Raw genomic sequence first — 43,027 nt, forward strand, 5'->3', positions numbered from 1 at the left:
GGGGGGGGGGGTGACCCGCTTCCCGCCTGATGGACCATCGGATGTAGTCAGCGATTTTTGTTGCGAACGGGTCTAGAAGTTTTTCGGCCGCAGCCCCGCTCTCCTCGGATTCGCAGATTAGGTCAGCAGACAGTCCGCCAGCGCCTTACCGCCCGACGCGTCCCGGCCTTGGTCTATCATCGAATCCGCTTGGCAGACGCGCCCCGTCCATTCGATGCAGCCTACATCGCCCCTGGTCGTGTAGTGGCGGAACCGCCCTGCAGCCGGCAATCCGGCCAGCCTCACCGCCCCGCCGCCGAGCAGGTCGCCGTGCCTCCGCCAGCGCTCCCAATGGGCGGTGCACCACGTCCATGCATACTGAGGCTTCCGACATCCAGGGAGGCTGCACAGGAACGCCGGCGAGCCGTGCTGTAGGACGGGCAGGACCTCGAGCAGTGAGGCAGGGACACGGCCCAGCGCGACGATTTCGCCCTCGACCGGGACCGGAGTCAGCACCGAACCGGCGTTCATGACCGAGGTCGGCTTGAGCCCGTCAGCCGTAACGATGCAGGCCTTGTTGTCTCGCGCCGACTGACGCAGGTACTTTTACTCGTCTACCGGCTCCGACAGGTGAGCGAACACCTCGAGCTCGCTCGGCACGCCCTCAAACCTGCTTGCCGACACTGCCAGCCTCGAGCGCTTCATTGCCGAGGAGATACTGGCCGGTCTCGGTCATGAACGGTGACAGCACGACGGGCTGCGTGATCAACTGAAGCAGCAAGTAAAAAGCCTAGTCGGCGACCTGCTTTGGATAAGAACTGGGACGATTCTAACCGCTGCAGCGGGCGTCCTTTCGATGATGTAAGTACTTGGCGACAATCAAACCTTCACTAGCGGGAGCTGGCCATGACGCCTAACCGCTGAAGGCCTCCATGAGGGCCAATACCTGCGTTGCAAGGACATTTGCGGATACTCCGCTGGCTATCGAGTAGACGCCGCTTTTCAACTTGTCCAAGAACCGATTTGCTGACTCTCCAACAAGCCCGCCATCATCCGCAATCGCAGCTTCTAGGTCATTCACTGCGTCTTGACCAAGGCCAAGTTCCTTGACGGCACCAAGCAAGCCGCGCAAGTCCCCCTTCTCTACCTTGGATTTTTGGCGTATCTCGGAGCCGGCGGCAATGTTGTTGCCGTCGCCGTGGATAGTGAAGTTGAAGTTTTGCGTCACTTGACGGACCTCCGGATTGTCCGTGGTCGGGCCGTCGGGTTCGCCGGCATCGGAAGAAACGCGTTCCAGGTCAAGAGCCAGTTGTAGAGCTGTGGTTCTGACGGCGTCGATGATTCCGCGGATGTGATTCCTTGGCAGTGTCTGGCTTGCAGATATTAGCTCCATGAGCTCGAAGCCAGCGCCACCTTTCTTGCTGTGCACGAGGCGGTTGTACTCAAACACTGCGTAGGGGTCCCAAGGGCGCGAGGCGTCTTTGTCGCTTTCTAACAGGTCTTCAAGGGTGGCAGCTGGCTGGGTGGCCGTGTACCTGAAACACGTGTCGAGAAAATCAGACGGGACTCCCACGGGAGAGACTGCGGTGGTGATGTGCCGTGCTGGATTTACCCACGTGCCTTGGACCGGAGTGTGAAAGGGGCCGCGGTAGCTGGGAACCAAGTCCCCGGAGGGGTAGCCGAAGAGCTCGAACTTTACCCAGTCCGAGATGTTGTCGGCGCGCAAACGGTAGGCGACGGTTTGCACCTTCCGAAGGAGATTCGCGGTACTGAAAGCGTCGTCGCTGGCTGCGTCAATGATCTCGGATAGTTTGCTCATCAAACTATTTTGCCTCACATTTGCAGTCCGTACAGCGCCAGCCGTCAGGGAGAACTCGGCGGCGTCGTCATATTCTGACCGGTTTCTTTATCTGTCTGCTGGTTCAGTCGTGCTGCGAGTTCCTCGGATCGACGGCGTAGTTCGTCCATTTCTTTACTGATCACCCGGACGGCATGCCGGGATAGCTGGCCCTTTTTCGTGACGTGGCCGAATTAACAACGGCTTTGACACGCGATGGGTCGGCCTGACGCTCATTCATGGCAATGTCGACCTGTCCAACGCCGAACAGGAGACGGAACGATGCGCCTGGCTTAATTCGTTTCGGCAGAGTCACGGCGACCGGTCCGGGCTTTCGAGCTGGTGCATGCTTTCGCCGGTTGGCAATTCGAGGGTTACGGAGTTCACGACCGTTGAATGGCTGCGCCCAACGTTCCGCACTGCCAAGGACACAAACCACATGTTTAGAGGGCCCAAAAAGAAGTTGTGGGAATGGCGCGTAGTTGTAGGCTGGCGTCGTCACGGCGTTTGTCCCAAATAGTCCAAACCAGAGTGCCTACTGATAGCAGGATGGCCATGATAGGCAGCGGGTTAGCCCAGCATTTGCTGACTTTCTGGACCTGGACAACCTCGGTTCGCATGGCCATAGCATCGACCTCGTGGTCCAGTGTGTCCGCCGGCCGGACGGCAGGAGACAGGTCACGGAGATCGTTTCGCTGGGCCGGCGGGTGGAGAACGGGATTATCGAAACGTCCGCGGTGTTCGGCTGCCAGGACGGCCAGCTTGCGGTGAGTGCTTCTGCCAGCCCCGCGGAGGAGAAGTTCGCGCGCGCAGGATATGAAGTCATGCAGCCGTTGGAACCGGTGCCATGACGACGGCGGCGGGGCTCCTTGGCGCCATGGGGCTCTTCTCAATTTGGTGGTCCTGCTGGGAAAAGCCGCCCGCAGGTGCGGCTGAAGCGGCCGGCCGGCTCCAGTGGGCCATCAGCCAGGCGGGCATCGAGAGGGTATCGCCGACTGCACTTTTAGCCAGCTGCGTGGCCATTGGCAGCTGCAACTTTCCTGATCGTGTTTGCACTCGCAGCATCCGGCCGTCGCAGCCGAACGATTGCTGTGGGTGGCCGCGGGTTTCGTCATCGGCGTTGCGTGATTCAACGCCGTGAGGAGAAGATGCTGGCGGAATTTCCCAGCTTGGCCGAGTTGATGGCACTCGCCGTCAGCGCTGGAGAGAGCGCTAAGGGAGCACTGGAGAGAATCTGCCGCAGCGCGCAGGGCGAACTGGCGGGCGAATTTGCGGTAGTGCGTGCGCAAACGCGATCCGGTATGCCGATGCTGGCGGCGTTGCAGGACTTTTCACACCGCACCCGCTTGCCAGCGCTGGTGCGGTTCGTCGACGGAATCACCGTGGCCGTCGAGCGCGCACCATGGGCACGCTCGACAGCAGAGCGTCAGTCAGAGGTTGGTGAATCGGCCGAGGCAGGAGAAGGGTCTATGCGTTTATCGTCTACTAGGACCTCTTCCGAGGAATAAATCTGGTCATACAACTCATCCCAGTTCCTCGCATAGGCATTGAATGATATTTTCGTGGCATCTCCGGGAATATCGTGATCAGTGAAAATCTGATTATGCTTCGAATGCATTCGCAGCAGCCGTGTGCCGGAGGCAGGATCCTGCGCGTGTAGGCCAGCGGGTTTCTCGACCCATTTAAGATCGCCTTGCGCGTGACGAGCCCAAAGATTATCTATATAACCTAAGAAGTCTTCTTCCCAATACCGCATGTGGAACTCTGTCTTGTCCTTGTTCCAATACTTAAGCAATATCGCCGACCTGGCAGTTGTGAGTTCACGCTCGGCCATTTGTTCGCGAATACGGTCACGCATATACTTCAACAAAACCCCGCCTTGGGCTGTAGCTGACGCGGCGTGAGATTTGTAGACCTGGGCTCGAATTTTATCCATTTCTGCTTTATCGCAGAACCTTTGCTCCTGCAGGTCTACAACGGGTGCTTTGGGGTTCTTAAACAAAGTTTTTACCGAATACCCTACCTTTTTCTCTGAGTCGACTATGTCGAAAAGCTCCTTGCGCTTTGAGAGTGGTCCATCCAACCCTTTAATGGTCCTAATGATCTTTTCTACGTCTTTACCATCGAGGTCGGTCGAATAAGGGAGTGCGAAGAACACTTTCATCATGCGAACCATCTGTGTCGACTCGGAGATGCTGAGGTATGTCATTCGTCACACTCCGAGCTGATGCCTTTGAGTAGCTCACCGGGATCGAGTCCCAGCCCTTCGGCCAATCGGATAATGTTTAGTAGAGCGATGTTTCGCTCTCCGCGTTCGACCTGCCCGACGTAGCTACGATCCAAACCGGACGCGTGCGCTAGGCCTTCTTGGGTCAGGAGTGCGCGGCGGCGCAGATCTCGAAGGCGTCGTCCGAAGGCCTGAAGGTTCGGTTCCGCAGGGGGATCGAGCTCGTTGTCAGTCAGAGGTTGTATCTTCGTCACCCAGAGACGCTTGCATCCACCTTGGCGAATATCGACGGACTATGAGTACCATTGGCGAAAAGGTGAAGAAGATTACACGAAGCCTAAGGGGGCGAATCTAGTGAAGTACAGCGCAGTGGATCTATTTGCGGGGTGCGGTGGTCTGAGCCGGGGGCTTCATCGCACCGGAAAGTTCGCGACTGATTTTGCCGTAGAAATCGAGCCCCACGCTGCGCGCGCCTTTGCAGCAAATTTGACTGACAGGACGGGCCGTCCTACCGATGTATTTGTGGGCGACATTCATGAGCTTGTTGATGATCCCCGGAAGCTAAATGAACATCTTTCGCGGGCGGAATTGGATGAGCCAGGGTCATTGGACCTGTTGGCTGGTGGGCCGCCCTGTCAGGGGTTCAGCCGAAACGGGGTCCGCGAGTACGAAGAGAGTGGGCAGCGGTTTTACGATCGGCCGATCAACCATCTCTATAAGGCGTTTTTGCGGGTTCTGGAGATGACCATGCCCCGAGTTGTCTTGATTGAGAATGTACGAGAATTCTTGAATGCCGCCGGAGGGAGGTTTCGCGATGACCTCTTTCAGCGACTCGGCGAATTGGGCTACACCGCCGAGGCTAGAATCGTTTGTGCGGCAGACTATGGAGTCCCACAGTTGCGTTATCGGATGATAATTATTGCGTCCCGCGATGGCATAAAGGTCGAATGGCCAAAGCCCGTTTGTTCGTCCGCTGGCGACATCTTTACTGAACCGTATCGAACTGTTTCCGATGCGATTATTGATTTGCCGAAACCAGTATATTCGCACAAACTGCCGAGCATCCCATATCAATCAGGTCGTGTAACAGAGTATGCCCAACTATTACGATCGGAAACCGGTGCCGTTCCTAACCACGTCGCCCGGCATTTGAGCGCGAGCAGTCTCGAGAAAGTTCGCGCTGTCGGAACCGGCCGGATGCGCGATATCGAGCCACACCTGCAAACTAAGTCCTTCTACGGGAGTGCTTATGGAAGGTTGATGTGGGATCAGCCGGCGTTGACGATCACAACTTGGGTCTATCACGTTGGCTCTGGCAGGTTTGCCCATCCTTCGGAGGATCGGGCGATAACGATGCGAGAAGCTGCACGGCTGCAGTCCTTTGATGATGACTTCGTATTTCCACCGTTAATAAATCCTGTTTCGCGAATGATTGGAAATGCGGTGCCTCCACTGATGGCAAAAGCGTTAGGGGAAGCTATCGGATCCGCCCTTGATGCAGCGCAAGGCGATGCAGACGAGGGTTCCCAAGCTGAGAGCGCCATTCTAGCTAGTTGAACGGGCTGCTGGTTAAATTCGTCTGAACGCGACAAAGCACTTGCGGCCGTCCGCGTTGCTCCCGTCACTGCCCCTTGCGCGGCGGCGACAGGGGCGGCAGAAATGGCGGCGACCATACTTGCGCTTCTAATCCGCGCGAAACTTGTCAGCGCCCAGAACCTCGCGGCAGTCCCGGGACGCGGTACGAACGAAGGCGCCGTCGGCGTCGACGTGCAGGACGACCTACAGCCAGCGGGCCTAGACCCAATGACTTCATGGTGGGCAATAACTACGACGCCGCGCTGCCGAGGGTGCCCATATCCCGAAGCAGTTGGGCAGGCAACTCATACTCGTGACGGATAAGGTGTCGGACGAACTTACCCAGCCCCGCGGCTTCGGCGGCGGACACGTCGTCGTAGTCCTCCGGATGGGCTCCTTCATTGCCGAGTTGATTAAGATGGTCGGCCCAGTCCCATAGCGATTTATGCAGGTCTCCGTCATTCTTCATGTGCTTCAAAGCCGACTTTAAGTGCCGCTCGCCCTTCGCCCGGTCGCTTCCTTTGTCCTTTACGAATAGGGCAAGCGCAGAACGAAACATAACTGCCGCAGCCCGGTTCGCCTGAATACTTAAGCAACGCACACCTTCGTCATAGGCGGAAGCTACGCCTGGATGTACGGCCGGATCGAGAGTTCCGGCGCCAGGGGCGGGCCACCAGTGTAGTCCGTTGCCATTTTGGTCGGTGACCACTGCCGTTCCTCTCCCGCACCCTGAGCATGTCAAGCTGTGAAGTCGGCGAGTGTGGATCGGGAATTCAGCTGAATGCGTTGAGTCCGTTTCGAGCGGTCTGTCATGTCGGGCAACCTTGAAATGCGCAATTCGGCTGCACCACGGACACGGACCACTGGGGTCATCGGGCGTGGGCATCGTATCGGGGTTGCGGTCCCGCATGTTCATCCCTTAGGTACTAGGTAGTGGGTTGAGGTACACGCTAGCGCACTCGTCGTCGCAGCTTGTCGCAGCGACCTCCCCGGACCATCCCATACGAAGGGCGACCACCTTGGTGGACAAAAACCCGTTCGTTGGAAGTGCGTTGAGACCGGCGGGCAGACTAGGCCTCGGATACGAAGAAAATCCCCCGCCGGGCACAAACAAACCCTGGCGGGGAATTTTCCACGAGATACATCCACGGACGTGCCGTGTTCCGGCGGGGAGTCCCCCGCCGGCGGTTGTAGTGCCCTTGGTTTAGTAGTTGCTCCAGCCTCGCCGCGTAGTACGGCGGAAAGCGGATGCTTGGCGTCTTCGCGCTCCTTGCGCTTGGCGGCGTCGAGCTCCTCCTCCTCTGCGCAGGTAGGCATCCATGGATCGGTGCGGCGTGGATGGCGTTGAGGAGCGCAGCCACGGACGCCGAGCTGAGGTAGTCGTGGCTGGGCGGTCCTTGAACTTGAGGTCTGCGCCGCTATGGCCAGGCGCATTGGCGAGGAGTGCGTGATTCTTGTGGAGCTTGTCCAAAGCGACGGGCACCGTCGCCAGCTTGGAGGCCAACTCGTGGTGTCCGGCGCGGATCAGGCTGTCGACCGTGGCGCCGGACGGGACGGCTTTGGCGATCTCGGTAAGCTCAGCGAACCCCGGGGCGTAGAGCGCCTTACGGACGCCGACGACGAGGTCGCATGCGAGATGGGCTGCTGTACCGACGAGGTCGTGGACGACGCGGACGGCGGTTTTCCGCAGGACGCCGGGCTTTGGTTTCGGCAACCGCGAGGGTGGTAACGGCCTTGTCGACGTTCTTACCGGCGGCGGCGGCCTCCAGCCCTACCGAGTCGAGGGAGAATAGACGGTCACCGGACGGGTTTCGATGGTGGAGAATTGGCTGGATATTGTGATGGAAATTAAGGGGCAGCATTGACGACGAAGAAGCGTACGGCGAACCAGATCATGGGGGACCGAGGAGAGTCGATCGCCATCTCCAAGTTTCCCGACGAATGGGTCGTCAGAAAAGTGGACCGTGACTACGGCCTCGACCTTCACATAGAGATCTTCCGACCAGTTGGTAAGGCGGGAACTTGGGAGACGAGGGGAGAACACTTTTTCGCTCAGGTAAAAACCAAGAAGCAGTTCTCCCACCACACCTATACCGCAGTATCGCGGAAGAACGTGGCGAAGTTCCCCCTCACAGACCCAAGTGATAGCCCCGAGACGTTCGATATTGACGTTGTGAAATGTTCCATCGAAACTTCAGAGTTGGAGACCATCGAAGCGATGGGCGTTGGTGTTCCCGTTCTGCTTCTGTGCGTCGATAACGATACTGAGGACGTTTACTATGTCTGCCTCAACGACTACATAGACAAGATCCTGCTGCCTGAGAACCGCAATTACCAAAAACAAAAATCCCACACGATTTACGTCCCTAAGCGAAACGTGCTCGATGCCGACATCGCTGACTTTGCCGATGTAGAGTTCCTCGGACGCCGTTCCAAGCTGTATGCAGCTTTCGGGCTGTTCGCCTACCAGTTGGGTGAGTTCAGGTACTTGAACGGTGCGCGAGCATTCGTGGACGGAAAGTCGTTTGTTGAGTCGCCAGACTTCTATGTGCTAGAGACTTTTTGCCGTAGGGCTCTTGCTCTGGACATATACGACCCGTTGTCTTCTCATGACGGCCGCGCGGTCCCACCGTTCCTTATGGACTTGCAAGATGGCTACCGCGCTCTGCAAGAGCGTCTTATTAATATGAAAGTGCACGGCACTGATTGCGGTCCTGAACAAGTAGCCGACGTGTATCGGGCCGCGATGGCTACTCTGGAACAAGCCAATTCGTACAGCCGCAAATTCGAAGAAATGGATCGAGAATGGCGCCTGCCGACAGTATTCACTGAAATAATGGCTAGCCTGTCATAGACCATGAACGACCCTAAACCAAGAGTTAGACGCTGTTGCTAGGTGTCGCCGCTTTGTGACAATGTCAAAGCCTCTGTAGTTTGCGCACAAAGATGCGTCTAAGCCGGTGAAGGCCGCATATGCCCACCCCGGGGGTCTCTACCCTCCCTAGGCATGGGTCCCGTCCGCTAATCACTTGCTCTTGACACCGAGATCTTCACGCATAGCGGCGGACATTTTCGAGAGGATGTCTGCGACCTCGTCGCGCAAAGGTCGGAAGGCTTCAGCGTTGTATCCGTGATCTGAGCCTCCAGAGTCGTACTCTTCGTAGCACTTGGCTAGCTCCTCTATCTGGTCGTGCGCTAGAGAAGCTAAGTCATAGACCTTAAGCGAGCCATGAAGGTGAATTTTGGATAGACCAATAATGTAAGCCTCTTCGGTTTTCAGTTGCCGCCTTTGACCGTAACGTGGGATGCTGCGCTGGCAAAGCTCTAGGTACTCCCAGTACGCCTCTTGCTTCTGGTTTCTCAGCCATTGTTGATGCTCGGTCGATTTGCCCAGGACCGCGCCGAGCCAGCTACCCCCGAGCGCGAACAGCGCGGTCAGGATGGGAACAGTCAGCGGGAACGAGACCAGCGCTTCGATCATGGTCCTTACGGTATAGGAGTGCGGGGGCGCATAACCGGAAGGAACTATCCGGAGGGCTTGACGTCGCCCACCCACAGTCCTGACAGACATAGAGCGTATCCATTGGCCCCCTAGATAGGGTACCGCTTACAGTCTCCAGCGACGCGCGCTCGGAACTCAGACGCTGACCGGGACGCTGGCAGAAGCGACCAAGAGAGGGGGCGCAAGGGGCTACCAGCGAGGACGCGACCCGGCTCCCCGCGGCGGAACTGACGCACCTGGCTGCTTGTCTTTTCAGAAGGGCGTCACGGTGGCCAGGTAACCGTAGTACCGGCCCGGGACCGGTCGCAGGGGGTCGCCGATGAACCCATACTGGGGATTCTCTTGGTCGTACTCCGCGACCACTGCGCGGAATTGCTCTATCACGGCCGTCCCGTCGCCCTGGCAGACCTTGCTCTCCAGACAGCGGGCCACCGAGCCGGCGACGATCGGACTGGAGAAGCTGGTGCCGTGTGCGTTTGCGTACCGGCCGCCCGGGACCGTAGAGGTCATGCACACCCCGGGAGCTGCGACGGTGTGCTCCTGGTCTGCAGGCTGGGTGGCGAAGTTGGAGAAGAGGGCAAACTCGTCGTCGGGGGTGGGAAAAGGGTATCCGCTGCAGCTCGCTGTTGCCGTACCGCCGGGGCGGCCGTCGAAGTCAGCCATGGCGGTGGCGGTGAGCACCTCGTCATAAGCGGCCGGAACAGTGTTCGAGAAGTCCGCGGTCTCGTTGCCGGCCGCGACCGTCCAGACCACCCCCTGCTCGGCGCCTTGGCAAATCATCTGGTGCAGGGGATCGACCCCGTTGCCGCAGGTTCCCTGCTCTTGGCCCGGGCTGCCGATGCTGATGTTCGCCACCCTGATGTCGTTGCCCGGGTCCTCGTCCGTGTGAGTGGAGACCACCCAGTCGGCGCCGCAGAGTAGGGCACTTTCTGTGATCGTGCCGTCGTCTGCGATAACGCGGACGGACCACAGCGGGGCGCCGCTCGCGGTGCCGATGATCCCGGCGTTGTTGTTCTTCGCGCCAAGGATCCCGGCGACCATGGTTCCGTGCCCGAACAGGTCGACGGGAGCTACCTCGACCGGAGTGCCGGACGAGCAGTCCACCCCGCCGCGCACGTTCAAGTCCGGATGGGTGCTGTCGATACCGGTGTCGATCACGGCGGCGTTGACCGTAATCTGCCGGCCGTCCTCGGCCGCCTCCTCTGTTGTGCCGCCGACCCGCAACCACCCGGGCGGGAGGAATTCGGCGCCGCTGGTTCCGTTATTCGCGCCGCCCACGTTTTCCGGCAACGCGAATTGACGCTCGGGCGCAACATATTTAACGGCCGGGTCGGCGGCGAGCTGCTGCGCCTCCGAGGCCGTCATGGTGCCGGAGTATCCCTTCAGCGCGTGTTCGTAGGTGTTGGACCGCGTAAACCCGTACTTCTCCCCGTGGGCCGTGGCGGTGGAACCGACATTCCCGATGCTGTCCTTGAGGACGACCGTGTAGCCGTGTTCTTCTCCCGCGGCGGCGCTCGCGGCGGCGGCCCCCGCGGCGGCGCTCGCGGCGGCGGCCCCCGCTGCGCCAGATCCAGCGGCAGCAGGTCCGCCGGCGGCGGCCGGTCCGGAAGCGGCGACGGCGGTTGCTGCGGCCAGCACGAGCGCGCCGAGAGCCCCCAGGATTTTTCGCGACGTGGTTGACCGCGGGCCTTCGCGCCGGCTTTCGGGCTTCTGCCTCTTCCGCAGGCCCTGAACAGATCCGTGACTTTGACTGGGCATTGCAGCCTCCCCCAATAAGTGGATTTAGATCAGGCCCCAGCCCCATACGCGGCACCTGCACCCCGCACTCTCCAAAGGTTATTGCACGGGCCCGCGCTTGAGCTAGGGGCAGTCCGGCGCCCTCTTGGCGGGACGGCGGATTCCCCGCCATGGCGTAGGCTGGAAGAACCATGGCTGAGATCGACTTTCCCGCTGAAATCCGCGCTCTGCGCGCCACGTATGACTCCATTGAAGCCGTCTCCGACGCGGAGGCGATCCGCAAAGATATTGCCGAGCTGAGCGAGCAGGCAGGCGTGCCGGACCTGTGGGACGACCCGGCCGCGGCGCAAAAAATCACCTCCAAGCTCTCGCACCGCCAGAGTGAACTGGAACGGCTGGAAAAACTGGCGGCACGGATCGACGATCTGGAAGTCCTGGTCGAACTGGGCCAGGAGGACGCCGGCGACGCGGACTCCATGGCCGAGGCGGCCAGCGAACTGACCTCGCTCAAGAAGGCGCTCTCTGAACTCGAAGTCGTCACGCTGCTCTCCGGTGAGTACGACGAGCGCGAGGCCGTGGTGACTATCCGCTCCGGCGCCGGCGGCGTCGATGCCGCCGACTTCGCCGAGATGCTGATGCGCATGTACCTGCGCTGGGCCGAACGCCATGGCTACCCGACCCAGGTGCTGGACACCTCCTACGCCGAAGAGGCCGGGCTGAAGTCGGCCACATTCGAGGTCAAGGCACCCTATGCCTTCGGCACCCTCTCCGTGGAGGCCGGCACGCACCGCCTGGTGCGGATCAGCCCCTTTGACAATCAGGGGCGGCGGCAGACCTCGTTCGCCGCCGTCGAGGTCATCCCGCTGATCGAGCAGACCGACTCGATCGACATCCCGGACAACGAGATCAAGGTGGACGTGTTCCGCTCGTCCGGTCCGGGCGGGCAGTCGGTGAACACCACAGACTCCGCCGTGCGGTTGACCCACATCCCCACCGGGATCGTCGTCTCGATGCAGAACGAAAAGTCCCAGATCCAGAACCGTGCGGCCGCGCTGCGCGTGCTGCAGTCCCGGCTGTTGCTGCTGCAGAAGGAGCAGCAGGACGCCGAGAAGAAGGCACTCGCCGGCGACGTCAAGGCGTCCTGGGGCGACCAGATGCGCTCCTACGTGTTGAACCCGTATCAGATGGTCAAGGACTTGCGCACCGAACACGAGGTCGGAAACACGGGCGCGGTGCTCGACGGCGAAATCGACGACTTCATCGACGCCGGCATCCGCTGGCGCGCCAACAACCGCAACGCGGAAAACTAGCCACCAGCCGGCACGCGGAAAACTAGCAACCGGCCGTTTTGCCCGAAGCCCGGCCGCTCCACCAGGAGCGGCCGGGCTTTTGTCGTCTGGGCGTGCGCCTGCACCCGGGCCTCAGCCGCCTGCAACCGAATCGTGACCTTCGCGACCCGGCGCGACTGTTGACACCTCTGTGAGCCACACCATAGATTTGCCGTAATCTGAATCACCTTTCAGGTTGGGGGGCCTGACCATCAGGTTCAGACAGTTCCAGAGTTACTCCTCAAGAGATTTTTCAACGAAAGGCATCGGAGTGAAGGCAACGAAGAAGTTCCTGATGGCCGCGGCGCTGGTCACCGGACTGACCGTGAGCGCGTGCGCGCCGACAGCCGGCGGCGACACCGCCGGAGCGGCCGGCGAGGAAGGCAACGCCCCCGAGAGCATCAACGTGGGCATCGTCTATTCCGAATCCGGCCCGCTGGCCGCCTACGGCGCGGCCTACTACCAAGGTCTCCAGGCGGGCATCGACTACGCCACCGAGGGCACCGGCGAGGTCAACGGCACTAAGCTCAACCTGACCTACCACGACGACGGCGGTGACCCCGACAAGGCGGTCAACGTCGCCAAGGACCTGATCGGCAAGGACTACAAGATCCTGGCCGGCACCGTGGTGTCCGGCATCGCGCTGAAGCTCGCGGAGCAGGCCGCGCAGAACAAGGTGCTCTACATTTCCGGCCCCGCCGCCACCGACGCGCTGCAGGGCATCAACGACTACACCTTCCGCTCCGGCCGCCAGAGCCTGCAGGACGTCGCAACCGCGGGCACTTTCGTGGACGACCTCAAGGGCAAGAAGGTCGTGGTGTTCGGCCAGGACAACGCGTTCGGCCAGGGCAACCTCGCCGCCGTCGAAGCCGTCCTCGGCGAGCAGGGCGCCGAAGTCGATGACGTGCTCGTACCCGAAGACGCCACCGAGTTCACGCCGTTCGCCCGCCAACTGATCGACGCCAAGCCGGATCTGGTCTTCGTGGCCTGGGCCGGCGCCACGTCGGGATCCATGTGGCAGGCACTGAGCCAGCAGGGCGCGTTCGACGCCGCCCCGATCGTGACCGGCCTGGGCGACGCCGCCACCTTCGGCGCCTACGGCAAGGCCTCGGACAAGATCAGCTTCCTGAACCACTACTTCCCGGGAGCAGCCGGCAACGACGTGGAGAAGGCCATGATCGAAAGCGTTGAGGCCGAAGGCAAGAAGGCCGACCTCTTCACCCCGGACGGCTTCGTCGCCGGCCAGATGATCGTGCAGGCGGTCAAGGAGGGCGGCAACGACGTCGACGCCATGGTCGAGGCGCTGGAGGGCTACAGCTTCGAAGGGCCCAAGGGCGAGACGACCATCCGTGCCTCCGACCACGCGCTGCTGCAGGAGATGTACCAGGCCAAGCTGGTGGAGAAGGACGGCGAGTGGGTGCCTGAGCTCATCAAGGCCATTCCGGCCGACGCGGTGGCTCCGCCGGAAGCGAAGTAACCGCAGCACAACCACAGGCAGGCCCGCACTGTTGCAGTACCGGGGCGCCGCCGACCTAACCGGCGGCGGCGCCCCGGCCCGCGGACAGGGTCCTCGACCGGACAGAAAGTGACATGATGACCTCCCCAGATCAGCCCGCGCTCACGGTGCAAGGCCTCGGCCTGCAGATCGGCGGCGCCCGCATCCTCGAGGATGTCGGATTCTCCGTCGCGACCGGAGAAATGGTCGGCGTGATCGGACCGAACGGTGCCGGCAAGACCACCTTGTTCAACCTCATCTCCGGCGTCCTGAAGCCGACGGCCGGTTCCATCACGCTCGACGGCAAGGACGTCACGTCGGCCTCGATCCACAGCCGCGCGCGCGCTGGCCTGGGCCGGACATTCCAGACCTCCAGCCTGTTCCCGCGGCTCAGCGTGCTGGAAAACGTCCGGCTCGCGGCCCAGGCAGGCCTCGGCGGAAGCGTCACGGTCTTCCGTTTCCCCTCGCGGACGGATTCCGCGACCGCCGCCGCGAAGCAGAACGTGGCCGAGGTCGGGCTGGAGGACAAGCTGCACACCGCGGCCGGAGACCTCGCCCACGGCGACAAGCGCAAGGTGGAGATCGCCATGCTCCTGGCCGGCAACCCCTCGGTCATCCTGCTCGACGAACCGATGGCCGGCGTGGCCTCCGGCGACGTGCCGGGGCTGAGCGCCATCATCCGCCGGATGCACCGCGACCGCGGCTGCACCGTGATGATGGTCGAGCACCACATGGACGTGGTCCTCGGGCTGGTCGACCGCGTGGCGGTCATGCACCACGGCAAGCTGCTGGCCATCGACACCCCGGACGCGGTGATGGCCAATCCCACCGTCCAGAGCGCCTACCTGGGAGAACCCGTATGAGCCAGCACCCGGAACCCCGCGCGGCCGCGCCGCAGGACGCTGCCCAACCCCTTGCGACGACGACCACCGCGACCGCCACGGCCACGTCGCCGGCCGCGACCCGGCCGGACCGCCACGCCCGCCCGGTGCTGGAGGTAGCGGGGCTCAGCGCGCACATCGCCGGCCAGCAGGTGGTGGAGAACGTCAGCTTCTCCGTGCCGGCCACCGGCATCACCGCCCTGCTGGGCCGCAACGGCGTGGGCAAGACCAGCACCATCAAGGCCATCATCGGGCTGATCTCCCGCAGCGGCAGCGTGACGCTGGACGGCACTCGGATCGATAAGGAAGCGACCTACAAGATCATCCGCCGCGGCGTGGGCTACGTCCCGGAGGACCGCGAGGTCTTCTCCAAGCTGACCGTGGCGGAGAACCTGCGGCTGGCCGAACGGGACGCCTCACCGCGCCGGCAGCTGGTGGAGGAACTCTTTCCCGACCTGCTCAAGCGCGCCTCGCAGATGGCCGGGACGCTCTCCGGCGGGCAGCAGCAGATGGTCTCGCTGGCGCGTGCGCTGCTGAATGAGAACAAGCTGCTGCTGATCGACGAGCCGACCAAGGGCCTGGCGCCCAAGATCGTGCAGGAAGTCTCCGAGACGCTGGAGCGGGCCGCCGCAACGGTGCCGATCCTGCTGGTGGAGCAGAACCTGCAGGTGGTCCGCCAGCTGGCCGCCGGCGCGGTGGTGCTGTCCGGCGGGCGGGTGGTCCACACCACCGACAGCGCGCTGGATTTCCTGGACAACGAAGACCTGACCCAGCGGCTGCTGGGCGTCCACGCCGAAGGCGGGCACGACGACGAGGCCGGCCCCGCCGCCGGCGCAGGCGGCCGGGACACGGCCCCCACCGCCGTATCCCTTTCCGAGACCGGCACCGACCCGAACGGGGTGCACAAGTGAGTACCATCGTCCTGCTGACCGTCACCGGCCTGGGCCTGGGCGCGCTCTACTTCCTGGTGGCCTCCGGGCTGAGCCTGATCTACGGGCTGATGGGCGTGCTGAACTTCGCGCACGGCTCCTTCCTGACCCTGGGCGCATTCGCCGGCTGGGAAGTGGCCCGCCGCGCCGGCGCCGACAACTGGTGGACCTTCCTCGGCTCCCTCCTGGTGGGCGCCGTCGTGGGGGCCCTGTTCGCCGCCTTCACCGAGTTCGTGCTCATCCGCAAGCTGTACGAGCGGCACATCGAACAGGTCCTGGTCACCGTCGGCCTCTCGCTGGCATCGGTCGCGCTGTTCGACGGGATCTGGGGCACCGACCCGGTCTATATCTCCGGACCCGAATGGTTCAGCCAGACCACCAGAATCCTCGGCGCCGACATCGCGAACGATCGCTTCGTGGCCATCATCGCGGCGGTGTTCGTGCTGCTGGGCCTGGTGTTCTTCCTCAAGCGCACCCGCTACGGCATGATCATCCGCGCCGGCGTGGAAAGCCGCTCCATGGTCACCGCGCTGGGCATCGACGTCCGCAAGGCGTTCACGCTGGTCTTCGCCATCGGCGGCGCCGCGGCCGGCCTGGGCGGGGTGCTGGCCAGCCACTACTTCGGCTACGTCTCGCCGCTGCTGGGCGGATCGCTGCTGATCTTCGCCTTCATCGTCACCGTGATCGGCGGCCTGGGCTCGCTCACCGGCGCGGCCATCGCCTCGGTGGTGGTGGCGCTGCTGCAGCAGTTCGCGAACTTCTACCTCAACGGCACCGGGGATTTCGTCGTCGTCGTGGCCCTGGCCCTTGTCCTGCTCTTCCGGCCCTCCGGCCTGCTCGGGAGGAAATCATGACCACCAGCAAGACCGACCCCCAGTCGGACGCGCAGCCGAATCCTGCCGCCGCAACCGCTGGGCACGCCGAGGCCCCGGGCGCCGCCGGAGGCGAGACGCCGCGGCGCGGACGGAAGGGCAGGAACGACGGCGGGGCTGCCGCCGGCGGGGTCCGCGGGCTGCTCAAGTGGGCCGCCGGGGGTGCGGCCGTGGTGCTGCTGGCCCTGCTGCCGCTGCTGAACCTGTCCCTGCCGGGCGTGCTGCCCGGTCCCACCTACACCCCGGGTTCGCTGCAGCTGATCGCCATGTGCATGCTGATGGCCGCCGCGGCGCTCAGCTACCACCTGCTGCTCGGCGTCACCGGCCTGCTGTCCTTCGGCCATGCGCTGTACTTCGGCGCCGGGGTCTACGGGCTCGGCGTCATCCTGGACACGTTCGACATCCCGCTGCTGCCGGCCATGGGCCTGACGCTGCTGCTGGTCATCGTGCTGGCCCACGTGGTCGGCGCGGTCGGCCTGCGCGTGACGGGCATCCCGTTCGCCATGGTCACCCTGGCCTTCGCGGAGGCCGGCCACGTGCTGGTGGGCCGCAACCCCGGCCAGGCCACCGGCGGCGAAGAGGGCCTGACCCTGGCCACGGAGAACCTGCCCGAGGCCCTGCTGGGGGTGGCCAACACCCGCAACCTGTACTGGCTGGCGCTGATCGTGCTCCTGGTGGTCTTCGCCGTCGTCAGCTGGGTGCAGTTCAGCCGCGCCGGCCACGTGGCCGCGGCGGTGCGCGAGAATGAGCTGCGCGTGCGGGTCATCGGGCTGCAGCCCTACCTGGTCAAGCTGCTGGTGTTCGTGGTCGGCGGGGTGCTGGCCTCGGCGGTCGGCATGGTCTACCTGCTGCTGCAGTCCGGTGCCGTCCCGCGCAGCCTCTCGGCCGACTTCACCATCACCCTGCTGGTCATGGTGGTGCTCGGCGGCGTGGGCTCGCGCTGGGGAGCGGTCATCGGCGGCGTCTTCTACACGCTGCTGGACCAGCGGCTGACGGCGCTGGCGCAGTCCGAGGCCATCGCCAATTTGCCGGACATCCTGCGGATCCCGCTCTCGGAGCCGCTGTTCATCCTCGGTACACTGTTCATCCTGGTGGTCCTGTTCCTGCCCGGCGGCATCACCGGCGCGGTGCAGCGGGCCACCCTCAGCCGCGGCCAGCGCCGCCAGGCAGCCGCCCGGCAGCGCGACATCCTGGAGAAAGCCGAGTGAACCTGCAGCCCCATCCGCCCGCCGGCGGCCTCCATACCCTCGGCCGCTGGACCGCCGACCGCGCGGTGTCCACCCCCGACCGGGTGGCGATCGACGACCGCGGGGTCAGCCTGCGCTATCGCGACCTCGATGCCCGGGCCGTCGCCCTGGCCGCGGGCCTTCGCGCCGCCGGCTACGGGGTGGGGGACCGGATCGCCACGCTGACCGGCAACTCCGCCGACCACGTGGTGCTGTTCTTCGCCTGCGCCAAGGCCGGCCTGGTGCTGGTCCCGCTGTCCTGGCGGCTGTCGCCCGGGGAGATCGCCGAGCAGCTGCAGCTGGCGGACCCGGCGCTGCTGCTGGTGGAGGATGAATTCGACGCGCTGGCCGCGGCCGCCGCCACGATGCTCCCGCTGCCGCCGCGCACGGCGGCGCTGGGGCCCTCGGGGGTGGAGCGGCACGTGCCCTGCCCCACGCGCCGGCTGGACAGCACCGGGGCGCCCGTCCAGCGGGACGTGCGCGACGACGATGCCCTCCTGATGATCTTCACGTCCGGTACCGAGGGGCCGAGCAAGGCCGCCATCCTCACGCACGCCAACTGCTTCTGGACCAACCTCTCGCTGTCGCGGACCATGGAGCTCTCCAGCTCCGACGTGGTGCTGGCCGCGCTGCCGCAGTTTCACGTGGGCGGCTGGAACATCCAGCCGCTGCTGGCCTGGTGGACCGGCGCCACGGTGGTGCTGGAACGCACGTTCGACGCCGGCCGGATGCTGCAGCTGATCGCCGAACGCAGGGTCACCACCATGATGGGCGTCCCCACCCAGTACGCCCTGCTGGCCGAGCACCCCGGCTTCGCGTCCGCCGACCTGTCCAGCCTGCAGCACGCGATCGTCGGCGGGGCGTCGATGCCCGCGCCGCTGCTGCGGATCTGGCACAAGCGGGGCGTGGCCCTGAGCCAGGGCTACGGCCTGACCGAGGCCTCGCCCAACGTGCTCTGCCTGCCCAACGAAGACGCGGCCTCCATGATCGGCTACGCGGGCAAGCCCTACCCGCACGTCAGCGTGGCGGTGGCGGACCCGGCCACCGGTGAGATCCTGGACGGCGAGGCCACCGGTGAGCTGCTGGTCTCGGGACCGGGCGTGTTCGCCGGCTACTTCCGGAACCCGGACGCCACCGCGGCGGCGCTCGCCGGCGGCTGGCTGCGCACGGGCGACCTGGTCGAACGCACCGCGGACGGCTTCTTCCGGATCGTGGACCGGATCAAGGACCTCTACATCTCCGGCGGCGAAAACGTGGCCCCGGCCCAGGTGGAGCAGGTCCTGCTCTCGCATCCCGCGGTGGCGGAGGCCGCCGTCGTCGGGGTTCCCGACGAACGCTGGGGCGAGACCGGGCTGGCCTACGTGGTGGTCCGGCCGGGCCGGATCACCGACGCCGAGGAACTGGCCGAGCACTGCCGGGCGCAGCTGGCCGCCTTCAAGGTCCCCGGCCGCTTCGCCTTCGTGCCGGCGCTGCCGCGCACCGCACTGAACAAGGTGGTCCGGGGGAGGCTGCGGGAGGCCGCCGTCCGCTCCGGCCGCCACCCGCTGACCGCAGGATCGGAGCAGGAATCATGAGCGCTGCACCACGCACCGCCCGGGGCACCCGGACGCGGGCCAAGCTGCTGGAGGCGGCCGAAGCGGTGTTCGCGTCGGTGGGCTACCACGAGGCCTCGATCGTCAAGATCACAGAGCAGGCCGACGTCGGGCTGGGCACCTTCTACCTCTACTTCGAGGGCAAGCAGGCCGTCTTCGACGAGGTCGTCGAGGACCTCAACCGGCGGGTGCGCCACGCGATGACCGAGGCGGCCAGGTCGGCGGAGAACCGGCTGGAGGCCGAGCGGGCCGGGTTCAAGGCGTTTTTCCGCTTCACGGCCGAACACCCCGCGCTCTACCGGATCATCCGGCAGGCGGAGTTCGTATCGCCCGGCGCCCTGCGGATGCACTACACGCGCATTGTCAACGGCTACATTGAGGGACTGAAGGCGGCGCAGGCCACCGGCGAGGTCCGTCCGATGGACCCGAACGTCGCGGCGTGGGCGCTGATGGGCATCGGCGAACTGATCGGCATGCGCTGGGTGCTCTGGGAGGACGACGACGGTGCGCAGCCCGTCCCGCGGGAAGTGCCCGACCACGTATTCGAAGAGATGATGCAGTTCATTGAGCGGGCGCTGGCGCCCGGACAGCAGACGACGGAAGGACCCACCCATGGCTGAGAAGACTCTGACGGGCCGCAGCGCCATGGTGACCGGCGGGGCCAGCGGCATCGGCGAGGCCTGCGCGCGGGCCCTGGCCGACCGAGGCGCGAAGGTCACCGTGGCCGACCTGGACGGCGCGGCCGCCGAACGGGTGGCGCAGGAGATCGGCGGGGTCCCGTGGCAGGTGGACCTCAGCGACACCCGGGCGCTGGAAACGGCGGCGGTGGACACCGACATCCTGGTCAACAATGCCGGGATCCAGCGGATCAACCCCATCGAGGAGTTCGACCCGGAGGCCTTCCGGCTGATGCTTCGCCTGATGCTCGAATCCCCGTTCCTGCTGATCCGCGCGGCGCTGCCGGGCATGTACCAGCGCGGCTTCGGCCGGATCATCAACGTCTCCTCCGTGCACGGGCTGCGGGCGTCGGCCTACAAATCCGCGTACGTCTCCGCCAAGCACGGGTTGGAAGGCCTCTCAAAGGTCACCGCGCTGGAGGGCGGCGCGCACGGGGTGACCAGCAACTGCATCAATCCCGGGTACGTGAAGACACCGCTGGTCGAGAAGCAGATTGCCGACCAGGCCCGGATGCACCAGCTGCCGGCGGAAGAAGTGGTCGCCAAGGTGATGCTCACCGAGAGCGCCGTCAAGCGCCTGGTCGAGCCGCACGAAGTGGCTTCGCTGGTGTGCTGGCTCGCGGGGCCCGACGCCGGCATGGTCACCGGCGCGTCCTACACGATGGACGGGGGATGGTCCAGCCGATGAGCGCCGAACCCGCAGCCCTGCCCTACGCCGCCCTGGACGTGCCGGTCCGCGGCGGCACCCTGCGCACCGGCGTGTGGGGACCCCCGGACGCCCAGGCACCGGCCATCCTGGCCGTGCACGGCGTGACCGCCTCCCATCGCACCTGGGGCCTGCTGGCGCAGGAGCTCGACGGCGTGCGGGTGATCGCCCCGGATCTGCGCGGGCGCGGGCGCAGCAACGGGCTGCCCGGCCCGTTCGGCATGGCCGCGCACGCCGACGACCTCGCGGAGGTGCTCGCGGCGCACGGCGTTGGCCGGGCCGTCGTCGTCGGCCATTCCATGGGGGCGTTTGCCTCCGTGGTGCTGGCCCGGCGCCACCCGCGGCTGGTGGAGTCCCTGGTGCTCGTCGACGGCGGCCTGCCGCTGCAGGTGCCGGCCGGGCTCAGCGACGAGGAGGTCATCCAGTCGGTGCTGGGTCCGGCGGCCGAACGGCTGGCCGCGACGTTCCCCAGCAGGGAGGCGTATCGGGACTTCTGGCGGGTGCATCCGGCCTTCGCCGAGCATTGGAACGCGCTGGTGGAGGACTACGTGGACTACGACCTCGCGGGCGAGCCGCCGCTGTTGCGGCCGGCGACAAATTACGAGGCGATGGCCCGCGACACGGCCGACCTGAACAGCGGCGCTGTCCTGATGGACGCGCTGGAATCACTCGCTGTTCCGGCGGTGCTGCTGCGGGCCCCGCGCGGCCTGCTGAACGAAGACGCGGGCCTGTACACGCCCGGATACGTGGACGGCTGGGCGCGCCGGCTGCCGGCGCTGCGGGTGCGCGAGGTGGCCGGAACCAACCACTACACCATCGTCATGGACAGCCCGGGCGCGGCGGCGGTGGCGGATGCCGTGCGCGAGGCCCTGTCCGGCCGGGAGGCGGGACGGGCCGCGGGCCAGGGGCCGGTCCGGTGAAACGACACACCGAACAAGCTGCAGGATAAACTCAAGACTGCGTGCCTATAGTCGAGAGGCTGAGGTTTCTTCCCCCAAGCACAAGCCCTCGTCCTCGGCCTGAGGCACAAAGTAGTCATGATTCGATTCGATAACGTCACGAAGATCTACGACCAGAACTCTCGTCCGGCCTTGGACAAGATCAGTCTGGAGATCGACCGCGGCGACTTCGCGTTCTTGGTCGGCTCGTCCGGGTCCGGGAAATCCACGTTCATCCGCCTGGTCCTGAAAGAAGACCGCGCCACCCGCGGCTCGGTCTACGTCGCCGGCCAGAACGTGGCCAACATTCCCAGCTGGCGCGTGCCCAAACTGCGCCGCGGCATCGGCGTGGTGTTCCAGGATTTCCGGCTGCTGCCCAACAAGACAGTCTTCGCCAACGTGGCGTTCGCCATGCAGGTGATCGGGCGCAGCCGGGCGGTGATCCGCGAGACGGTGCCCGAAGTGCTCAAGACCGTGGGCCTGGAGGGCAAAGACCACCGCATGCCGCACGAGCTCTCCGGTGGCGAGCAGCAGCGCGTCGCCATCGCACGCGCCGTCGTGAACAAGCCCGGGATCCTGCTGGCCGACGAACCCACCGGCAACCTGGATCCGACCACCTCGCTGGGGATTATGAAGGTGCTGGACCGGATCAACCAGAACGGCACCACCGTGGTGATGGCCACCCACGACAACGTGATCGTGAACGAAATGCGCAAGCGTGTGATCGAGCTGCGCGACGGCGTGCTGGTGCGCGACCAGTCCGAAGGCATCTACCTGGGCGAACCGGAGGAGGCCAAATGAGGCTGGCTTTTATCCTCGGCGAAATCGGTTCCGGCCTGCGCCGCAACCTGTCCATGGTGGTCTCCGTGGTGCTGGTGACCTTCATTTCGCTCAGCTTCGTGGGCGCGGCCGGCATGCTGCAGATGCAGATCAACCAGATGAAGGGCTACTGGTACGACAAGGTCCAGGTAGCCATCTTCCTGTGCGTCGACACCTCGACGACGGCCAGCTGCGCGGCGGGCCCCGTGACCGACGAACAGCGTGCGGAAATCGAGTCCACGCTGACCAGTCCGGCCGTGGAACAGTACGTGGACACCTACCTGTACGAGTCGCAGGACGATGCCCTGGGCCACTTCCGCGACCAGTTCGCGAACTCGCCGATCGTGGACTCGGTGACGGCCGACCAGCTGCCGGAGTCCTTCCGCGTCTCGCTGGTGGATCCGCAGAAGTACGAGGTCATCAACGAGATCTTCTCCTCGCTGCCCGGCGTCGAAGTAGTCGTGGACCAGCGCGAGATCCTGGAAAAGGTCTTCAGCGTCATGAACATCGCCTCGCTCGTGGCGGTGGGCATCGCCGTCGTCATGATTGTCTGCGCCATCCTGCTGATCGCCACCACCATCAGGCTTTCCGCCTTCAGCCGGCGCCGGGAAACCGGCATCATGCGCCTGGTCGGTGCATCCAAGGCCGTGATCCAGCTGCCGTTCGTGCTGGAAGGGGTGATCGCCGCCGTGCTCGGGGCGCTGCTGGCCTCGGTCACCCTGTGGGCCGTGGCGCACTTCTTCATCGGCGGCTGGCTGGCCAGCCAATACCCCGACACGGCCTTCATTTCCTCCAGCACCATGCTGGTGATCGGTCCCGCGCTGGTGCTGCTGGGCGCCGTCCTGGCCGGAATATCGTCCCTTTTGACCCTGCGCCGCTACCTTAAGGTCTAGACTCATGAAACGTGCACAGAACTTGACATTGGGGAGCCAGGCTGTGAGCCGTACTAAGCCGCGGAAGAAATGCCTTCCGCAAGGGATTTTGAGTGCCGCCATGGCCGCCCTGCTCGCGTTCTCGCTGGGCTCCGCCGGCCCCGCCCAGGCAGACGACCTCGACGACCGCAAGGCCGCCCTCGACCAGGAAATCCAGCAGATCGAATCGTCGCTGGAGTTCCTCAACGCCGACATCGTCGAGGCGGTCAAGGAGCTGAAGCAGCACCAGAGCCGGCTGCCGGCGGCGCAGCAAAAGCTCTCCGAGGCCGAGGGCCGGGTGGACGCCGCCGCCAACAAGGTGGCCGCACTGGCGCAGCGCGTGGACCTGGCGCTGCAGACCAAGGACAAGATCAACCAGCAACTGGCCAGCGATGCCGAGGAGCTGGAGGAAACCAAGAAGGTCATCGGCCAGATCGCCACCCAGGCCTACAAGCAGGGCGGGGTGCCGTCCAACCTCTCGCTGTTCTTCGGTTCCGACGGCGACGCCAACCTGGCCAGCACCATCGACCTGGCAGACCAGGCGCTGCGCAGCCAGAACGCGGCACTGGACAAGCTGGCCCAGCAGAACGCGACGAATGTGAACTCCCGGGCGCGGCTGGAAGCCGTGGAGGAGGAAATCCGGGACCTGAAGGCGCAGGCCGAGGAGGCGCTGGCGGCCGAACAAGTCGCCCGCGACGAGGCGGCCGCCGAAAAGCAGAAGGTCGACCAGCTGATCGCCGAGACCTCGGCGCTGTCGGACAGCCTGCAGGCCAAGAAGCCGCAGATCGAGCAGGAGCTGGCCAAGACCGAGCAGGCCCAGAACCAGGTGCTCTCGCAGATCAAGGAGCGGCAGGAACGGCTCCGCCGCGAGGCGGCGGAGAAGGCCCGGCGCGAGGCCGAGGAGCGGCGCAAGGCCCAGGAGGCCTGGGAGCGGGAACAGGCCCGGATCAAGGCGGCACAGCAGGCGGCGCGCAACAGCGGCCAGCCGGTGCCGCAGCTGGTCCCGAGGGTGCCGCCGCCCCCTCCGGCCAGCCAGGCGCCGTCGTCCTTCGGCTTGATCAACCCGGTGAACGGGCCCATCACGTCCGGCTACGGCTGGCGGCCCACTCCGGCGGGCACGATGGACTTCTACGGCACCGGCGGCTACATGCACAGCGGGATCGACTACGGTTCCGCCTGCGGCACGCCGATCTACGCGCCGGCGGCGGGCACCGTGGCGCGCGCGGACAGCACGGTCTGGGGCGGCGGCAACAGCGTGACGATGAGCCACGGCGTGGTCGGCGGCAACGCGCTGGACACCAACTTCTACCACATGACCCGCTACGTGGTGTACGCCGGCCAGAGCGTCGGCCGCGGCCAGCTGATCGGCTATGTGGGCAGCACCGGCAACTCCACCGGCTGCCACCTGCACTTCGAAACCATCGTCAACGGCAGCTTCGTCAATCCGATGAACCTGCTCTAGGTTTCGGCGGCGGCACCCGGCGTGCTGCGGCTTATCCGGCCGTGACGCCGCGGCGGATTATGCGGCGGTAACACCGCGGCGGCGCTCCTGCCGTGGCGCCGCTATAATGGAACGTTCCGACGACGAAGGAGTACCCCGTGCCCAGAGAAAGTGGCCGAAAGGTAGTGGCCACCAATCGAAAGGCCCGGCACGACTACCACATCATGGATACCTACGAGGCCGGCATGGTCTTGATGGGGACCGAGGTGAAGTCTCTGCGCGAGGGCCGTGCTTCGCTGGTGGACGGCTTCGCCATCTTCTATAACGATGAGCTGTACCTGGAATCCGTCTACATCCCGGAATACCTCAACGGCAGTTGGACCAACCATGCCGCCCGGCGCCGGCGGAAGCTCTTGCTGCACCGGGCCGAGCTGGAAAAGATTTCCCGCCAGACCAGGGAGTCGGGCTACACGATTGTTCCGCTGCAGCTGTACTTCAACGACGGCCTGGCCAAGGTGGAGATCGGCGTGGGCCGCGGCAAAAAGGACTACGACAAGCGCCAGACGCTGCGCGAGAAGCAGGACAACCGCGAGGCCCTGCGCGCGATGCGGGAAAAGAACCGCGGGGCCTGAGCAGCTGCTTTACCGCTGCCGCCCCGCCATGCCGCGGGCGGGAGACGCCCTGTTCCTTCCGCTGCCGCCCCGGCCGCCGGCCGGAGAGCCCTGTGTGGCATCAGCCCGCCGTCAGGGACCGGCGCACCAAGTCCAGCCACCCGGGCAGGCCGCCGCGGGCCAGCGCCTTCCGCTGGCGCTGCGCACCGTTGCCCTCCAGCCGCAGCCGTGCGGCCTGCTCGCGGACCCAGCCGCCGTCCCCGTGCTGCTCCAACGCCTCATCGATATGTCGCAGCAAGAGTTCGAGGACATCGTGCGCGGGCCAGAGGGTGGCCGAGTCCAGATGCACCAGTTTCTCCGACAACCCGAACCGGGCCGCCTGCCAGAGCGCCACGTCCAGGTGTTCCGGATGGAAGTTGGTGACCGGGCGCCCCGCGAGGACGGCGGCCTGCTCGGTGGCGACCAGCGCGCGGACCAGCCCGGCCAGCAGCACGCTGTCGGCCGCGGTGAGCTGGCTGTCGGCGGCCCGGACCTCGATAGTGGGGTAGTGGTCGGCCAGCCTGGCCAGCCAGGAGAGGTGCCCGGGATCCGGGACCACCCCGGAGGCGTACAACTGCCGCACGCGGACGCCGTAGTCGTGCAGGTCCGCGAAGAACGGCGGGCAGCCCTGGACCTGCCAGCGGCGGTACATGATGGTGCGCCAGCTGGCGAAGCCACTGTCCGCGTGCCGCCAGTACGGTGAGTTGGCTGCTACCGCCGTGAGCAGCGGGAGCCAGGGACGCAGCCGGTTAAGGACCTGCAGCCGCACCTCCGGATCTGCCACTTCGACGTGGATGTGCATGCCCGTCACGTACTGGTCGGCGATCAGGGCCGGCGCACGCTCGGCGATGCTGCGGTACCTGGGGTTGTCGGTCACGGATGCCGGACGCAGGTCGGCGTCGAAAATCACGCCGATGCCGGCCGCGGCCGCGCCCGTTGCGGCGGCGCTGAGGGCCAGCTCGTGACGGAAGTCCAGCAGGGCGTCCGCAGCTTCGGACAGCTGGCGGCACACCGGGGTCGAGGTTTCCACCTGGCAGTCGAGCAACTCGTAGCTCACCCATTCCGGGGTGGTTCCCAGGCGCAGGGCGGCCCGCACCGCCGGGCCGGTCGTCACCGGCAAGCCAGTACGCGGGTCCATCAACAGGAATTCTTCTTCGATGCCGAACGTTGCCGGGGTGGACGCCGGCGGCGGCGTGCCTGGAAGCCGGCCCACAACCATGGTTTGAGCCTAAGTCCCGCGACCGCACGCTGGCTATGCCGGGGCGGCGGGAATAGCCCGGCGCAAACATGGGTTACACTGGATGGTCCGGGACGGGTAACTGCCCGGCAGCAATGGTTAATTTGATAACTACATACGGGGATGACAGGTTTCGACGATGTTAGTCGCGCCAGGGGAAGCGGGCCGAGGATGCAGAGTTATCTCGGAAACGCTCTCTGCAAACCAATAAGTGCCGAATCTAAGCGCACTGACTTCGCACTCGCTGCCTAAGTAGCGGTGCAAGTCCGTCAGCCCGGGGATGCTCTCGCCCCGGATGCTGGCGTCATTAAGAGAGCCACTGCTGAATACCTTCGCCGTTGGGGTATTCGGGACATTTAGACGGCTGGGCCCGGGTCAACCACCTGTTTGCGGGATGGTTGGGGCCAAGAAAACCCGAAGCAAACTGCGCCCGGAGAAGTCCTGGCAACACAACATCGGACGGGGGTTCAATTCCCCCCATCTCCACTATGTGATGAGTCGGGACATCCTTTACGGGTGAGTCGGGTCATCGTTTACACCCCGGTCTTCGAACCGGGGTGTTTTCTTTTGTCTGGGTTGGTAGTTCCGGTCCGGGTCTTCGACATGGCTCATGCTGGCACCCGGAGCAGGTAAACGGTGTCCCGACTCATTGGGAAACGATCACTGGAACTATGACAGCGCGCCACGCAGCTTTGGTCACCCCTGGTCGCCCGGACGGCTTTAGGATCGTGATGAATTCGAGGCCTTCGAGCGGCAGGAACAAGACGAGTGATTTTGAATGAGCAGAGCGTGCCGGTCGACTTTCGCGCATCGGCCGAACTGATCCTTTCAGGCGACGCCGACGGTCTCTTCAACGCCGCAAATGACCTGCAGCAGATACCCGCGGCTGAAGCGGTCGAAGCCCTGTATCGACTAGCGATTGAGCACGGGGTTAAGGAAGCACACCTCAACTACGGGACCTTTCTCGAAGGGCAGCATCGGGCCATGCAAGCCTTGGAGCAATACGAGACGGCACATAGGGCAGGGGACCCGCAGGCGGCGTTAGCCCTGGGGCAGGCCTACCTGAACCTTGGGAAACCGGCCGAGGCGATCAGATGGCTAAGCGACGCCGGTGAGAACCCATCAGTCCCACTCCGGCTGGCCAGAGCATACCGAGCCGTAGGGGATGAAGGCTCCGCGGTTGAAATCCTGCGAAAAGGCAGCGAGCTCAGCGCAGAGGCGGCCGTAGAACTGGTCACCACGACGGACCAGTTGGACCTCGACACATCGATTCAGCTCCTCGAAAGACACCTCGACACCGGTGAGGTTGATGTCCTAATCCCTCTAGCGGATCTCTATTCCAAGGCAGGCAGACGTGACAAAGAAATCGAACTTCTGCGGCGCAGCGTCTCTGAAGGCGAACCGAACGCACTGCATAACCTAGGCTTGGCGCTCTGGGAATCGGGGCAGGCTAAGGAGGGTAGGGCGCTTCTCAAGCAGGCCGCGGGCCGAGGCGACCAACTATCAGCCCAAACCCTACGCAACATTCGCCGAGCCTACCGCCAAGTCAGGCCGAAAAGAGCTTCGCGGAGGAGATAAGGGGCGCAACCTACGAGGAAGACACCAAACTGACAAGACGATGTTCAAGAGGCCTTGCTAGCGAGGGGTTCGCCGACAGCCCGCCTGTTGTCATCGAGGGCAGCCACGCGTACGGTCGAAACAGGCGGCCAACTGGTTTTGCCCATTGTGAAGCCCTCTTTCGAGCCACCGGGAGCCTGGTTTCATTCTCTGAAAGGTGGCTCTCATGGAGTCGCACATCAAAACCCACCCCCATGCCCTTTCCATCGCGAGCCTCGATTCGGGCGTGTACTTGGGGCAAGGCACGCACCCGCATCTTGAAGGCCTTGAGGTACCCGGCCTGCCCACCGGCAAGTCGCCCGCGCAGAGGAGCATGCTGGCCGCCGTCCTGTGCAGATCCGGCGAAGTGGAAGCAGCCGAATGGGCTTTGGACCAGGCAAAGGCGGCCAGCGACGAGCAGATCATCGCTGCCCTCTCCTCAGGCTTGTCCGAAGAGGAGGTGGGGGAAGCGGCGGGTGTTTGCGAGTACGCGATCGCCGAGATCGTCGCCGCTCAGGCCCCGCCAAAAGCAAGCTGAGGCGAAGCCAGCCTGAGTGCAGCCTACGTGAGCTCAGCATGCAATGAGCCTGTCCGGCGGAGGAATTCCCGCCCCGCCTGCCGCACGCCTGTGGCTGGGACATCCTTCCAGGTCTGGGCTGGCAGGCGCTATCGAAGGCGTGCGGTGGAGAGCGAGTATCTGTTCGCCGTGTTGTACCCGGTCTTGGACCCGGTGACCCGCGCCCTGATCGTGTCGAAGCGGTCCGTGGCGGTCAACCGGTAGGTCTTGCCGGTGGCGCCGCGGATGGCCGTGCCGGAGCGGTACCACTGGAACTTCAGGGTGGTGCCCGCCGTCCAGGTTCCCGGATACGCGGTCAGCGTGTAGCCCGGCCGCAGCGTGCCCTTGATGACCGGTGCGGACGTGCGCAGGGTGCCCTTGGCAATCGCAGACGTCTTGGCCGAGTACCGGTTCAAGCTGGTGTAGCCGCTCTTGGATCCGGTCACCCGGACGGAGATCTGCTTGCCGGCGTCGGAGCCGGTGAGCACGTAGGTGCGGCCCGTCGCCCGTGAGATCGCCGTGGTGCCGCGGTACCACTGGTACTTCAGCGTGGTGCCCGAGGTCCAGGTCCCGGCGCTGGCGGTCAGCGTGTGGCCGACCTTCTTCGTGCCGGTGACCGTGGGAACCGCTCCGGTGAGGGTGCCGTAGGCGATGGGCCCGCTGGAACCGGATGTCATGGCAGCGGTTGTGTAGCCCGGGGCGGCGCCGGTGACGCGGACGCTCAGGTGTTTCCCGGCGTCGGCCGCGGTCAGGAGGTGACGGCTTCCGGTGGCCCCGCTGATGGCCGTCCCGGACCGGTACCACTGGTACGTAAAGGTTGTGCCCGCGGTCCAGCTGCCCGGGACCGCGGTCAGTGCGTGGCCGACCTTGCGGGTTCCGCTGATCGCCGGCGTGGACCCGGCCAAAACGCCTTCGGCGATAGGGGGCGTCGTGGCGGAGGCAGCGCTGACGGCCGCGTCGTCGTCCATGGTCGCGTGGACCTTCAGGGTGAAAGTATGCCCGGCGTCGGCGCCTGTCAGGGTGTATGTGCGACCGGTGGCTCCGGGGACAGGGCTTCCGCTGCGGTACCACTGGTAGGCGACGCTGACCGGTTCCGGTCTCCAGTCTCCCTCAGTGCCGTACAGGACGTTACCGACGCGCAGGACTCCTGAGATTTTCGGGGGGCCGAAGGGGAGGTGGCCGAAGTCGAGGGACGAGGTGGCGTCGACAAGCCCGGCACCGCACCCTTCGGTACACGTACCGGGAAGCGGGCGGGACCTTCTTTTGAGCTGGTCTTCGACCTGCGCCGGCGTCCAATTCGGACGTGCAGCAAGGATCAAGGCGGCCAGGCCGGCGACGTGCGGTGCGGCCATCGACGTGCCCTGGAGGTAGGAGTAGCCCTCGGCGCCCGGGGTGGTCGTGCCCTGGTTGTATGTGGAGACGATGCCGTTGCCCGCGCCGGTGCTCCCGTCGCCGCCGGGGGCGGTTACGTCGATCATGGCTCCGAAGTTCGAATATGGGGCGCGGTTGCCTTCGCGTCCGCTGGCCGCCACCGTGATGACGTTCTTGCAGTTCGCCGGGGTGGACAGGGAGGCATCCTGGTTCTCATTGCCGGCCGCCACCACGACGGCGGAGCCGGCGTTCACGGCGATGTTCACAGCTGACTGGAAGGTGGCGGAGCACAGATCGGAGCCGCCGAGGGACAGGTTGATGACACGGGCCCGGTTTGAATTGAGCGGGACGTCTGGGACTTTGCCACCTGCCGACCAGATCACGGCGTCGGCGATATCGGACATGTAACCGCCACAGGCTCCGAGTGCGCGGACGGGCAGGATCTTCGCGCCAGGGGCGACCCCGGCGACTCCCTGCCCGTTGTCGGCGACGGCGGCGATGGTGCCGGCTACGTGGGTGCCGTGCCAGGAGGAGTCGTTGTACCCGCAATCACTGGCGTCGTTCCAATCGCCTTCATCCCGGGGGTCTGGGTCCCGGCCGTCGCCATCGCGGGCATCGACCGGGTCGGCGATCATGTCGTAGCCGGGCACCACGTTGGCGTTGAGGTCGCTGTGATCGGTGATGCCCGTGTCGACGACGGCGACCGTGACGCCGTCGCCGCGGCTGACGTCCCAGGCTCCCGGCACGCGCATCCCGGCCGTCTCCTCGAAAAGGTCCCACTGCAGGCCGAAGTGCTCGTCGTTCGGCGTCGTCGACGGTTGCATCCGCTGATCAGGTTCTGCGAATTCGACGGCCGGATCCGCCTCGAGCCCGGCGACCAGTTCCTTGGCCTCAGAGTCTGTGAGGGCCTTGCCGGTGCTGATCACCCGGGCCCCGGTGGCGGTGCCGCGCAGTTCCTTAACGCTGACGCCCAGCTTCTTGGCGGTACGCCCGTAGGCTTTCCCCCTACCGGCGGAGCTGCCCCCGGCCTTGTCCCTGAACTTCACGATGAACCGGTCGGTCGGCATGTCGCGGGCGCTGAGGTATTTGCTCGGCGCGAGGGGCGGGTCAGACTCAGCGGTGGCCGAAGCCGGAACGGCGGCGAGCGTTCCGCCGAGGACAGCGGCGGCGGTGAACGAGGCCAGTCCGGCGAGGAAGCGGCGGGGCAGGGGCGAAGGCATGGGTGTCATCCTTACGGGCGGGGTCCCGGGAAGTTGGTGCAGGACGGACGGGATGCGACGTTGCGCCCACGCGGTTCAGTGTAACGATTATCCCCCGGTGGTACAGCCCTGACAAAGCTCGAACCGGTCACCACCGGGCCGCGGCGGAGTGTGACGGACTCCCGCCGGCCTGTAAAGACCTCACGCTGGTCTCAAGGCCAATCGGTGGCTATTCACCGCTTCCGCTTGCAAGCCCCTCGTCGCCGGATGTAACGATTAAGTTGCAACATCCCCAACGATTGGAGCAACACATGTCATCGTTTGCTAAAACCAAGGCACGGCAGCTGGCCGCTGGAGTCTTCGTCGCAGGCGTGGTGACTGCCGGAGGCGCAGGAGCCGCTTCTGCTCACGAAACACAGGATTCGTTCGTGGCCATCACGGCCGGGGACGTAACCATCGTGCCGGCCCCGGTCGAGGAAGCAGAACCGGTCGTCGAGGACGGTCCCGCGGAGGAAACCCCCGCTGAGGAGCCGGCTGCCCCGGCACCGGTCGAGGACGAAGCCCCAACCCCGGACGAGGGTGAAGAGCCCGTTGAGCCCGTCCCCGGGGAAGAGCCGGTAGAGGAGGTTCCGGTCGAGGAACCGGCTCCGGTGGAGGAAGAGCCTGCACCGGCCCCCATTGAGGAGCCGGTCGTGGAAGAGCCGGCCCCGGCTCCGGTTGAGGAGCCGACCCACGCCTGGCAGGCCGTGAAGGCCGAAACGGACGCCGCGTGGAAATCGGCGAAGGCCGAGGCTGATGCCGCGTGGAAGTCCGCGAAGGCGGAGGGAAGCGCAGACTGGAAGGCCGTCAAGGCTGAAGGAAAGGCCGACTGGAAGACAGCCAAGGCCGAAGGAAAGGCCGTGTGGAAGACGGCCAAGGCCGCCGAGAAGGGCGTCGGCGAGGTCGAGTAATTTAGCCGACTCCGCCATCGGGGGCGGCCTCCCTGCGGGGAGGCCGCCCCTCTGCGTGCAGGCGGGAGCCGGCCGAGTCCGGCGCGGGGACCGGCGGCGATTCGGCTTGCGATTCGACTTTCTTCTAAACCTCTCGCCCAGCAGCGCCCGCCGCCAGGGGTCAGTCTCCGGGAAGCGCCACGTCGACGATTCCGGTGAACCTGGTGCCGATGCCGTCATACTCGCTGCGGACCCATCCCGGGGGCAGCTCGGGCAGCTCCGCGGGATCATGGTGCCGGCAGTAAACATAGGTGAATTCGGGCCACCATTTCTTGGGCCGGGCAGACTCGGTAAAGCCGCAAATGAAGCACCGCAGTGGTGTCCAGACAGGCCTCTTGCCCGTGCGATTGGCACGCGACTGGGCCAGCCAGGCCGGTGGGTCCGCGTCCATCGCGGCGAGTTCCTCCTCGGAGATGCGGGAGGGGATCCCGTGGCGTTTCGCCATCTCCGGTGGGATATCGAGGAACTGGGCTGCTTCGCGTCTGGTAATCATCACCTACCACCATGGACCGGGAGTCCAGCTGCAGCAACTTCGTGCAGTGCGCCTGCGCCGGGCGCACTGCTCCGCGCCCGTTTACTTCATCAACCTTGCGCCGCGCCGGTCAACCGCCTGGGTCTGGCGGTGTCCGTCGTGTCGCGGGCCGGGTTGCCGGCATAGATGGCGTTCTCCGGCACGTCTTCTCCCTTCATGAGCAACGAGTCGGCCTCGAGTGAGACGCCGTCGCCCACCACGGCGCCGTAATTGACGAAGGACTCGACGCCAAAGGAACACCGGTTTCCCACCGCGATGTAGTCCGACTTGAATGTACCGTCTTCCATCGAGTGGCCTTGAAGGGCCGTGCCTTCGTTCAGGGCGCAGTCGTCGCCGATTGAGACAAGTGTTTTCTCGGGGATGTTGCAGCCGGCGTCGTAGAGACGCTTGCCCACCCTGACGCCGAGCATCCTCCAGACGAGTGATTTGAAGGGCGTGCCGTTGAAGGGTGGAGTGGCGAGCATCTTCCACAGACGTTCATGGTGCCAGAAGTACGGGTCGTAGATCGAGCAGTACTGCGGCTTCAACCTGCGGAAGCCCATCACCAGGCGCTCGACGAGGACGGACAGCAGGACCAGGTAAATGACGAAGCCCAACGTTCCTACGGCAACCGCCAACGCGCCGAATTCATCGTAGATTGTTACGGAGGCTGCGGCGATGAGCGTCCCGGAGAAAAACAGGAACCAGCGCACACCGAGGAAGATTCCCATGGACGCGATATTGTGGCGGTTTTTGGCCGGCAGCCGCCTGTTCTTCGCCTCTTCGATCTTTAGCTCATCGAACCGGCCGTCCCGCTGAACGGAGCGCGGAATCTCGAACGGAGGGGATCCCAGCAAGCCGGTATTTTCCCGGATCGGGCCGTCGACCGGGATCATGACCTTGGTTGCCAGCAAGACGTTCTCGCCAACCCGTGCCTCGAGCGGGAAGGTGAGGTCGTTTCCCAGAAAGTTGCGGCCCGCGATCCTGACACGGGACAGCCGGAACGAGGTGCTCGAGTAATCGGCGTTCATCATGTTCAGGCCGTCGGAGACCATGGTCCCGTATCCGATGGTATTCAGGTAGGGCGAATCGTGTGACACCTCGGGGCCGAAGTTCGACCCTGTCTGCTCCACCTTCTTGCCGAGGTTGTAGCCCAGTGCCTTCAGGTAATGCACGATGTACGAGCTGTCGCCGAAAACATCCTTGTACAGCTTGACGTTCGTCAGCCCGGCAACCATCCGCTGGAGCGTGAAATGCACGCCGTACAGCGGGTAGACCTTGTCCGGCTTGAGAGCGAGGTTCAGGAGCCGGGGGATGGTCAGGACCGCGATGAGGCCGCCGAAGAAGGAGGCAAGGAACAGGGTCAGGGTGATGAGCAGGGTGTCGAGGTAGAAGAACGGATTGTCCATTTTCAGGTGTTCGCTGTCGAGATAGGGCGGCAGCAGCGCTGACAGGCCGATGAGTCCGACCGGCGCGACCAGGACCAGCCGGTTGAAAAGCTGCAGCAGGGTGAAAATGACCCTGCGGCGGGTGCTGCAGCGTACCGGCGGAACCCTGAGGTAGTTCGTTGCCGTAGGGACCGCGGGGGAGCCGTGCCAGCGCTGACCGTCCGGTACCGCCTGGCCCGTCTGCAGCGAGGACGCATGGCCCAGCTGAGCGCCGTCGCCCATGGCCGTGTCGATGTCCAGCGTCGTCTTTTGCGACACCAGGACATCGCGGCCAAGCGTTACCGTGCCCGTTTCGATGACGCCGCTGCGGGCGCGGTAGGCGAGGAAGAATGAATTTTTGTGAATGACCGTGCCGTCGCCGATGCTGACCAGGTCGGTGCATACCGGCACCATGCGCGAGAAAATGGCAACGCCCTTGCCGATTTTTGCCCCGAGCGCCCGGAGGTAGAGAACGTAAAGGGGCGAGCCGACGAACAGAACGAGGGGATTGCTCCGATTGAGCGTCTTGACGACCCAGAACCGGATGTAGGCCCAGCTCCACAGGGGGATGTCCTGACGCTTCCAGCGGCCGACCAGAACCCATTTCAGGACAATAGGGGTGACGGACAGTATCAGGAACATCGCGGCGCCGAATCCGACGGATCGCAGCCACATGTCGATCAAGCCGGTTCCATCGGAAACCCATACGAACGACATGACGAGCAAAGAGGCAGCGTAGGTGGTGTAGCCCAGGAAGAACATCAACTGCGCGACGCCGCACAAGATGTGCCGGAGCGCGCTGGGCGCAGGCCGCAGGGCCGGCTCCGTCTCGCCCGCAGGGGTTCCCGACGGCTCGGCCGCGGCCTGGGCAGCCGAGAGGACGACGGCGAGCCGGCGGACAGTCGGATGCTGGTAGATATCCTGCATGGCCACCGGCGGCAGCGCAGCCCGGCGCCGGACGGCGGCCGAAAAACCGGCCATGAGCAGCGAATTGGCGCCGAGATCGTTGAAAAAGTGTGCCGTGGCGGAGACTTTCTCCACGCCCAGGACCCCCGCGAGGCAACCGGCCAGTATCTCCTCCGCCTCCGTTACCGGTGCGCTGTACTCGTGAGTGCCGCCGGTGAGCCGGGGTTTGCCGGGCTGCGGCAGCTTCTTCCGGTCGGCCTTGCCGCTGGGCATGACTGGGATTTCGGTGCAGCGTTCGAGGTAGGCCGGGACCATGTAGCCGGGCAGGGTCTCGCTCAGTTTTTCGGCGATGTCGGCCTCGTCGACCGCCGCGGTGTCCTGGCGCAGTGTGTAGTAGGCAACCAGCTCCACGAGTCCGGGGGATGGCTCGTAGGTGCTCACTACCGCCTGGGCGATGCCGGGCACCTGCAGCAGGACGGACTCGATTTCAGTAAGTTCGATGCGGTAACCACGGACTTTGACCTGCGTATCGATCCGGCCGTGGTACTCGATGGTTCCACTCTCGGTGAACCGCCCCAGGTCGCCCGAGCGGTAGATCCGGCCCGAGGGATTGTTATCGATGCCAAGGAAGTCGTGGATAAAGGCCCGCTCGGTCAGATCGTCACGGTTGATGTATCCGCGGGCCAGCCCGATCCCGGCGATCCCGATTTCGCCCAGTTCCCCCGGTGGCAGCGCTCGCGGTTCATCCGGATCGAGGACCACCACCGAGTACGTGGGCAGGGGAGTGCCCAGGGTCACCGGTTTGTCCGGATGGACCGCGTCCCAGGTCGCAGTGACGGTTGCTTCCGTTGGGCCGTAGACGTTCAGGAACCTGCGGCCCGGCCGGTGCCATCGGGTAATGAGGTCACGCGGGCAGGCCTCGCCGGAGACCAGTAGGAACCGCAGGTCGGGCAGGTCCTCGTCGAGGGTGGCCAACAGCGTTGGAACGCAGCACATGGCGCTCACCCGCTGGTCCCGCAGGAACTGGCCCAGTTCCATGCCAAGCAGGCTGACGCCGCCGGGCTTGGGCACCAGGGTTGCACCGACCATCCACGGGACCCAGATCTCCTCCACCGAAAAGTCGAAGGCGATCGTCATCCCTTGGTAGACGCGGTCCGTCGGCCGATAGCCGTAGACTTCGGCTGCCACGAGCACGAAGTTGCAGATGCTGGGATGGTCGATGGCCACACCCTTGGGGCGGCCCGTCGAGCCGGAGGTGTAGATGATGTAGGCCAGACCGCCCGGCGGCCCCGCCTGTTCTCCCCGGGGCAGCCGCGAGGAATCCTGCGCGGCCACCAGCGGGTCCTCCTCGTCGAGGCAGAGGATGGTCGCACCCGTTTGGGGCATCCGGTCACGAAGGTGGGACAGCGACAGGACAAGCCTCACGCCGGCATCCTGAACAATGTAGGCCAGACGGTCGGAGGGGTATCCGGCGTCCAGCGGGACATATGCGGCACCGGCCTTCAAGACCGCCAGGATGGCCGTGTAGGACCGGGTTGGCTGGTCAAAGAGCAGCGCGATCCGGTCGCCCGCCCGCGTGCCGCGCGAGATCAGGTACCGCGCCAGCTGGTTCGCCCGGGCGTCGAGCTGATCGTAGGTCAGCGACGACCCAACGCCGTCGACGGCGAGCTGTCCCCCCTCGCCGTCGCGCCGCAGTTCGTCGCAGCGGTCCTCGAAGAGCCGTTCCAGCCTGTCCCCATCGTGCCAACGTACCCTTCCGTTGCCGGGGGCGCCGGTGAGGATGGTGCTGGCAGCCTCGGCGCGGCTGGAAGATTTCGGCCGGTGGCTTGTCTCGGTCAGGCGGCGCCGGGCGCTGCGCCCTGCCGGAGCGCTCATGCCGCTCCCCGCTGTCCCGGTTGCCGGACCGCCTGTACCAGGAAGCCGCAGGCGGCGTGCGTCTCCTGGGCGGGCGTGGGGAAGTGCGCATGTGCCGCCATGGCAGTCCTCCTAGCCTCGGGAGTCGACGACGTGCCGGGCAGTGCGTCGAGCCATGTGCGACGGTCTAGCCATGTGCGACGACGGGCCCCTAGACGACATTGGACGACGTCCGGTGTTACGGCGGCGTTACCGGGCCGACTGCCGCCGACGGGGGCCGCATTGACAACGTTGAACACGGTGGGAAGCTGTAATCGGGGAGAAGCGGGGCAGTTGCTTGGGGGCTACTTGATGCCCTTGGGGGAGGGCACGGAAATGAATGCAACAGAACGCCCGTGGGAGGTCCAACTCCTGGGGGGATGGCAGATTCGCCAGGGAACGCTTCCCGTCAGGGTCACCATCCGGCAGCAGCGCCTGATTGCCGCCCTGGCCCTTCACGGCAGCGAGCCACGCGCGTTTCTGGCCGGCCTGCTGTGGCCGGACAGTTCGGAGAGGCAGGCGGCGGGCAGCCTGCGGGAGGCGATCTGGATGATTTCCCACCAGCTGCCGGGACTGCTGGAGGAGCGCAGGGATCCGCTGGCACTCGCTCCGGACGTCACAGTGGACGTTCACGAAGTCCGCCGGCGGCTGGCCGCCCTCGACGGGGACCGCGGGGTTGGCCAGCGGCCGGCCCTGCTCGACCTGCTGCGCACGGCCGAACTGCTGCCCGGGTGGTATGAGGATTGGGTCATGGCCGAGCAGGAGCGGTGGAGGCAGCTGAGGCTGAAGGCCCTGGAACGCCTCGCCGGCCAGTATCTGGAGCGCGGCGAGATCGACCGGGCGACGGACGCAGCGGGAATCGCCGTCGCCATTGAGCCGCTGCGCGAAAGCGCGCAGCGGCTGTTGCTCCAGGCGCAGATCGCCGAGGGCAATTATGCCCAGGCGCTGCGGGCGTTCGAGGCCTTCAGTTCCCGGCTGCGGAAGGATTATGGGGTGGAGCCTTCGGCCAAGATCATGAACCTCATGGCACCCCTGCTCGCGCCGCCGGCTGCGGCGGACGGCAGATCGGGGCCGGGCAGCCGGCCGCCCGCCTAAAAGGACCAGTGCGCCGCGGGCTATGGCTCCGCGGTCAGGGACGAGGCGTACAAATCCATCAGCGCCGGCAGCCCGCCGGATTCCATGGCCCTGCGCTGCCGGTCGGCGCCGGTGCCCGTGGCGAAGAGCCGCTCGATGCTGGCATCCACCCACGCCGAGTCGCCCTCTTCCTCGAGTGCGGGCCGGATGTAGCGCAGCAGCATGCCCACCACATCCCGTGCCGGCAGCAGCACGCCGGACTCAGGATCCACCAGCCGGTCGGACAGGCCCTGCCGTCCGGCCTGCCAGACGGCGGCGTCCAGAAGCTCCGGCTCGGGCTGCAGGAAGGACCGGGAGGAAGCCTCATCGGTCAGCACCGTGGAGATCAGTCCCCGGACAACCGCCGCGATCAGCACGGAGTCCTGGGCCTCGAGCTGCACGTCGGCGGCACGGACTTCAAGGGTGGGGTAGCGGTCGGACAGCCGTGCCAGCCACGTAATGACACCCCGGTCGATGACCACGCCGGAGTCGACCAGGCGCTGGATCCGGCGCTCGTAGTCGGCCGCGTCGCGGAAGACCGGCGCGCAGCCCTGGATGGGCCAGCGGCGGTAGTGGACGATCCGCCAGCTGCCGAACCCGCTGTCCCGGTCCAGCCAGTACGGTGAGTTGGCGCCCAGCGCCACCACCGCCGGCAGCCACGGCCTGATCCGGTTCAAGGCCTGCACCCCGGCCTCCTTGTCGGGGACGGACACATGCACGTGCTGGCCGTTGACGAACTGGTCGGCCACGATGCCCTTCGCGCTGGCCTTGAGCTGGTGGTAGCGCTCCTTGTCCGTGACCTCGGGGTAGTCGTCCTGGATCCGCGGGGCCGTGCCGGTGGCCGCCGCGCGCACGCCGGTCTTGCGGGCGGCGGTATCGAGCTCGCGGCGGAAGTTGAGCAGCGACTCCTCGGCCTCGGTGAGCGTGGAGCAGACCGCGGTGGCAGTTTCAATCTGGCAAGTGAGCAACTCCCGCTGGATCTCATCCCTGGCTACTTGTACCGAGCCTTCAAGGTTTTCGGCGACCCTGTCCGCCACCGGGGCGGGTAAGCCGGTGGCCGGATCCAGCAGCAGGTATTCTTCCTCAATTCCCAGAGTTGCCATGGGGCACCTTTCTTCTGCCGACGCTCAGACAAGCCGAGCCTAACCGATCTGCGGGCGGTCATGCTCACGGCCGGGACCGTCCGAACCCTGCCGGACAGCCGTCTGGTGAGGGGCACGGATTGCTCAGGACAGTGGCACGGTCAGGCCAGTTGCCGCGAGCCCGAGCGCCGCGGCGGCGGTGCCCAGCAGCAGATTCGCCGCGAGATTGACGACGGCGGCGCCCGCCCGCCGCTCTGCCCACAGCTTAACCGTGGCGACGGTGAAGGAACTGAAGGTGGTCAGTCCGCCGGCCAGGCCGCTGGCCAGCGCCAGTCGCCAGGGCTCGGCCAGACGCCACGTTTCCGCCAGGCCCGGCTCCTGGCCCACCACGCCGCCGGCGACGAGCCCGAGGATGAACGACCCGGTGACATTGACCAGCAGGGTGGCCCACGGCCAGTGCTGCTCCGGCCGCCGGCGGGCTGCCTGCCGGCGGGCGAGCCAGGTGTCGGCGGCGAAGCGCAGCAGGGCTCCGGCGGCGCCGAACAGCCCGACGAGCAGCGCCGTCACGCGGCGGCCGCCCGGGTGATCCGGCGGCCCAGCGTGCGGCCGGCGTGCAGCCCGGCGACGGCGGCGGCCAGGCCCGCGGCCAGGGACAGGCCCAGATACAGCAGCCAGTCGGCGTGGCGGCCCTGCGCCGCCAACTGGTCGACGGCCAGCGCAACGGCGGAGAACGTCGTGAACGAGGCGAGCAGCCCCGGGCCCAGCGCGGCGCGGAGCCAGAACGCGGTGCCGGGACGTTCGGTCCAGAGCGCCGTGAGGACGCCCAGCAGCAGGCTGCCGGCCACGTTGATGGCCAGCGTGGTCCACGGGATGGAGCCGTCTTCGGGGAAGGCGACGCCCAGCAGGTAGCGCGCCTCGGCGCCCGCGAAGCCGCCGACGGCGACGGCGGCCCAGGCGCCCGGGCCCGGCAGCGCAGACGGCGCCGCCGCGATGCGAAGCCGCCCGCGCGGCGTCGTGCTCACGAAGCGAGCCGGCAGCCGGGGTGCGGATCGCCGTGCACCCACAGGGCGGCGGCGGCCTGGTCGCCCAGGTCCAGCTCCCGGCCCGCCCCGTCCGGGCCGAACCGGACCACCAGCGCACCGCCGAAGGGGCGCCGGCCGACCACTTCCACCCGGTCGTCGAGTCCGATCCGCTCGGCGCTGAAGAAGCGCAGGAGGTCGGCATCGGCGTCGCTGATCCGGGTGATCCGGCCCGTGTGTCCGCCGTCGAGTTCTTCCAGCTGCACCGCGCTGGGGACGTGGACGGTGCCGTCCGCCGCCGGGATGGGGTCGCCGTGCGGATCGCGCTGCGGGTGGCCCAGCTTGGCCGCCATCCGGTCGATGAACATGTCGGAGACGGTGTGTTCGAGCAGCTCGGCTTCGTCGTGGACTTCGTCCCAGGCATAGCCGAGTTCCTGCACCAGGAAGGTCTCCAGGACCCGGTGCCGGCGGACCATGGTCAGGGCCAGCCGGCGGCCGGCGTCGGTCAGTTCGATGGCGCTGTACGGCCGGTGGTCCACCAGCTGCAGTTCCACCAGCTTGCGCACCATCTCAGAGACCGAGGAATTGGCCACCCCGAGCCGGCCGGCCAGCTGCGAGGAAGTGATGGGCTTGTCCTGCCACTCGGTGAAGGCGTAGATGACCTTGACGTAGTCCTGCACGCTGGATGAGCCGCTGCTCAGCGCGGTTTTCCTGGCCGGGGGCATGCGTCTCACTCTCTCGTCGAACGTGTCAGGACGGCAGGTTGGCGGCGGCGGAGCCGGGCTGCGCGGGGGAGCCCCGCCCCGTGCGGCGCCGGGCCAACTGCCAGATTACCCCGGTCCGCGGCGCGCCCAGGTAGACCACGAGGAAGACCAGGGCCTGGGCCAGGACCACCGCCGCGCCGGTGGCGACGTCCAGGTAGTAGCTGGCGTAGATGCCGGCGACCGAGGCGGCGGCGGTGACGGAGGCGGCGATCGCCAGCATGGCATCGAACCTGCGGGTCAGCAGGAACGCGGTCGCCCCCGGCGTGATGAGCATGGCCACCACCAGCACGATGCCGACCGCCTGCAGCCCGACGACGACGGTGATCGCCAGCAGCCCGAGCAGCAGCACCGACAGCCAGCGGGTGCTGAGCCCGATGGCGTGGGCGTGGATGCGGTCGAAGGCGAACAGCGTCAGGTCGCGGCGCTTGATCAGCAGCACGCACAGCGCCACGGCGCCGAGGATGAGCACCTGCAGCAGTTCGCCGTCGCTGACGCCCAGCACGTTGCCGAAGAGGATGTGCTGCAGGTCGGTCTGGCTGGGCGTCTTGGAGATGATGGCCAGTCCGGCCGCGAAGAACGCCGTGAACACCACGCCGATCACGGTGTCGCCCTTCAAGCGGGTGGAGGATCGCACGCCGCCGATCAGCGCCACCGCCGCCGCGCCGAAGATGAAGGCGCCCAGCGAGAACGGCACCCCGACGATGTATGCCAGCGCGACGCCGGGGAGCACGGCGTGGGAGACCGCGTCGCCCATCAGAGACCAACCCATCAGGATCAGCCAGCAGGACAGCACAGCCGACACGACGGAGGCGGCCAGCGTTACCACCAGGGCGCGGGTGAGGAACCCGTACTGCAGGGGTTCCAGCAGCCAGTTAAACAGCTCCACTGCGTGTTCCTTCCCCCGGACCGGCCAGCGCGGAGCCGAAGGCCAGGGCCAGGTTTTCGTTGGTGAGCACGTCTGCGGGCCGGCCGTGCGCGAGTATTTTCTGGTGCAGCAGGATGGCCTCGTCGCACAGCTGCGGGATGCCGGCCAGGTCGTGGGTGGAAATCAGGATCGTCCTGCCCTCGTCGCGCAGTTCCTTCAGCAGGGCGATCAGGACCGCCTCGGAGGCCTTGTCCACCCCGGCGAAGGGCTCATCGAGCAGCAGCAGGCCGGCGTGCTGGGCTATGCCGCGGGCCACGAAGGCGCGCTTGCGCTGGCCGCCGGAGAGTTCGCCGATCTGCCGGTGCTGCAGGTGGCTTAGGCCGGTGCGTTCCAGGGCTGCGTCGACCGCCTCGCGGTCCCGGCGGCGGGGGCGGCGCATGGGTCCGAGCCGACCGTAGCGGCCCATCATCACGACGTCGCGCACGGAGACCGGAAAAGTCCAGTCGACGTCTTCGGACTGCGGCACGTAACTGGCCAGGTTCAGCTTCCTCGACTGCCGGGGCGACAGCCCAAACAGTTCCACCGTGCCCGACGCCGGGTGGACGAGTCCCATCAGCGACTTGAACAGGGTGGACTTCCCGGAGCCGTTGACCCCGATCAGGCCGCAGATGGTTCCCGGTGCCACCGTGGCGGAGACGCGGTCCAGGGCGACGACGTCGTTGTAGGCCACGGTGAGGCCGAGCACGGAGATGGCGGCGGCGCCGGGCGGGAGGTCGGGGGTGCTCACGGGGCCAGTCCTTCCTTGATCAGGGAGATGTCGTGCCGGATCAGCTCCAGGTGGGTGGGCACCGGGCCGTCCGGTCCCGAGAGGGAGTCCACGTACAGCGGCGTGATGAGGCGGGCGCCGGTGGCGGCGGCGACCTGCTGCATCGATTCCGGATTGACGGTCGATTCGCAGAACACCGCCGGGATCCGGTGCTCGGAGACCTGGCCGATCACGTCCCTGATTTGCCGGGGCGTGCCCTCGGCATCGGAGTTCACCGGCCAGAGATAGGCCTCACGCAGCCCGGCGTCGCGGGCCAGGTAGGAGAAGGCGCCTTCACAGCTGACCAAAGCCGGAACGGCCGACGGATCGGCGAAGGCCGACTCCAGGCCGGCCATCAGCACGTCCAGCTCC

General features: G+C 65.7%; 39 protein-coding genes, 1 other RNA gene and 1 pseudogene. 24 read left to right on the forward strand and 17 right to left on the reverse strand.

Going from position 1 to position 43,027, the window contains the following annotated elements; translation table 11 throughout:
* Positions 1-892: 892 nt before the first annotated feature.
* Complete coding sequence (locus tag AC5RW2_RS33770; protein ID WP_494074981.1) at positions 893-1,798, reverse strand: AbiTii domain-containing protein; 906 nt, start codon at positions 1,796-1,798, stop codon at positions 893-895.
* Between the two features lie 647 nt (positions 1,799-2,445).
* On the opposite strand from AC5RW2_RS33770, the pseudogene AC5RW2_RS33775 reads away from it, so the two are divergent.
* Positions 2,446-2,667 (forward strand): annotated as a pseudogene (locus AC5RW2_RS33775) (CpaF family protein); the annotation flags it as partial.
* A 330-nt stretch (positions 2,668-2,997) separates the two neighbouring features.
* A complete protein-coding gene (locus AC5RW2_RS33780; RefSeq protein ID WP_494075004.1) occupies positions 2,998-3,324 on the forward strand; it encodes a hypothetical protein in 327 nt (108 codons plus the stop codon).
* Here the strand turns inward: AC5RW2_RS33780 and AC5RW2_RS33785 are convergent.
* Together AC5RW2_RS33785 and AC5RW2_RS33790 are read right to left on the reverse strand one after the other, a co-directional pair.
* A complete protein-coding gene (locus tag AC5RW2_RS33785; RefSeq protein ID WP_494074982.1) occupies positions 3,243-4,025 on the reverse strand; it encodes a hypothetical protein in 783 nt (260 codons plus the stop codon). The genes AC5RW2_RS33780 and AC5RW2_RS33785 overlap by 82 nt on opposite strands.
* A complete protein-coding gene (locus AC5RW2_RS33790) occupies positions 4,022-4,297 on the reverse strand; it encodes a helix-turn-helix domain-containing protein (protein ID WP_494074983.1) in 276 nt (91 codons plus the stop codon). Before AC5RW2_RS33790 ends, AC5RW2_RS33785 begins: the two co-directional genes overlap by 4 nt.
* A gap of 100 nt (positions 4,298-4,397) precedes the next feature.
* Between AC5RW2_RS33790 and AC5RW2_RS33795 the strand changes: the two genes are divergently transcribed.
* Positions 4,398-5,600 carry a DNA cytosine methyltransferase gene (locus AC5RW2_RS33795; RefSeq protein ID WP_494074984.1) on the forward strand — a complete coding sequence of 401 codons (1,203 nt, stop codon included), beginning with the start codon at positions 4,398-4,400 and terminating at the stop codon, positions 5,598-5,600.
* 268 nt (positions 5,601-5,868) lie between these two features.
* On the opposite strand, the gene AC5RW2_RS33800 is transcribed toward AC5RW2_RS33795, so the two are convergent.
* Entirely contained in the window at positions 5,869-6,327 is a 459-nt protein-coding gene (locus AC5RW2_RS33800; protein ID WP_494074985.1) for a DUF4145 domain-containing protein, read from the reverse strand.
* A gap of 738 nt (positions 6,328-7,065) precedes the next feature.
* Between AC5RW2_RS33800 and AC5RW2_RS33805 the strand changes: the two genes are divergently transcribed.
* Positions 7,066-7,347: a hypothetical protein gene (locus AC5RW2_RS33805; RefSeq protein WP_494074986.1), complete on the forward strand. Its 282-nt coding sequence runs from the start codon at positions 7,066-7,068 to the stop codon at positions 7,345-7,347.
* A gap of 132 nt (positions 7,348-7,479) precedes the next feature.
* Positions 7,480-8,472 (forward strand): DUF4365 domain-containing protein, encoded by a 993-nt coding sequence (locus AC5RW2_RS33810; RefSeq protein ID WP_494074987.1) that lies wholly within the window; start codon positions 7,480-7,482, stop codon positions 8,470-8,472.
* Positions 8,473-8,643: 171 nt separating this feature from the next.
* Here AC5RW2_RS33810 and AC5RW2_RS33815 read toward each other — a convergent pair whose 3' ends face one another.
* Both AC5RW2_RS33815 and AC5RW2_RS33820 read right to left on the reverse strand, forming a co-directional pair.
* Entirely contained in the window at positions 8,644-9,099 is a 456-nt protein-coding gene (locus tag AC5RW2_RS33815) for a hypothetical protein (RefSeq protein WP_494074988.1), read from the reverse strand.
* A 273-nt stretch (positions 9,100-9,372) separates the two neighbouring features.
* Entirely contained in the window at positions 9,373-10,878 is a 1,506-nt protein-coding gene (locus AC5RW2_RS33820) for a S8 family peptidase (protein WP_494074989.1), read from the reverse strand.
* 170 nt (positions 10,879-11,048) lie between these two features.
* On the opposite strand from AC5RW2_RS33820, the gene prfB reads away from it, so the two are divergent.
* The 14 genes from prfB to smpB all read left to right on the forward strand — a co-directional run bounded on the left by prfB (position 11,049) and on the right by smpB (position 25,304).
* Positions 11,049-12,167: a peptide chain release factor 2 gene (gene prfB, locus AC5RW2_RS33825; protein ID WP_494025602.1), complete on the forward strand. Its 1,119-nt coding sequence runs from the start codon at positions 11,049-11,051 to the stop codon at positions 12,165-12,167.
* Between the two features lie 289 nt (positions 12,168-12,456).
* The gene (locus tag AC5RW2_RS33830; RefSeq protein ID WP_494022779.1) at positions 12,457-13,662 is read left to right on the forward strand and encodes a substrate-binding domain-containing protein; all 1,206 of its coding nucleotides are present in this window, start codon (positions 12,457-12,459) and stop codon (positions 13,660-13,662) included.
* Between the two features lie 116 nt (positions 13,663-13,778).
* Positions 13,779-14,543, forward strand: coding sequence for an ABC transporter ATP-binding protein (locus tag AC5RW2_RS33835; RefSeq protein ID WP_494049731.1), 765 nt, complete (start codon positions 13,779-13,781; stop codon positions 14,541-14,543).
* Positions 14,540-15,472 (forward strand): ABC transporter ATP-binding protein, encoded by a 933-nt coding sequence (locus AC5RW2_RS33840; protein WP_494074990.1) that lies wholly within the window; start codon positions 14,540-14,542, stop codon positions 15,470-15,472. Before AC5RW2_RS33835 ends, AC5RW2_RS33840 begins: the two co-directional genes overlap by 4 nt.
* Complete coding sequence (locus AC5RW2_RS33845; RefSeq protein ID WP_494000186.1) at positions 15,469-16,344, forward strand: branched-chain amino acid ABC transporter permease; 876 nt, start codon at positions 15,469-15,471, stop codon at positions 16,342-16,344. The genes AC5RW2_RS33840 and AC5RW2_RS33845 overlap by 4 nt, the downstream gene beginning before the upstream one ends.
* Positions 16,341-17,570 (forward strand): branched-chain amino acid ABC transporter permease, encoded by a 1,230-nt coding sequence (locus AC5RW2_RS33850; RefSeq protein WP_494074991.1) that lies wholly within the window; start codon positions 16,341-16,343, stop codon positions 17,568-17,570. Before AC5RW2_RS33845 ends, AC5RW2_RS33850 begins: the two co-directional genes overlap by 4 nt.
* Entirely contained in the window at positions 17,567-19,162 is a 1,596-nt protein-coding gene (locus AC5RW2_RS33855) for a class I adenylate-forming enzyme family protein (RefSeq protein ID WP_494074992.1), read from the forward strand. Before AC5RW2_RS33850 ends, AC5RW2_RS33855 begins: the two co-directional genes overlap by 4 nt.
* A complete protein-coding gene (locus AC5RW2_RS33860) occupies positions 19,159-19,800 on the forward strand; it encodes a TetR/AcrR family transcriptional regulator (RefSeq protein WP_494074993.1) in 642 nt (213 codons plus the stop codon). Before AC5RW2_RS33855 ends, AC5RW2_RS33860 begins: the two co-directional genes overlap by 4 nt.
* A complete protein-coding gene (locus tag AC5RW2_RS33865; RefSeq protein ID WP_494074994.1) occupies positions 19,793-20,545 on the forward strand; it encodes a 3-hydroxybutyrate dehydrogenase in 753 nt (250 codons plus the stop codon). Before AC5RW2_RS33860 ends, AC5RW2_RS33865 begins: the two co-directional genes overlap by 8 nt.
* Positions 20,542-21,483 (forward strand): alpha/beta fold hydrolase, encoded by a 942-nt coding sequence (locus AC5RW2_RS33870; RefSeq protein WP_494074995.1) that lies wholly within the window; start codon positions 20,542-20,544, stop codon positions 21,481-21,483. Before AC5RW2_RS33865 ends, AC5RW2_RS33870 begins: the two co-directional genes overlap by 4 nt.
* A 117-nt stretch (positions 21,484-21,600) precedes the next feature.
* A complete protein-coding gene (ftsE, locus tag AC5RW2_RS33875) occupies positions 21,601-22,302 on the forward strand; it encodes a cell division ATP-binding protein FtsE (RefSeq protein ID WP_493979073.1) in 702 nt (233 codons plus the stop codon).
* Complete coding sequence (gene ftsX / locus AC5RW2_RS33880) at positions 22,299-23,213, forward strand: permease-like cell division protein FtsX (RefSeq protein WP_494022786.1); 915 nt, start codon at positions 22,299-22,301, stop codon at positions 23,211-23,213. Before ftsE ends, ftsX begins: the two co-directional genes overlap by 4 nt.
* A gap of 100 nt (positions 23,214-23,313) precedes the next feature.
* The gene (locus AC5RW2_RS33885) at positions 23,314-24,693 is read left to right on the forward strand and encodes a peptidoglycan DD-metalloendopeptidase family protein (protein WP_494000181.1); all 1,380 of its coding nucleotides are present in this window, start codon (positions 23,314-23,316) and stop codon (positions 24,691-24,693) included.
* 137 nt (positions 24,694-24,830) lie between these two features.
* Positions 24,831-25,304, forward strand: coding sequence for an SsrA-binding protein SmpB (gene smpB / locus AC5RW2_RS33890; RefSeq protein ID WP_494000180.1), 474 nt, complete (start codon positions 24,831-24,833; stop codon positions 25,302-25,304).
* A 100-nt stretch (positions 25,305-25,404) separates the two neighbouring features.
* On the opposite strand, the gene AC5RW2_RS33895 is transcribed toward smpB, so the two are convergent.
* Positions 25,405-26,541, reverse strand: a complete 1,137-nt coding sequence (locus tag AC5RW2_RS33895) for a carboxylate-amine ligase (RefSeq protein WP_494022789.1) — start codon at positions 26,539-26,541, stop codon at positions 25,405-25,407.
* Positions 26,542-26,678: 137 nt separating this feature from the next.
* On the opposite strand from AC5RW2_RS33895, the gene ssrA reads away from it, so the two are divergent.
* The 3 genes from ssrA (at position 26,679) to AC5RW2_RS33910 (ending at position 28,693) form a co-directional block, all read left to right on the forward strand.
* Positions 26,679-27,048: a transfer-messenger RNA gene (gene ssrA, locus AC5RW2_RS33900) on the forward strand.
* A gap of 279 nt (positions 27,049-27,327) precedes the next feature.
* Positions 27,328-28,137 (forward strand): tetratricopeptide repeat protein, encoded by an 810-nt coding sequence (locus AC5RW2_RS33905; protein ID WP_494074996.1) that lies wholly within the window; start codon positions 27,328-27,330, stop codon positions 28,135-28,137.
* A 205-nt stretch (positions 28,138-28,342) separates the two neighbouring features.
* Positions 28,343-28,693, forward strand: a complete 351-nt coding sequence (locus AC5RW2_RS33910; protein WP_494074997.1) for a hypothetical protein — start codon at positions 28,343-28,345, stop codon at positions 28,691-28,693.
* Between the two features lie 128 nt (positions 28,694-28,821).
* Here the strand turns inward: AC5RW2_RS33910 and AC5RW2_RS33915 are convergent, their stop codons facing one another.
* Positions 28,822-31,302: a S8 family serine peptidase gene (locus AC5RW2_RS33915; RefSeq protein ID WP_494074998.1), complete on the reverse strand. Its 2,481-nt coding sequence runs from the start codon at positions 31,300-31,302 to the stop codon at positions 28,822-28,824.
* A 290-nt stretch (positions 31,303-31,592) separates the two neighbouring features.
* On the opposite strand from AC5RW2_RS33915, the gene AC5RW2_RS33920 reads away from it, so the two are divergent.
* Positions 31,593-32,231, forward strand: coding sequence for a hypothetical protein (locus AC5RW2_RS33920; RefSeq protein ID WP_494074999.1), 639 nt, complete (start codon positions 31,593-31,595; stop codon positions 32,229-32,231).
* 160 nt (positions 32,232-32,391) lie between these two features.
* Here AC5RW2_RS33920 and AC5RW2_RS33925 read toward each other — a convergent pair whose 3' ends face one another.
* Both AC5RW2_RS33925 and AC5RW2_RS33930 read right to left on the reverse strand, forming a co-directional pair.
* Positions 32,392-32,763: a hypothetical protein gene (locus tag AC5RW2_RS33925; protein ID WP_494075000.1), complete on the reverse strand. Its 372-nt coding sequence runs from the start codon at positions 32,761-32,763 to the stop codon at positions 32,392-32,394.
* Between the two features lie 89 nt (positions 32,764-32,852).
* Entirely contained in the window at positions 32,853-36,989 is a 4,137-nt protein-coding gene (locus AC5RW2_RS33930; RefSeq protein WP_494075001.1) for a Pls/PosA family non-ribosomal peptide synthetase, read from the reverse strand.
* Between the two features lie 354 nt (positions 36,990-37,343).
* On the opposite strand from AC5RW2_RS33930, the gene AC5RW2_RS33935 reads away from it, so the two are divergent.
* A complete protein-coding gene (locus AC5RW2_RS33935) occupies positions 37,344-38,102 on the forward strand; it encodes an AfsR/SARP family transcriptional regulator (protein WP_494000172.1) in 759 nt (252 codons plus the stop codon).
* 20 nt (positions 38,103-38,122) lie between these two features.
* Here the strand turns inward: AC5RW2_RS33935 and AC5RW2_RS33940 are convergent, their stop codons facing one another.
* The 7 genes from AC5RW2_RS33940 to AC5RW2_RS33970 form a co-directional block, all read right to left on the reverse strand.
* The gene (locus tag AC5RW2_RS33940; protein ID WP_494000171.1) at positions 38,123-39,223 is read right to left on the reverse strand and encodes a carboxylate-amine ligase; all 1,101 of its coding nucleotides are present in this window, start codon (positions 39,221-39,223) and stop codon (positions 38,123-38,125) included.
* A gap of 123 nt (positions 39,224-39,346) precedes the next feature.
* Positions 39,347-39,769 carry a fluoride efflux transporter FluC gene (locus tag AC5RW2_RS33945; protein ID WP_494000170.1) on the reverse strand — a complete coding sequence of 141 codons (423 nt, stop codon included), beginning with the start codon at positions 39,767-39,769 and terminating at the stop codon, positions 39,347-39,349.
* Positions 39,766-40,224, reverse strand: coding sequence for a fluoride efflux transporter FluC (locus AC5RW2_RS33950; RefSeq protein ID WP_494000169.1), 459 nt, complete (start codon positions 40,222-40,224; stop codon positions 39,766-39,768). The genes AC5RW2_RS33945 and AC5RW2_RS33950 overlap by 4 nt, the downstream gene beginning before the upstream one ends.
* Positions 40,221-40,946 (reverse strand): metal-dependent transcriptional regulator, encoded by a 726-nt coding sequence (locus AC5RW2_RS33955; protein WP_494000168.1) that lies wholly within the window; start codon positions 40,944-40,946, stop codon positions 40,221-40,223. Before AC5RW2_RS33955 ends, AC5RW2_RS33950 begins: the two co-directional genes overlap by 4 nt.
* A gap of 25 nt (positions 40,947-40,971) precedes the next feature.
* Positions 40,972-41,871 (reverse strand): metal ABC transporter permease, encoded by a 900-nt coding sequence (locus AC5RW2_RS33960; RefSeq protein ID WP_494075002.1) that lies wholly within the window; start codon positions 41,869-41,871, stop codon positions 40,972-40,974.
* Complete coding sequence (locus AC5RW2_RS33965) at positions 41,858-42,637, reverse strand: metal ABC transporter ATP-binding protein (RefSeq protein ID WP_494000166.1); 780 nt, start codon at positions 42,635-42,637, stop codon at positions 41,858-41,860. The genes AC5RW2_RS33960 and AC5RW2_RS33965 overlap by 14 nt, the downstream gene beginning before the upstream one ends.
* Positions 42,634-43,027 (reverse strand): metal ABC transporter solute-binding protein, Zn/Mn family (locus tag AC5RW2_RS33970; protein ID WP_494075003.1); only part of this gene is annotated, 394 nt, incomplete at its 5' end. The genes AC5RW2_RS33965 and AC5RW2_RS33970, both read right to left, overlap by 4 nt.

It is taken from the genome of Arthrobacter sp. B0316-1-20 (genome assembly GCF_059091865.1).

What these genes read in the sequence shown, in the direction of transcription:
- AC5RW2_RS33780 (WP_494075004.1), top strand. Translation starts at nt 2,998, where the DNA reads ATGGCACTCGCCGTCAGCGCTGGAGAGAGCGCTAAGGGAGCACTGGAG.
- AC5RW2_RS33815 (WP_494074988.1), bottom strand. Translation starts at nt 9,099, where the DNA reads ATGATCGAAGCGCTGGTCTCGTTCCCGCTGACTGTTCCCATCCTGACC.
- AC5RW2_RS33865 (WP_494074994.1), top strand. Translation starts at nt 19,793, where the DNA reads ATGGCTGAGAAGACTCTGACGGGCCGCAGCGCCATGGTGACCGGCGGG.
- AC5RW2_RS33770 (WP_494074981.1), bottom strand. Translation starts at nt 1,798, where the DNA reads ATGAGCAAACTATCCGAGATCATTGACGCAGCCAGCGACGACGCTTTC.
- AC5RW2_RS33850 (WP_494074991.1), top strand. Translation starts at nt 16,341, where the DNA reads ATGACCACCAGCAAGACCGACCCCCAGTCGGACGCGCAGCCGAATCCT.
- AC5RW2_RS33835 (WP_494049731.1), top strand. Translation starts at nt 13,779, where the DNA reads ATGACCTCCCCAGATCAGCCCGCGCTCACGGTGCAAGGCCTCGGCCTG.
- AC5RW2_RS33920 (WP_494074999.1), top strand. Translation starts at nt 31,593, where the DNA reads ATGTCATCGTTTGCTAAAACCAAGGCACGGCAGCTGGCCGCTGGAGTC.
- AC5RW2_RS33895 (WP_494022789.1), bottom strand. Translation starts at nt 26,541, where the DNA reads ATGGTTGTGGGCCGGCTTCCAGGCACGCCGCCGCCGGCGTCCACCCCG.
- AC5RW2_RS33870 (WP_494074995.1), top strand. Translation starts at nt 20,542, where the DNA reads ATGAGCGCCGAACCCGCAGCCCTGCCCTACGCCGCCCTGGACGTGCCG.
- AC5RW2_RS33840 (WP_494074990.1), top strand. Translation starts at nt 14,540, where the DNA reads ATGAGCCAGCACCCGGAACCCCGCGCGGCCGCGCCGCAGGACGCTGCC.
- ftsE (WP_493979073.1), top strand. Translation starts at nt 21,601, where the DNA reads ATGATTCGATTCGATAACGTCACGAAGATCTACGACCAGAACTCTCGT.
- AC5RW2_RS33910 (WP_494074997.1), top strand. Translation starts at nt 28,343, where the DNA reads ATGGAGTCGCACATCAAAACCCACCCCCATGCCCTTTCCATCGCGAGC.
- ftsX (WP_494022786.1), top strand. Translation starts at nt 22,299, where the DNA reads ATGAGGCTGGCTTTTATCCTCGGCGAAATCGGTTCCGGCCTGCGCCGC.
- prfB (WP_494025602.1), top strand. Translation starts at nt 11,049, where the DNA reads ATGGCTGAGATCGACTTTCCCGCTGAAATCCGCGCTCTGCGCGCCACG.
- AC5RW2_RS33925 (WP_494075000.1), bottom strand. Translation starts at nt 32,763, where the DNA reads ATGATTACCAGACGCGAAGCAGCCCAGTTCCTCGATATCCCACCGGAG.
- AC5RW2_RS33955 (WP_494000168.1), bottom strand. Translation starts at nt 40,946, where the DNA reads ATGCCCCCGGCCAGGAAAACCGCGCTGAGCAGCGGCTCATCCAGCGTG.
- AC5RW2_RS33935 (WP_494000172.1), top strand. Translation starts at nt 37,344, where the DNA reads ATGAATGCAACAGAACGCCCGTGGGAGGTCCAACTCCTGGGGGGATGG.
- AC5RW2_RS33860 (WP_494074993.1), top strand. Translation starts at nt 19,159, where the DNA reads ATGAGCGCTGCACCACGCACCGCCCGGGGCACCCGGACGCGGGCCAAG.
- AC5RW2_RS33940 (WP_494000171.1), bottom strand. Translation starts at nt 39,223, where the DNA reads ATGGCAACTCTGGGAATTGAGGAAGAATACCTGCTGCTGGATCCGGCC.
- AC5RW2_RS33915 (WP_494074998.1), bottom strand. Translation starts at nt 31,302, where the DNA reads ATGCCTTCGCCCCTGCCCCGCCGCTTCCTCGCCGGACTGGCCTCGTTC.
- AC5RW2_RS33785 (WP_494074982.1), bottom strand. Translation starts at nt 4,025, where the DNA reads ATGACATACCTCAGCATCTCCGAGTCGACACAGATGGTTCGCATGATG.
- AC5RW2_RS33885 (WP_494000181.1), top strand. Translation starts at nt 23,314, where the DNA reads ATGGCCGCCCTGCTCGCGTTCTCGCTGGGCTCCGCCGGCCCCGCCCAG.
- AC5RW2_RS33930 (WP_494075001.1), bottom strand. Translation starts at nt 36,989, where the DNA reads ATGAGCGCTCCGGCAGGGCGCAGCGCCCGGCGCCGCCTGACCGAGACA.
- AC5RW2_RS33820 (WP_494074989.1), bottom strand. Translation starts at nt 10,878, where the DNA reads ATGCCCAGTCAAAGTCACGGATCTGTTCAGGGCCTGCGGAAGAGGCAG.